General features: G+C 64.8%; 47 protein-coding genes (2 of these 47 only partly in view). 23 read left to right on the top strand and 24 right to left on the bottom strand.

Annotation, left to right across the window (positions count from 1 at the left end; translation table 11 throughout):
• From ACVWYP_RS19055 to ACVWYP_RS19030, 6 genes are all read left to right on the top strand, one after another.
• Positions 1–338 carry the 3' portion of a GFA family protein gene (locus ACVWYP_RS19055; RefSeq protein ID WP_304499393.1) on the top strand. The gene continues 133 nt to the left of window position 1, outside the view, so only the last 338 of its 471 coding nucleotides appear in the window; its start codon lies beyond the left edge, outside the window; its stop codon occupies positions 336–338.
• 55 nt (positions 339–393) lie between these two features.
• Positions 394–2,550 carry a methylmalonyl-CoA mutase gene (gene scpA / locus ACVWYP_RS19050; RefSeq protein ID WP_304499392.1) on the top strand — a complete coding sequence of 719 codons (2,157 nt, stop codon included), beginning with the start codon at positions 394–396 and terminating at the stop codon, positions 2,548–2,550.
• Between the two features lie 219 nt (positions 2,551–2,769).
• Complete coding sequence (locus ACVWYP_RS19045; protein WP_456684129.1) at positions 2,770–3,528, top strand: RsiV family protein; 759 nt, start codon at positions 2,770–2,772, stop codon at positions 3,526–3,528.
• Positions 3,529–3,605: 77 nt separating this feature from the next.
• Entirely contained in the window at positions 3,606–4,598 is a 993-nt protein-coding gene (gene meaB, locus ACVWYP_RS19040) for a methylmalonyl Co-A mutase-associated GTPase MeaB (protein WP_304499391.1), read from the top strand.
• The gene (locus ACVWYP_RS19035) at positions 4,595–5,242 is read left to right on the top strand and encodes a pyroglutamyl-peptidase I (protein ID WP_304499390.1); all 648 of its coding nucleotides are present in this window, start codon (positions 4,595–4,597) and stop codon (positions 5,240–5,242) included. Before meaB ends, ACVWYP_RS19035 begins: the two co-directional genes overlap by 4 nt.
• 504 nt (positions 5,243–5,746) lie before the next feature.
• Complete coding sequence (locus ACVWYP_RS19030) at positions 5,747–7,120, top strand: TIGR03808 family TAT-translocated repetitive protein (RefSeq protein ID WP_304500250.1); 1,374 nt, start codon at positions 5,747–5,749, stop codon at positions 7,118–7,120.
• A gap of 98 nt (positions 7,121–7,218) precedes the next feature.
• Here ACVWYP_RS19030 and ACVWYP_RS19025 read toward each other — a convergent pair whose 3' ends face one another.
• The 4 genes from ACVWYP_RS19025 to ACVWYP_RS19010 all read right to left on the bottom strand — a co-directional run bounded on the left by ACVWYP_RS19025 (position 7,219) and on the right by ACVWYP_RS19010 (position 11,250).
• Positions 7,219–7,713: a TIGR03809 family protein gene (locus ACVWYP_RS19025; protein ID WP_028345365.1), complete on the bottom strand. Its 495-nt coding sequence runs from the start codon at positions 7,711–7,713 to the stop codon at positions 7,219–7,221.
• 531 nt (positions 7,714–8,244) lie between these two features.
• Positions 8,245–9,918: a S8 family serine peptidase gene (locus ACVWYP_RS19020; RefSeq protein ID WP_453946087.1), complete on the bottom strand. Its 1,674-nt coding sequence runs from the start codon at positions 9,916–9,918 to the stop codon at positions 8,245–8,247.
• A 37-nt stretch (positions 9,919–9,955) separates the two neighbouring features.
• A complete protein-coding gene (locus tag ACVWYP_RS19015) occupies positions 9,956–10,684 on the bottom strand; it encodes a hypothetical protein (protein ID WP_304499389.1) in 729 nt (242 codons plus the stop codon).
• A complete protein-coding gene (locus tag ACVWYP_RS19010) occupies positions 10,681–11,250 on the bottom strand; it encodes a sigma-70 family RNA polymerase sigma factor (RefSeq protein WP_016843228.1) in 570 nt (189 codons plus the stop codon). The genes ACVWYP_RS19015 and ACVWYP_RS19010 overlap by 4 nt, the downstream gene beginning before the upstream one ends.
• Positions 11,251–11,667: 417 nt before the next feature.
• On the opposite strand from ACVWYP_RS19010, the gene ACVWYP_RS19005 reads away from it, so the two are divergent.
• On the top strand, positions 11,668–12,816 hold the full coding sequence (locus ACVWYP_RS19005) for a GGDEF domain-containing protein (protein WP_304499388.1): 1,149 nt from the start codon (positions 11,668–11,670) through the stop codon (positions 12,814–12,816).
• Positions 12,817–12,875: 59 nt separating this feature from the next.
• Complete coding sequence (locus tag ACVWYP_RS19000) at positions 12,876–13,982, top strand: DUF2336 domain-containing protein (protein ID WP_304499387.1); 1,107 nt, start codon at positions 12,876–12,878, stop codon at positions 13,980–13,982.
• A gap of 226 nt (positions 13,983–14,208) precedes the next feature.
• Here the strand turns inward: ACVWYP_RS19000 and ACVWYP_RS18995 are convergent, their stop codons facing one another.
• Complete coding sequence (locus tag ACVWYP_RS18995) at positions 14,209–14,847, bottom strand: DUF1109 domain-containing protein (RefSeq protein ID WP_304499386.1); 639 nt, start codon at positions 14,845–14,847, stop codon at positions 14,209–14,211.
• A gap of 2 nt (positions 14,848–14,849) precedes the next feature.
• On the bottom strand, positions 14,850–15,395 hold the full coding sequence (locus tag ACVWYP_RS18990) for a sigma-70 family RNA polymerase sigma factor (protein ID WP_028345371.1): 546 nt from the start codon (positions 15,393–15,395) through the stop codon (positions 14,850–14,852).
• 324 nt (positions 15,396–15,719) lie between these two features.
• Between ACVWYP_RS18990 and ACVWYP_RS18985 the strand changes: the two genes are divergently transcribed.
• The gene (locus ACVWYP_RS18985) at positions 15,720–16,388 is read left to right on the top strand and encodes a hypothetical protein (protein ID WP_456684128.1); all 669 of its coding nucleotides are present in this window, start codon (positions 15,720–15,722) and stop codon (positions 16,386–16,388) included.
• A gap of 124 nt (positions 16,389–16,512) precedes the next feature.
• Positions 16,513–17,292 carry an enoyl-CoA hydratase gene (locus tag ACVWYP_RS18980; protein ID WP_304499384.1) on the top strand — a complete coding sequence of 260 codons (780 nt, stop codon included), beginning with the start codon at positions 16,513–16,515 and terminating at the stop codon, positions 17,290–17,292.
• Here ACVWYP_RS18980 and ACVWYP_RS18975 read toward each other — a convergent pair.
• Positions 17,289–19,151 carry an acetyl-CoA hydrolase/transferase C-terminal domain-containing protein gene (locus tag ACVWYP_RS18975; RefSeq protein ID WP_304499383.1) on the bottom strand — a complete coding sequence of 621 codons (1,863 nt, stop codon included), beginning with the start codon at positions 19,149–19,151 and terminating at the stop codon, positions 17,289–17,291. The two genes, ACVWYP_RS18980 and ACVWYP_RS18975, sit on opposite strands and share 4 nt — an antisense overlap.
• Positions 19,152–19,394: 243 nt before the next feature.
• Here ACVWYP_RS18975 and ACVWYP_RS18970 point away from each other — a divergent pair, with 243 nt between their 5' ends.
• Together ACVWYP_RS18970 and ACVWYP_RS18965 are read left to right on the top strand one after the other, a co-directional pair.
• Entirely contained in the window at positions 19,395–20,813 is a 1,419-nt protein-coding gene (locus ACVWYP_RS18970) for a TolC family outer membrane protein (protein ID WP_304499382.1), read from the top strand.
• Between the two features lie 138 nt (positions 20,814–20,951).
• Entirely contained in the window at positions 20,952–21,920 is a 969-nt protein-coding gene (locus ACVWYP_RS18965; protein ID WP_304499381.1) for an amidohydrolase family protein, read from the top strand.
• An 11-nt stretch (positions 21,921–21,931) separates the two neighbouring features.
• On the opposite strand, the gene ACVWYP_RS18960 is transcribed toward ACVWYP_RS18965, so the two are convergent.
• From ACVWYP_RS18960 to ACVWYP_RS18950, 3 genes are all read right to left on the bottom strand, one after another.
• A complete protein-coding gene (locus tag ACVWYP_RS18960; RefSeq protein ID WP_304499380.1) occupies positions 21,932–25,060 on the bottom strand; it encodes an efflux RND transporter permease subunit in 3,129 nt (1,042 codons plus the stop codon).
• A 115-nt stretch (positions 25,061–25,175) separates the two neighbouring features.
• Positions 25,176–26,423: an efflux RND transporter periplasmic adaptor subunit gene (locus ACVWYP_RS18955; protein WP_028345377.1), complete on the bottom strand. Its 1,248-nt coding sequence runs from the start codon at positions 26,421–26,423 to the stop codon at positions 25,176–25,178.
• A gap of 151 nt (positions 26,424–26,574) precedes the next feature.
• Entirely contained in the window at positions 26,575–27,981 is a 1,407-nt protein-coding gene (locus ACVWYP_RS18950) for a CoA transferase (protein ID WP_304499379.1), read from the bottom strand.
• Positions 27,982–28,103: 122 nt separating this feature from the next.
• On the opposite strand from ACVWYP_RS18950, the gene ACVWYP_RS18945 reads away from it, so the two are divergent.
• Positions 28,104–28,391, top strand: coding sequence for a hypothetical protein (locus tag ACVWYP_RS18945; protein WP_304499378.1), 288 nt, complete (start codon positions 28,104–28,106; stop codon positions 28,389–28,391).
• Positions 28,392–29,649: 1,258 nt separating this feature from the next.
• On the opposite strand, the gene ACVWYP_RS18940 is transcribed toward ACVWYP_RS18945, so the two are convergent.
• Genes ACVWYP_RS18940 through ACVWYP_RS18930 form a run of 3 tightly spaced genes read right to left on the bottom strand, consistent with a single transcriptional unit; the run spans position 29,650 to position 35,595 of the window.
• Complete coding sequence (locus tag ACVWYP_RS18940; RefSeq protein WP_304499377.1) at positions 29,650–33,087, bottom strand: error-prone DNA polymerase; 3,438 nt, start codon at positions 33,085–33,087, stop codon at positions 29,650–29,652.
• Positions 33,084–34,913 (bottom strand): Y-family DNA polymerase, encoded by a 1,830-nt coding sequence (locus tag ACVWYP_RS18935; protein WP_439711166.1) that lies wholly within the window; start codon positions 34,911–34,913, stop codon positions 33,084–33,086. The genes ACVWYP_RS18940 and ACVWYP_RS18935 overlap by 4 nt, the downstream gene beginning before the upstream one ends.
• A complete protein-coding gene (locus ACVWYP_RS18930) occupies positions 34,804–35,595 on the bottom strand; it encodes an ImuA family protein (RefSeq protein WP_304499375.1) in 792 nt (263 codons plus the stop codon). Before ACVWYP_RS18930 ends, ACVWYP_RS18935 begins: the two co-directional genes overlap by 110 nt.
• Positions 35,596–35,850: 255 nt before the next feature.
• Here ACVWYP_RS18930 and ACVWYP_RS18925 point away from each other — a divergent pair, with 255 nt between their 5' ends.
• Both ACVWYP_RS18925 and ACVWYP_RS18920 read left to right on the top strand, forming a co-directional pair.
• Positions 35,851–37,299: a UdgX family uracil-DNA binding protein gene (locus ACVWYP_RS18925; protein ID WP_304499374.1), complete on the top strand. Its 1,449-nt coding sequence runs from the start codon at positions 35,851–35,853 to the stop codon at positions 37,297–37,299.
• Between the two features lie 543 nt (positions 37,300–37,842).
• Positions 37,843–39,465, top strand: coding sequence for an inorganic phosphate transporter (locus ACVWYP_RS18920; RefSeq protein ID WP_304499373.1), 1,623 nt, complete (start codon positions 37,843–37,845; stop codon positions 39,463–39,465).
• A gap of 197 nt (positions 39,466–39,662) precedes the next feature.
• On the opposite strand, the gene ACVWYP_RS18915 is transcribed toward ACVWYP_RS18920, so the two are convergent.
• A complete protein-coding gene (locus ACVWYP_RS18915) occupies positions 39,663–40,571 on the bottom strand; it encodes a LysR family transcriptional regulator (RefSeq protein WP_304499372.1) in 909 nt (302 codons plus the stop codon).
• 137 nt (positions 40,572–40,708) lie between these two features.
• On the opposite strand from ACVWYP_RS18915, the gene ACVWYP_RS18910 reads away from it, so the two are divergent.
• On the top strand, positions 40,709–41,890 hold the full coding sequence (locus ACVWYP_RS18910; protein WP_304499371.1) for a cytochrome P450: 1,182 nt from the start codon (positions 40,709–40,711) through the stop codon (positions 41,888–41,890).
• 3 nt (positions 41,891–41,893) lie between these two features.
• Here ACVWYP_RS18910 and ACVWYP_RS18905 read toward each other — a convergent pair whose 3' ends face one another.
• A complete protein-coding gene (locus tag ACVWYP_RS18905; RefSeq protein WP_453946089.1) occupies positions 41,894–43,066 on the bottom strand; it encodes a M20 aminoacylase family protein in 1,173 nt (390 codons plus the stop codon).
• Between the two features lie 284 nt (positions 43,067–43,350).
• Here ACVWYP_RS18905 and ACVWYP_RS18900 point away from each other — a divergent pair, with 284 nt between their 5' ends.
• Positions 43,351–43,776: a hypothetical protein gene (locus tag ACVWYP_RS18900; RefSeq protein ID WP_304499369.1), complete on the top strand. Its 426-nt coding sequence runs from the start codon at positions 43,351–43,353 to the stop codon at positions 43,774–43,776.
• 43 nt (positions 43,777–43,819) lie between these two features.
• On the opposite strand, the gene ACVWYP_RS18895 is transcribed toward ACVWYP_RS18900, so the two are convergent.
• Positions 43,820–44,446, bottom strand: a complete 627-nt coding sequence (locus tag ACVWYP_RS18895) for a pyridoxamine 5'-phosphate oxidase family protein (protein WP_304499368.1) — start codon at positions 44,444–44,446, stop codon at positions 43,820–43,822.
• 164 nt (positions 44,447–44,610) lie between these two features.
• Positions 44,611–45,381 carry an IclR family transcriptional regulator domain-containing protein gene (locus tag ACVWYP_RS18890; protein WP_018270614.1) on the bottom strand — a complete coding sequence of 257 codons (771 nt, stop codon included), beginning with the start codon at positions 45,379–45,381 and terminating at the stop codon, positions 44,611–44,613.
• A gap of 170 nt (positions 45,382–45,551) precedes the next feature.
• On the opposite strand from ACVWYP_RS18890, the gene ACVWYP_RS18885 reads away from it, so the two are divergent.
• From ACVWYP_RS18885 to ACVWYP_RS18865, 5 genes are all read left to right on the top strand, one after another.
• Complete coding sequence (locus ACVWYP_RS18885; protein WP_028331684.1) at positions 45,552–46,043, top strand: MaoC family dehydratase; 492 nt, start codon at positions 45,552–45,554, stop codon at positions 46,041–46,043.
• Between the two features lie 11 nt (positions 46,044–46,054).
• On the top strand, positions 46,055–46,507 hold the full coding sequence (locus tag ACVWYP_RS18880; RefSeq protein ID WP_304499367.1) for a MaoC family dehydratase: 453 nt from the start codon (positions 46,055–46,057) through the stop codon (positions 46,505–46,507).
• Positions 46,508–46,766: 259 nt separating this feature from the next.
• Complete coding sequence (locus tag ACVWYP_RS18875; RefSeq protein WP_304499366.1) at positions 46,767–48,074, top strand: MFS transporter; 1,308 nt, start codon at positions 46,767–46,769, stop codon at positions 48,072–48,074.
• A gap of 99 nt (positions 48,075–48,173) precedes the next feature.
• Positions 48,174–49,793, top strand: a complete 1,620-nt coding sequence (locus tag ACVWYP_RS18870; RefSeq protein ID WP_304499365.1) for a GMC family oxidoreductase — start codon at positions 48,174–48,176, stop codon at positions 49,791–49,793.
• Between the two features lie 7 nt (positions 49,794–49,800).
• On the top strand, positions 49,801–50,703 hold the full coding sequence (locus tag ACVWYP_RS18865; RefSeq protein WP_304499364.1) for an alpha/beta fold hydrolase: 903 nt from the start codon (positions 49,801–49,803) through the stop codon (positions 50,701–50,703).
• A 26-nt stretch (positions 50,704–50,729) separates the two neighbouring features.
• On the opposite strand, the gene ACVWYP_RS18860 is transcribed toward ACVWYP_RS18865, so the two are convergent.
• The 7 genes from ACVWYP_RS18860 to ACVWYP_RS18830 form a co-directional block, all read right to left on the bottom strand.
• Positions 50,730–51,164, bottom strand: a complete 435-nt coding sequence (locus ACVWYP_RS18860; RefSeq protein WP_304499363.1) for a DUF2721 domain-containing protein — start codon at positions 51,162–51,164, stop codon at positions 50,730–50,732.
• Positions 51,165–51,371: 207 nt separating this feature from the next.
• Positions 51,372–52,538: a SphA family protein gene (locus ACVWYP_RS18855; protein ID WP_304499362.1), complete on the bottom strand. Its 1,167-nt coding sequence runs from the start codon at positions 52,536–52,538 to the stop codon at positions 51,372–51,374.
• Between the two features lie 20 nt (positions 52,539–52,558).
• Complete coding sequence (locus tag ACVWYP_RS18850; RefSeq protein ID WP_456684127.1) at positions 52,559–53,104, bottom strand: HlyD family secretion protein; 546 nt, start codon at positions 53,102–53,104, stop codon at positions 52,559–52,561.
• Between the two features lie 721 nt (positions 53,105–53,825).
• Entirely contained in the window at positions 53,826–55,256 is a 1,431-nt protein-coding gene (locus ACVWYP_RS18845) for a DUF1254 domain-containing protein (RefSeq protein ID WP_304500249.1), read from the bottom strand.
• A gap of 93 nt (positions 55,257–55,349) precedes the next feature.
• The gene (locus ACVWYP_RS18840; RefSeq protein ID WP_028338671.1) at positions 55,350–55,691 is read right to left on the bottom strand and encodes an HdeA/HdeB family chaperone; all 342 of its coding nucleotides are present in this window, start codon (positions 55,689–55,691) and stop codon (positions 55,350–55,352) included.
• Between the two features lie 105 nt (positions 55,692–55,796).
• The gene (locus tag ACVWYP_RS18835; RefSeq protein WP_304499360.1) at positions 55,797–56,465 is read right to left on the bottom strand and encodes a hypothetical protein; all 669 of its coding nucleotides are present in this window, start codon (positions 56,463–56,465) and stop codon (positions 55,797–55,799) included.
• 107 nt (positions 56,466–56,572) lie between these two features.
• Positions 56,573–56,962, bottom strand: coding sequence for a helix-turn-helix domain-containing protein (locus tag ACVWYP_RS18830; RefSeq protein WP_304499359.1), 390 nt, complete (start codon positions 56,960–56,962; stop codon positions 56,573–56,575).
• Positions 56,963–57,255: 293 nt separating this feature from the next.
• On the opposite strand from ACVWYP_RS18830, the gene ACVWYP_RS18825 reads away from it, so the two are divergent.
• Positions 57,256–57,671: the 5' portion of a helix-turn-helix domain-containing protein gene (locus tag ACVWYP_RS18825; RefSeq protein WP_304499358.1), read on the top strand. Its footprint extends 583 nt past the window's final position; only the first 416 of its 999 coding nucleotides appear in the window; its start codon is at positions 57,256–57,258; the stop codon falls past the right edge of the window.

Genomic DNA, 57,671 nt, shown 5'->3' with positions numbered 1-57,671 from the left:
CGCCATTTGCCTCCTTCGCCGACATCGATCGCAACGACTTCAAATGGACCCGCGGCAAGCCCGCCGCGTTCAGGTCCTCCTCGATCGCCGAGCGCGACTTCTGCGCGGCCTGCGGAACGCCCCTGAGCTTCCGCCGTATCGACGGGCCGCGGATCGAGATCATGACGGGCTCATTCGACCGGCCCGACCGGGTGATACCGACGCAGCAATTCGGGACCGAGTCCCGCCACGGCTGGGTGGTCGGCATTGCCAACCTGCCGAGCCAGACCACGATGCAGAATTACGGGCCGGACAAGATGGCGACGATCGTCAGCCGTCAGCATCCGGATCATGATTGAGTCAGAAGCTACAGCGATTGATCGAACGCAATCGCCAGTTTGAGGAAGCCCAGGAATGACGCGCATTCCCAATTTCGCCGATGTCGCCTTCCAGCCCGTTGCCACCACGGCCCCGGCTGCGAGCGCCGAGCCGTGGCTGACGCCCGAGGGCATCCCGGTCAAATCCGTCTACGGCGAGGCCGATCTCGAAGGCATCGACTTCCTCGAGACCTGGCCGGGCATCGCGCCCTATCTGCGCGGCCCCTACCCGACCATGTATGTCAACCAGCCCTGGACGATCCGGCAATATGCCGGCTTCTCCACGGCGGAGGATTCCAACGCGTTCTATCGCCGCAACCTTGCCGCTGGGCAGAAGGGCCTGTCGGTCGCATTCGACCTCGCCACCCACCGCGGCTACGACTCGGATCATCCGCGAGTCTCCGGCGACGTCGGCATGGCCGGCGTCGCGATCGATTCCATCTACGACATGCGCACGCTGTTCGCCGGCATCCCGCTCGACCAGATGAGCGTGTCGATGACCATGAACGGCGCGGTGCTGCCGATCCTCGCGCTGTTCGTTGCGGCCGCCGAGGAACAGGGCGTGCCGCCGGAGAAACTGTCGGGCACCATTCAGAACGACATTCTGAAAGAGTTCATGGTGCGCAACACCTACATCTATCCGCCGGCGCCCTCGATGCGGATCATCTCCGACATCTTCGCCTACACCTCGCAGCGGATGCCGAAATACAACTCCATTTCCATTTCCGGCTACCACATGCAGGAAGCCGGCGCGACGCAGGACCTCGAGCTCGCCTATACGCTCGCCGACGGCGTCGAATATCTGCGCGCCGGACTTGCCGCGGGCCTCGACGTCGATCGTTTTGCCCCCCGCCTTTCCTTCTTCTGGGCGATCGGCATGAACTTCTTCATGGAAGTCGCCAAGATGCGCGCCGCGCGGCTGCTCTGGGCCAAGCTGCTCAAGCAGTTCAACCCGAAGGATCCGCGCTCACTTAGCTTGCGCACGCATTGCCAGACCTCGGGCTGGTCGCTGACCGCGCAGGACGTGTTCAACAACGTGATGCGCACCACGATCGAGGCGATGGCGGCAACGCAAGGCCACACCCAGTCGCTGCACACCAACGCGCTCGACGAGGCCCTGGCGCTGCCGACCGATTTCTCCGCGCGCATCGCCCGCAACACCCAATTGTTCCTGCAGCAGGAGAGCGGCACCAACCGCATCATCGATCCCTGGGGCGGCTCCTATTATGTCGAGCGGCTGACCCGCGACCTCGCCGAAAAGGCCTGGGGCCACATTCAGGAGGTCGAAGCGCTCGGCGGCATGGCCAAGGCGATCGAGGCCGGCGTGCCGAAGCTGCGGATCGAGGAAGCCTCCGCCAAGACCCAGGCGCGGATCGATGCCGGCCGCCAGGCGGTGATCGGCGTCAACAAGTTCAAGCCGGACAACGAGAAGCCGATCGACGTATTGAAGGTGGAGAACTCCACCGTGCGGCGGCTGCAGATCGACAAGCTGGCGCGACTCAAGAAGGAGCGCAACCAGAAGGACGTCGATGCGGCGCTGGCCGCGCTCACCCGCTCGGCGGGCGAAGGCAATGGCAATCTGCTGGCGCTCGCGATCGACGCCGCGCGCGCCAAAGCCACCGTCGGTGAAATTTCGGACGCGATGGAAAAGGTGTTCGGCCGTCACCGTGCCGAGATCAAGTCCATCACCGGCGTCTACAAGCGAGAGGCAGCGGCGATGTCCAACAAGGTCGAAAAGGTGCAGGCGCTGATCGATGCGTTCGAGGAGGCCGAAGGCCGCCGCCCGCGCATCCTGGTCGCCAAGATCGGCCAGGACGGCCATGACCGCGGCCAGAAGGTGATCGCATCGGCGTTCGCCGATGTCGGCTTCGACGTCGATATCGGACCGCTATTCGCAACGGCTGACGAAGCAGCGCGGCAAGCGGTCGAGAACGACGTCCACATTCTCGGCGTCTCCTCGCTTGCCGCGGCGCATCTCACTGCGGTGCCGGAATTGAAGGCGGCGCTGAAGAAGCACGGCCGCGACGACATCATGATCATCATCGGAGGCGTGGTGCCGCCGCAGGACTACGACGCGCTGTATGCGGCCGGCGCCGAGGCGATCTTCCCGCCGGGCACCGTGATCTCGGATGCCGCCGAGGAGCTGATCCACAAGCTCAACGCCCGGCTCGGCCATAGCGCGGCGGCGGAGTAGCGCTGCCGCATCCCCGTCACAAGGCTCGTCATGCCCGGGCTTGTCCCGGGCATCCACGTCTTTGGTTCTATCTGAAGAAAGCGTGGATGGCCGGGTCAAGCCTGGCCATGACGACGCGGAATTGGTGGCCTCGCCAGCGATATACGCGATTGCCCTGCCCTCTGAAGGAGTTTTCCATGCGCGCCGCTCGCTCGATAACGCCTGTCCGCATCATGGGTCTTGCCGGCGTGCTCGCTTGCCTCTGCCTTCCCGCGCGCGCTGCCGATCCGAAAACCCGACGCCGCGATCAAGAACACGAGCATTGAAGCCAACGTCTATCTCGACGACAAGATCAAGGCAGATAGCGCGCTGGCGGCCGATTGCCTCGGCGAGGGCAGGAAATGGATCGACAGGAATGCCGCCGAGGCGGCATCAGCCCGGAAGGATGAGCCTGAGCTCTTCAGGGACCGCGGCGGCTACTCCTTCGAACGCAAATACTCCGAGCGTTCCGTCGTCGACGCTCGCTATGTGAGCGTGCTGCGCGACGATTACATGGACACCCACGGTGCGCATCCGAACACCGACGTCAACACCATCCTGTGGGATACGACAGCGAAGAAGCGCATCAGCATCCGCCCCTTCTTCACCGAGACAATGGATGACGGCCCGACCCTAACGGCGATGCGCAAGGCCGTCATCGCCGCGCTGAATGCCGAGAAGAAGCGGCGCGGCGCCGGCGAGACGGCGACCGCCGAATGGTACAAGGAGTTGAAGCCCACCCTGCTCAAGATCGGCGCCGTGACGCTGGCGCCGTCGACCGTGTCAGGCAAGAGCTCCGGCCTCGCCTTCCACTACCCGCCCTATGCCGTCGGCCCCTACGCCGAAGGCCAGTATGTCGCCTTCGTGCCGTGGGAGACGCTGAAGCCGTATCTGACGCCGGAAGGCGCAAAAATCTTCGCCGGCGCGCGGCCGAAGGGCGACGCGGACGATCAGCAATAGGGCGTCATCAACAAGCCGCGACAGTGGCGATCCGCGTTCCCCTCGCCTGCCATGGCCAGCCGTTGTAAAGCAAGACCATGACCGCATCGAAGCCTGCCGCTCCCGACATCAGCGCCCTCGCCAAGGACCTCCGTGCCGGCCACCGCGCCGCGCTGGCGCGGGCGATCACGCTGGTCGAGAGCCGGCGCGGCGATCACCAGGCGGCGGCGCGCGAGCTGGTGCAGGCGCTATTGCCCGACACCGGCAAGGCGGTGCGGGTCGGCATCACCGGCTCGCCCGGGGTCGGCAAGTCGACCACGATCGATGCGCTCGGCATGTTCCTGATCGAGCGCGGCCACAAGGTCGCGGTGCTGGCGGTCGATCCGTCCTCGGCGCGCACCGGCGGCTCGATCCTCGGCGACAAGACCCGGATGGCGCGGCTCGCCATCTCCGACCAGGCCTTCATCCGACCCTCGCCTTCCTCGGGCACGCTCGGCGGCGTCGCGGCGAAGACCCGCGAGGCGATGCTGCTGTGCGAGGCCGCCGGCTTCGATGTGGTGCTGGTCGAGACCGTCGGCATCGGCCAGTCCGAGACCGCGGTCTGCGACATGACCGACTTCTTCCTGGCGCTGATGCTGCCGGGCGCCGGAGATGAATTGCAGGGCATCAAGAAGGGCCTTGTCGAGCTCGCCGACATGATCGCGATCAACAAGGCCGACGGCGACAACCTCAAGCGCGCCAACCTCGCCGCCGCCGACTATCGCAGCGCGCTGCACATCCTGGCGCCGCGGTCCGAGCACTGGCATCCGCCGGTGGAGACCTATTCGGCGCTGACCGGCGCCGGGCTCGACCGGCTCTGGCAGAAGATCCTCGACCACCGTACCGCGATGAACGCTTCGGGCGAGTTCGCCGGCCGCCGCAGGGAGCAGCAGGTGAAGTGGATGTGGTCGATGCTGGAGAGCCGGATGATGGCGCGGCTGCGCTCGGATGCCGCGATCCGCGCCAGGGTGAAGAAGATGGAGGTCGAGGTCGCCGGCGGTCGCATCTCGCCCGCGGTCGCCGCCGAACAGATCGCGGAGATGCTGCATTGAGCGGCAGGCTGCGCATCCTTGTCACCGGCTTCGGGCCGTTTCCGGGTGCGCCGTTCAACCCGACCATGCCATTGGTGAAGCGGCTGACCGCCCTGCGCCGCCCGGCCTTCGACGACATCGCGCTGTCGAGCCACATCTTCGACGTCACCTACGCCGCCGTCGATCGCGAATTGCCGGAGCTGATCGCAAAACACCGGCCGCAGGCGCTCTTGATGTTCGGCCTCGCCGGCCGCACCGACTATCTGCGGATCGAAAGCCGCGCCCGCAACGCGGTGACCACGCGCTTCCCCAATGCCGGCCGCCAGCATGCGCGCAAGGGATCGATCGAGGGCGGCGCCGACGCGCAGGTGTTCGGACCTCATACTGAAAAACTGCTGCGCGCCGCGCTGGCGACCGGGATCGATGCGCGAGCCTCGCGCGACGCCGGCAGCTATCTCTGCAACTACCTGAGCTGGCGGGCGATCGAGGCCGTGAACCGCGACAATGATCTGCGCCTCGCGCAGTTCATCCACGTTCCGCCGCTCGCCCATGACGGAACGGCTGCGCCCGACAAATCATCCATCACGCTGGAAGCGCTCGTCGATGCCGGCGAAGCGATGCTGATGGAGCTGGTGAAACTGACCCGGCAGGCCTCGCGCGCGTGAGCGCGCGGATTGGGCGGTGCAAGTACACGCCCCTAGTTGGCATCCTCCAACTCACGCGTACGCAAGCTCAACCGTAGACCCCAGCAAATGCTAAAATTGGATCGAATGACGACGTCTGCGACGGCCATTCAGTGTCGTCACGGCGAAGGGCGGGACCCATAACCACGCAAGATCATTGTTGAGCGTCGCTGCAATGACGAGTCCCGTTCACAACACAAGCGCGGCGTATGGGTCCCGGCCCCCGTGCGCAATTGCGCACTAGGCCGGGACGACGCCTGGGAAGCAGCAGTGGGCCCGCATACTCCCCGGTGTCAGGCCCGCGAATGCGCTGGTGACGACATCGAGGAACGACTGTTTGACAACGTGAATCGGTTGCACCCGCGATTAACCCTACCGCCAACAATCGCCCCGCTGCGTCGGCATGTTCACCATGCCGCGCCGCGTTTCGCGCTACCACTCGACCCGCGAACGTCACCGCTCGCGAATGTTGCGAGGGCCATGCCCATGGACGTCAACCGCCGCCATCTGATCGGAGCAACCGCCGCCGGCGCAGCCGGCGTGCTTGCGATGTCGCCTGACGCTGCGCGTGCCGCCGCGCCGTCGACCGGCTCGCTCGGCCGCGACGTCACGCAATATGGCGTGCGCCCCGGCAGCCCCGACGACCAGACCCGCAATCTGCAGCGCGCGATCGACGACGCCGCGCGGGCGCAGGTGCCGCTCGCCTTCCCGCCCGGCGTCTACCGCACCGGCCTGTTGCGGCTTGCGCCCGGCAGCCAGCTGATCGGCGTCCGCGGCGCCAGCCGTCTGGTGTTCAACGGCGGCGCCTCGCTGCTGGAAGGCGAAGGCGCCGGCGGCGTCGTCCTGATGGGCCTCACCTTCGACGGCGGCAATGTCCCGCTGCCGAACCGGCGCGGCCTCGTGCATTGCCTGTCCGGCCGCGACATCCGCATCACCGATTGCCGCTTCACCGGCAGCGGCGGCAACGGCATCTGGTTCGAGCAGATGTCGGGCGACGTCAGCAACAATGTCTTCACCGACATCGCGACCACGGCGCTGGTGTCGTTCGACGCGATCGGCCTGATGGTGTCGCGCAACACCATCAAGGGCACCAACGACAACGGCATCGAGATCCTGCGCACCGCGATCGGCGACGACGGCTCGATCGTTGCCGACAACCGCATCGAGGACATCAAGGCCGGCCCCGGCGGCTCCGGGCAGTACGGCAACGCCATCAACGCCTTCCGCGCCGGCAACGTGATCGTGCGCGGCAACCGCATCAAGAACTGCGACTTCTCGGCGGTGCGCGGCAATTCGGCCTCCAACATCCACATCACCGACAACAGCGTCAGCAACGTCCGCGAGGTTGCGCTCTACTCGGAATTCTCGTTCGAGGCCGCGGTGATCGCCAACAACACCGTCGACGGCGCCGCGATCGGCGTCTCCGTGTGCAATTTCAACGAGGGCGGCCGCATCGCGGTGGTCCAGGGCAACATCATCCGCAACCTGCTGCCGAAGCGCCCTGCAGGCACCGACCCGAACGACGGCGCCGGCATCGGCATCTATGTCGAGGCCGACAGCACCGTGACCGGCAATGTGATCGAGAACGCGCCGACCTTCGGCATCGTCGCCGGCTGGGGCAAGTACCTGCGCGACGTCGCGATATCAGGCAACGTGGTCCGCAATGCCTTCGTCGGCATCGGCGTCTCGGTGGTGCCGGGCGCCGGCACCGCGCTGATCAACAACAACATGATCTCGGAAACTCCCGGCGGCGCCGTAGTCGGGCTCGACCACGCCCGCCCGATCACGCCGGATCTGTCGGCCGGCGGCGCCCAGCAATATGCGCAGCTTGTGGTCGGCGCGAACGCGGTGCGGCGCTAGCGCGTGATCCGGAAAAGCGCGAAGCGGTTTTCCCTCGCGACAAACGCGGAACGCGTTTGCACGGAGATCATGCTCAAAAAATAAGCGAGAGCGGTCGCCTACAGCGCGTTGCGCAGCAGCGGATAGCGCCGCTGGATGGTGTCGAGATCGAGCACCGGCGGCCGCACCGCCGGAGGGGGCATCTCCAGCGGCGGCGCGTCGGCCACGGTGAGCGGCTGCTCCAGCACTTCCGTTGCCGTCTCCAGCGCGGCCGCGACCGCGGTCATGGCGGCCTCCGCCAATGTCGCGGCCTCCGACCGCCGCTCCGGCACTGGCGAGATATCGCGCGGCGGCAGTTTCGACCTGCCGCGGCCGAGCCAGGACAGATCGATCGGCGAATTGTCGAGCGAGGCTTCGCGCGACAGCAATTCGCGCCAAATGTCGACCGCAGCGCGGGCTTCCCTGATGTTCTCGAGAAAGGCCTGCTCGCTGTGATAGCGCCGCCAGCGCCCGGTATCGAACAGTTCGGTAAGGTGCTCCAGCCTTTGCTCGGCGAGGTTGCACCAGCGTGCAACGATCTCCTGGCCTCTGGCCACGTCGGTCCGATGTGTCATTCAAGTTGCCCGCAGGAAAAGAAACGGACGCAGACGCAACCGAACCGAATCAACTGGACGTGACGCCGATATTCTGTGGAAAAGGTAAATAAAGTCTAACTAAATTCTTAATCGCGAATCGGCGATCGAAGAAGTCCGCTCGACTACGGAGTTTCTCGCTCGAACTGCCGTCAAGTCATCGACTGCCATGGTGGGCGAAGCGCACCGCTGCCGGGCAACGCACAGCGGAATGATCCACAGCAAACCGTCGCCGCCATCGCGCGCATCGCTATCCCGCCGCGCACGATCAAGCCCGTCATGCAAGGGTGCCCCCAAAATGAAAGACCCGTCCGGGGGGACAACCGGACGGGTCAAAGCCATATGGGCGCTTGGGGTGGATGGGCGCTCGCGCCTGATATAGCCGGGGAGGGATAAACCGCTCCCACACACATAAGTCGTGAGAGGAAGGCGGACGTTCAAATCGCCGGCGATTTTTTTAACCTTCTCGCGCCGCGGTTCCATCGCACCGTTGCCGGCGTTCGGCGTCGAAAATCACTGCGCAGCACGACGATTTGCTGCGGAATCCTCCGATGCGATCGACGGCGCAGGTTCATTCGACGTGCGGCTCACGGAAGTGTTATTGCCGTCGGCCTGCTCTGCAGGCTGCGACGGTTTGTCCGCGGCAGAGGCGACCGGAGCGCTGGTCGCCGCCATCACCGCGGCAAGCGCATCCGCCTCGCCGGCGCCGAACAGATCGTCACGTCCAGGCGTCCCGAGATCGCGCGCCGTGCTGGTCAGGATCCGTCGCACCTCGGCGGGCTTCAACACCGGATTCCGTTCCAGCACCAAGGCCGCGATGCCGCTGACGAACGCGGCCGAAAACGAGGTGCCCGACATCAGCTGGTACTTGCGGTCAGGCACCGGCACGAGGAGGTCGGCGCCCGGGGCCGCCAACGCGATATGGCTGCCGCGGTTTGAGGCCGCCATCAGCCGGTCGCCGGCATCGGTGCCACTCACCGCGATCACACCGGGATTGGCAGCCGGGTACAGTGGTGGCGATGTCGCGCCGGCATTGCCGGCTGCGGCGACCAACACGACGTCCTTCGCCGCGGCGGCGGCCACGGCGCGTCCGACAAGTGCATCCTGCGGTCCGGCAAAGCTCATATTCACGATCTGCGCGCCATGCGCCACCGCGTAGTCGAGACTCCTGAGGATCACATAGGAGGTGCTCCCGGCGCCGCCCGCGACCGCACCGAAGGCGCGGATCGCGAGAATCCGCACTTCCGGCGCGCTCCCCGTCAGCCTGACGCGCGCCGCAATCGCGCCGGCAATGGCGGTGCCGTGGGCTTGCGGGCCATCCTTGCTGCCGAGCGCATCGAACGTATCCGCGATCGTGTTCGCCAGCTCCGGATGGGCGGCATCGACACCGGAGTCGATGACGGCAATGGTGACATTCATTCCGCGCGCCAGTTTGTGGGCCGCGGGCAGATGGAGCTGTGTCTGGGCATATTGCGCCGGATCGCTGCCGCCCGACGCCTTCTGGTCCTGCAGCGCGTAACGGTAGTTCGGCTGCACGAAGCGGACGCCGGCATCGCCTGCGAGCTCGCGGCTCGCCGTTTCGGCCGAACGATTGCCCAAGATGCGGAACAGGCCGATCGTCGCACCCAGCAGCGCGACATTCTGCGAGGCGATCCGCCTCAACCCATGGCGGCGCGCGAGCGCATCGGCCTCCGCCTCCGTCAAGGCGCCGTCGATTTCGGCCACGAGTTCATTCGGCACGGTTCGCCTGCTCGACGCATCCTGCGTACGCAAACGGCCGCCACCACCGGCGCTGCCCTTCCGCGCTGCGCCCTTGCCGGCGGCCGTGCGGTCGGAGCATTGGCCGCGATCGCCGTCATCGCAATTGGCGGAGAAACGCGGCGCGGGGCGCACAGGGGGCGGCGACACGCGCGATCGTGGCCCATCGTCGGTCCACGACGTGGCCGGGCCGCGGTCCACCGACGGCGGCATGCGGCCAACCGTGCCGCCGAACCCGCCGACGGGATTGCCACCAACACGGCCCATAGCGGGATTGGCCCGCTGCCCAAGCGAGACCTGTGGCGCGCTACCGGTCGGCGATCGCATGAAATTCTGGGCGGAGGCGGAGCCGGCAACACAAACCAGCAACAATGCTGCGGCCGCGGCGATCGCGTGGTTCGTCGATCTGGTCCGGCCGTTGGCGGCCATGGTGACCTCAACTCGGCGCAGAACCGTCAGCCGCCGATTACGGCGTTTCGACCGCGAGGCTGACGATCTTCTCCTTCTGCAAACGCGCAATCAGCGCGGCGACGCTGCCCTTGTCCATTGCGCGGAACTGCAACCGGAACATCCCGCCCTTCCCGTCGAGGATCGAGGCCTGGTAATTGTCGAGCAGCGACGTGATGTCGGCGATCCTGGCATCGGGCGTGAAGCGCACCAATAGCCGGGTCGGCGTCGCCGCCACGCTGGCACCGAGGTCGCGGGTGATCGGCGCACTGGGTGCAACGGCGCTCGGCGCGCTGCGTTGTTCGACCGCATCAAGCGAGGCGGTCTCGAACAAGGCCGGCTGGCTGCGCATCAGCACCGTGCCGATCAAGCCCGCCTGCAACAACACCACGACCGCGCCGAGGCCGGACGACCAGGCCAGCGTCCGCGGCGATAATTTCGAAAAGAACTCCGAGACGGAGGCCGACATGCGTGCCCCCATCGACGGCTTGTGCTCCGGCTCGGCATCGATCGCGGCGAACAGCTTATGCATGGCGCGCGCCGAGGGCGCACCGAGGCTCTCGTTGAGGCCGATGGTTTCGGCATATTCCTCGCGAATGACGGCATATTGCCGGGCGAGCTCCGGATCGCTCGCGAGCGCGTCCTCGACGCGGCGCGTGTCACGCGCGTTCAGCGTGCCGGCCGCGTGCCAGGGCAGCAGCATCTCGATATCGTCAGGCTCTTGCACCTTTTTTCTCGCAGCCATCATGGCCAACCTCGCTCGACACCGGCTGCCTTCAGCAACTCGGCAAGTTTCTTGCGCGCATAGAACAGGCGCGTCTTCACGGTATTCTCCGGAATCCCCACGATCTCAGCGACATCTTCCACGGATTTCTCGTGATAGTAGACAAGATCGACAATTTCCCGATGTTCCGCCGATAGTCCCGTCAGGCACCTACGCAGCGTGTCACCGGTGTCCTTCTTCTGCACTACCGTTTCCGGATCGTCGGACGTGTCCTCGATCGCGTTCGCGGCCTCATCGTCCAATTCGGCGTCCTTCCTTCGCCGCAGCGAAGACAACGCCTTGAACCGGGTAATCGCCAGAAGCCAGGTCGAAACGGCGGATCGTCCCTCAAACTTGCCCGCCTGACGCCACACGTCCAGGAAGACCTCGCTGATGAGATCTTCCGCCACCTGTTCGTCCCGCACGAGCCGAAGCCCGAAGCGGTACACCCTGACATGGTGCCGCCCGTACAGCACCTGCATGGCAAGCCGGTCGCCTTGAGCGATCCGAGCGATCAGAACGTCGTCTGAAGCCGCCTGTGTCGCGCTCAATGGCCGTCTCGCAAAGTTGGTCTGAAGGGGGCGGTGCGTGGTTCGACGCGAGAGCCAAGATTCTTCACATTACGGCAATGTCCGCACTGCATGTGTGATCTATGCCACAGTCGGCGATTCAAATGAGGAAAAATCGGCCGAGACTCGATAAACGGTATCATAATAGTGAGAACTCTCGCGGGCAGGCACCATCGGGCGCGACCATACCAAGGCTTTATCGGCAAGCCAGCACCGTCACCAAGTCCACCACGGCGCAGGCTCCCGGCACACCGCTCCGGACCCGCTTCGGCAAACGGATTCCCCTTACGAAACAAGGGCGATGACCGGATCACACCGGGGTAGATTCGGTTCCAAAAGATACCAAACCTAAAGGCTTTCCCACGTAGATTTTCGCCGAATTTCACCAATGGCGGGACCATGGGCAGCGCTGCGTCGTCACTTCCCGGCCCGATCGCGGGCGCATCGGAAAGCGGCCGTCCCAGGCTCACGGCCGAGCGCCTGGCGCGCCGGGCCAGGCAGCGCCGCCAGATCCAGTCGATGATCGCAGCCTGCTTCGTGCTCGATGCCGTCGTGCTGCTGATCTACGCGCATGCCGGCACCACGTCCGTTTGGGTGGCGGCGGCCTACGCGCTGACCGGCCTCTGTTTGGTCGTTGTCTACGTGATGCTCTCCGAGCGCGGCTTTCACGAACGCTTCCGCGACCATTATCTGGTCGCGCCGCAATCGGCGATCAACATGGTGAACCTGCTGGTGTTCACCTACATCGCGCCGGAAGTCGGCGTGCTGTTCCTCTGCAATCTGTTCGTGGTGTTCGGCTTCGGCGCGCTGCGCACCTCGGCGCGGCAGACCGCGATCGTCTGGACCGTCATGGTGCTGGGCCTCGCCGCACTGTTCCTCGGCACCGACAAGGCGATCGGGATGCCGACCGCGACGCGGATCGATCGCCTCGCCACCATGCTGGTGTTCGCGCTGACGATCGGGCGCTGCATGTGTCTCGGCATCTTCTCCAGCTCGATGCAGCAATCGCTGTATCAGAGCGGCCTGAAGCTGAAGGAGGCCTACCGGCGCATCGAGGAGCTCGCCGAGCTCGATGAATTGACCGGCGCCTCCAATCGCCGCAGCATCATGCGCACGCTCGACGAGGAGATCGCGCGCTGCGCCCGCAACGGCAGCTCCTGCGCGGTCGCGCTAATCGACCTCGACCATTTCAAGCGCATCAACGACGTCTACGGCCATCCGATCGGCGACGAGGCGCTGCGCACCTTCGCCATCGGCATGTTCGCCAACCTCCGCAGCGTCGATCGCTTCGGCCGTTACGGCGGCGAGGAATTTCTGCTGGTGCTGCCCGACCTGTCGCAGGATCAGGCGATGCGCGCGCTCGAGCGGCTGCGCGCGATCATCGCCGATCTCGACTGGAGCGCATTCTCGCCCGGCATGCGGGTGACGATCTCCGCAGGCGTCACGACCCTCAAGCCGCGCGAAAACTCCGATACGTTGCTCGCCCGCGCCGACGGCGCGCTTTACGCAGCCAAGGCGAGAGGACGCAACCGCATCGCCAGCGCCTGAGATCCTTCATTCCCTCTTCGGCGCCGGAGAAGCCGTCGCCACTGCTCCAGGACAGAGTCATGAGTTTGAAGCCCGAGACCGCCCCCGAAAGTCTGCTCGACGAGCTGCAGACGACGCTCGCGCACGGCACCGTCGCACGCCGCGTCGAGACGCTGCGCCGCGTGACCGACCTCTTCATCAACGGCTCGGTGAACTATTCCAACGAACAGATCGTGCTGTTCGACGACGTTTTCCAATGCCTGCTCGAGCACATCGAAAACTCGGCCAAGGCGCTGCTCGCCAACCGCCTCGCCCCGATCGACACCGCGCCGCCGCAGACCATCCGCACCCTTGCCTTCGACGACCTGATCGAGGTCGCGGGCCCCGTGCTGACGCTGTCGCCGCGGCTCGACGACGACACCCTGATCGAAACGGGGCGCAGCAAGAGCCAGGCGCATCTGCTCGCGATCTCGAACCGCAAGACGCTGAGCGGTGCCGTCACCGACGTGCTGGTGCTGCGCGGCAATGACGAGGTGATCCAGAGCGCGGTCAACAATCCCGGCGCGGAGTTCACCGAGCGCGGGTTCACCCGCCTGGTCAGCCGCGCCGAGGGCGACGACAATCTGTCGACCTGCGTCGGCCTGCGCCCGAACATCCCGCGGCATCTCTATCTCAAGCTGGTTGCCAAGGCCTCGGACGCGGTCAGGCAGCGGCTCGAGGCCGCCAATCCGCAGCAGGCCAAGGAGATTCCGATCGCGGTGAAGGAAGCGACGCGACGCGCGCGCTCGGCGCCGGCCGCCGTGACGCCGGACACCGCGATCGCGCATGCCCTGGTCAAGTCGCTCTACCAGGACGGCCGGCTCGACGAATTCCAGCTCGCAGCCTTCGCCGAGGCCGGCAAGTTCGACGAGACCAATGCCTCGCTCGCCGCGCTCGCCAACGTCTCGGTCAGCGTCGCCGAGAACATGATGATCGAAACCCGCGCCGAGGGCGTCATGATCCTCGCCAAGGTCTCGGGCCTGTCATGGTCGACGGTGCGGGCGATCATCAACCTGCGCGACGACATCTCGGGCGGCGAGCCGACCGATCTGCAGGCCTGCAAGGACACCTATGAACGGCTGCGGCCGTCGACCGCGCAGCAGGTGCTGCGCTTCCATCGCATGCAGCAGTCCGCGCCCGCGGCCTAGTATCTCTGCCGTAGCCCGGATGAAGCACAGCGCAATCCGGGCTACGACGTTCTCTTCCCCTTCCCCCTGAAAGGGGGAAGGTCGGGATGGGGGTCCAGCCGCAGGCGACGCTGCTCTTGACGAGAGCTGATCCCCACGCGCTTTGCTCTGACGAGCAAAGCGACCTCCCCTTTTCAAGGGGAGGTTAGGGCTCAGCCGGATTTCGCTCCGCCCAGACTACGATTGCTCAATATCGTAGCGCCCTCGTTCCCATCAGCGCGCCGACGCTCGCGACGATCGCGGTCGCCAGCGTGTACCAGGTGGCGACGAACAGCGGCGAGTCATCGGTGCAGTGCGACGCGTAGACGGTCGCCGCAAGCCCTGCCGAGAGCAGGCCGGCTATCGCGCCGGCGACCGCCGGTCGCGCCGGCGCGCCCTGCCGCAGCCCGTACAGCGCGCCGATCAGCAGCGGCAGCGACATCGCGGGGATCGCGGTCATGCAGGCCATCGAATTCTTGCCGATCAGCCGCGTCATCATCGGCGTACGCTGCGGCATCATCATCTCGCCACTGATCGCGGCGACGAGGATGCCGGCGGGAATCAGCAGCCACCAGCCGAAGCCGCGCAGCGAAGCCTCCGGCCGCGTCAGATGCAGACTGACCGCGATCGCCGAAGCGGCGAGCGCCAGCGTCACCGCGAACTTCAGGTCGAAGAACGGATTGTGCATGGCGGTCATCACGTCGGGCCGCACGCCGAGTTCGGCGAAGAAAATCAGGAGCGAGACCGGCGCCGCCGCCAGCAGTGCCAGCATCAGCGCAAGACCGATCGGACGCGCGCGATAGGCATTGTCGGCGGCCAGGGTCCGAATGAGTTGATCGGTGTCCATGCTCATCGATCCCGTAATTTCGCGGTGAGGCTCGCAAGCCCGCGATGCAGCGCGACCCGCACCGCGCCCTCGCTCATCGAGAATTTCGCCGCGGTGTCCTTGATCGAGGCGCTGTCGACCGCGATCGATTGCAGCACCTCGCGCTGCCGCGCGGGCAACGCCTGCAGCTGGGCGCTTACCTCGCCCGGCGAGGCCGTCGGTTCCGGTGTTTCCCCGGGCAGCGTCTCGGCGAAATCATCGATGTTGACGAAGATCCGCTTGCCGCGGCGGCGCAGCGCGTCGATCAGCTTGTTGCGTGCGATCGCGAACAGCCACGGCGCGAACGCCGCGCTTGTATCCCAGGTCTGTCGCTTCAAATGCACCGCCAACAAGATGTCCTGCACGATGTCCTCGGACTGATCGACCGGCTGTCCCGCGCGCGCCAGGCCGCGGCGCGCCGCGGCACGGAGTACCGGCGTGATGGCCTTGAGCAGGCGATGATACGCCGCGTCATCGCCTGAAATGGCCGACCGCATCAGGCCGGTCCATTCATCCTCACGTTCGCGCACGCAGGCTCCTGAATTGCAATTCGGCCGATCTTTCAGTTCGTTACGCGGCACGCCAGACGATCACGAATTCGTGATCTCTATCCTCCGACCGCGCGCCGAGGATCGGCCTCAAAGAATCGCTCCGGCGGGTTTCCAGACGTCACGGCTCATAACACCGATCGGTCCGACAAGCATCGGTGCTGCTGCTCGCCCGATCGACCACTAGGACGAAATTGCCCAGCTTTTGCCCCTGGATGCCCGAAGATTCCCTTTTTCTGCCCCGGTGTGGACACGCAGCGGGGTCTCTTTTCGCCCTTGGGCGGGCGACATGGGGAGATCATCAAAATGAAGATCAAAGCCGGCGGGCGCTTGGCATTGATGGTTGCGACAGGACTGACAGGGCTTTTCGTAGGTCTCGCCGGTCCGCTGCCGGCACATGCGGCCGGTTCGGACACATCAGCATCGAAATCCGACAGCGCAACGGCCGACAAGTCCGCGCAACAGAGCCCCCGGCATAGCCGGCGCCATGCGCGCCGCCAGTCCTCCAAAACGGCCGATAAATCCGAGAGCAAGAAGGCCACCAGTAGCGACGCCGGCAGCGTCACCTCGGCAGGCATTCCCGCCACGGTCGCCAACGCCAATGCGGAGCTGACCTCCGGCGACGACAATGCGGCGGCGACGCCGGTGAAAGCCAATGCGTTGATTGCCGCGGCCGACAAGCCCGCAGACCAGTCCGACGGTAATGTGGTCGCATCCGACCAGCTCAACGACGTCGACCGCGCCCTGCAGCAGGAGCAGCCGGCGGAACAGCCGCAGCCGGCCCAGCCGCAGACCGTCCAGCAGGAGGCACCGCCTGCGCAACAGCCGGTCGCCGTGGCGGCACCCAAGCCGGCCCCGGTTCTGGCGAGCAGCGACAGCGCGAGCTGGGACCAGACCTCGCTGATCGGGAAGATCTTCATCGGCTTCGGCGCCCTGCTCACGGTGGCCTCCGCCGCGCGCATGTTCATGGCCTAGCGGAGGCACCTGCGGTGCGGCGCGGGGGGCGCCGCACCGCAGCCCAAAGCCTCGCTTCAGCCACTTGAAGCGCATCCCGTCAGCGGGCACATTGCCCGGCAAATCAGGCACGGGGTTTGCGTCCATGGCTACGTTCGAATTCATCATCGTCGAAAGCAAGGGACCGGTCGGCGTCATCACGCTGAACCGGCCGAAAATGCTGAATGCGCTCTCGTTCGGCGTGTTCCGCGAGATCGCCGCGGCGGTCGACGATCTCGAGGCCGACGACAAGATCGGCTGCATCCTGATCACCGGCAGCGAGAAGGCCTTCGCGGCCGGCGCCGACATCAAGGAGATGCAGCCGAAGGGCTTCATCGACATGTTCAACAGCGACTTCACCGCCATCGGCGGCGACCGCGTCGCCCGTTGCCGCAAGCCTACCATTGCCGCGGTCGCGGGCTATGCGCTCGGCGGCGGCTGCGAACTCGCGATGATGTGCGACATCATCATCGCCGCCGACACCGCCAAGTTCGGCCAGCCGGAAATCACCCTCGGCACCATTCCCGGCATCGGCGGCACGCAGCGCCTGACCCGCGCGATCGGCAAGTCGAAGGCGATGGACCTCTGCCTGACCGGGCGGATGATGGATGCGGCGGAAGCCGAGCGCTCGGGCCTCGTGTCGCGGATCGTGTCGGCCGACAAGCTGCTCGAGGAGGCGCTCGCGGCAGCCGAGAAGATCGCCTCGATGTCGCGCCCGGCGGTCGCGATGGCCAAGGAAGCCGTCAACCGCGCGTTCGAAACGCCGCTCGCGGAAGGCATGAATGTCGAGCGCAACCTGTTCCACTCGACCTTCGCGCTCGAGGATCGCTCCGAGGGCATGGCGGCGTTCATCGAGAAGCGCAAGCCGATCAACAAGAATCGTTAGCCCATCCGGCTCCGTTGCAAGGCCGCGGTGACGAGCGCGCGATAGGCGCGCTCGGCAAAATGCGTCGGCTTGTCGAGACCGAGCCGCGCGAGGCATTCGCGGTCGGCGGCATCGGGCGGATGCCGCATGCCCTGCCACAGCAGGCCGGCGAGTTGCAGCGGCGTGTGCTGCGCCTGCTGCAAGATCTGCAAGGCCGGAATCAGTCGCTGCTCCGCATCGGTGAAGTCGCTGCCGAACGGGAATGACGGCAGCAGCCCGGCGTCGCGCGCGGGCTTCAGCGCAGCACCGATGCGCTCGGGATAATTTTCGCGATGCGCCGCCGGAATCTCGTAGCTGCGCGGCAGCTTGCCGGCGTCCTTGGCCTGCCGCATCAATTCGCCCTGGAAGCGGGAGTCCGACACCTGCAGCATCGCGGCGATCACGTCGGCATCGGATTTCCCCCTGACGTCGGCGACGCCATATTCCGTGACAAAGACATCGCGCAGATGCCGCGGGATGGTCTCATGTCCATAGGACCAGCGGATGTTCGACTGCGCCTTCCTGCCGGACTGACGGGTCGCCTCCAGCGCCAGCACCGAACGTGCGCCCTCGAGCGCGAATGCCTGCGCCACAAAATTATACTGGCCGCCGACCCCGCTCACGACCTGGCCGTTCTCGAGACCGTCCGAGATCGCAGCGCCGAGCAGCGTCGCCATCATCGCATTGTTGACGAAGCGCGCATCGACCCGGGCGCGACGCTTGCCGTCCTCGTCGCCGAAGATCTCGTTGGTGAAGGAAACCGGCATCATCTGGATTCGCGCCAGCTGCTCTGGTGCCATCTCGCGCAGCGCCCGGTAGAATGATGGCGGGCCCAGGAAGAATGCGCCGTGCAGGATCACACCGCCAACGTCGCGCTTGAGGATGCCGGCATCGATCAGTCCTAAAAACGCCTCGAACAGCATCTCGCTGACGCCGTAGAGACCCTTTTCGAACGAGCCGGTCTCGGCCGCGACGAGTTGCCCGGTACCGGGCGCAAGGCGCTGCATGATGCCGCGGAATTGGGCGTTGTCGCGATGGCGGACCACGAGCCCCTGCGCCAGCGCGTCGCCGACCTGCCCGATGCCGATCTGCAGCGTGCCGCCGTCGCGCACCAGACCGGCGGCGTGCAAGCCGATCGCATATTTGGTGTCGCTGATCGGCTCGGACGGCGGCGCGAACAGCGGGAAATCGGTCTCGGGACTGTCGAGCACCGCGGCGAATTCATCCGCCGGCAGGTCGCCGGCGCCGGGCATGAACGGCAGCTCGGAATTGACCTGGCCGATTAGCTTGAACGACGCCCGCCCCTGCGCACGGGCGCGCAGCACGTCGAGTGTGGTGTCGGTGTTGCAGCTCAGGCTGTAGCGCGGCGCACCGTCGACCACGCGCTTGGCAACGAGCTGAGGCACGACATTCAGTCCGCACGACAACAAATATGACGCCGCATGGGTGTAGTTGGCGGAAATGTAGTGCTGTTGCGCCAATGGCTGGTGCAGCCACTGTCCCGCGAGGAAGAAGAACTCGATCACCTTGACGTTGGGCGGAAGTGCGCCGTGATGCAGCGCATCCGCATACGCGAGATCCGGATAGCCGCCGAACAGGCGATCGATCACCGGTCCGATGAAGCGCCGTTCGAGCAGGCTCTTCGGCTTCGGCTTTTCCAGCGTCAGTGCGGAGAACAGCGTCAGATTGATGGAGCGGTCGGCCAGTGCCCGCGCATACAGCGCGTTGACGATGTGGTTAGCCTTGCCGAGGCCGAGCGGCAGCCCGACCACCAGTTCGGTTCCGACGTCACGAATGATGTGCTCCGCGATCGCCTCGGGGTCGGAGAACAATATGGGCATCAGCAATGGACCCGGAGGAGACAGTGGATAACCGGCGTCGTTGAATCGACGGCCAGCGGTTCAAACTTATACTTCATATGATCGATACGTTCGCCTGTGACGAACCGGCAACAGACAAGAACTGAAATGATGTGCAGATGTCGCGCGGCGGTTTGCCTGTGGCGGCACCGCCCCGTAAACAGGTAGATGTGTCGACGGCGTCGGCGGGGGCGGACTGCCGGGGTTTTTGGTTTGCGGGATCACATGGTTGAGCGTGCCGCGAGGGTCGGCGATGTTGCGAAGCGCGTGCTTTCGTCGGGCATCGGCCTTGGCGTGCTGGCATGCGCGCTGCTGACGGAGACAGCGGCCCGCGCCGAGAGCCTGCCGGAAGCCCTGGTCAAGGCGTATCAGACCAATCCGCAACTCAATGCCGAGCGGGCTCGCCAGCGGGCGACCGACGAGAACGTGCCGCAGGCGCTGGCCGGCTACCGTCCCCAGATCATCGCCGGCCTGTCGGTCGGCCTGCAGGCGGTGCGCGACCAGCTGCCCGGCAATGTGATCCAGACCGCAACGCTGAAGCCGTGGCAGATCGGCGTCACGGTGACGCAGACCCTGTTCAACGGCTTCAAGACCGCCAACAGCGTCCGCGCCGCCGAGTTGCAGGTGCAATCCGGCCGCGAGGCGCTGCGCAATGTCGGCCAGGGCGTGCTGCTGGATGCCGTCACCGTCTACACCAATGTGCTGGCCAACCAGACCCTGGTCGAGGCGCAGCGCGCCAACGTCGCCTTCCTGAAGGAGACCCGGGCAATCACCGAACGACGCCTCAATGCCGGCGACGTGACGCCGACCGATACCGCCCAGGCCGAGGCACGGCTCAACCGCGGCCTCGCCGACCTCAACGCCGCCGAGGTCAATTTCGCGGTCAGCCAGGCCACCTATGCGCAGGTGGTCGGCACTGCGCCATCCCAGTTGCGTCCGGCCGAGACCATCGACCGGCTGCTGCCACGCAGCCGCGAGGATGCTATCGCGCTCTCGCTCCGCGAGCATCCCGCCGTCACCGCGGCAGGCTTCGACGTCGACGTCGCCTCGACCTCGATCCGCGTCGCCGAGAGCAGCCTGATGCCGAATGTCTCGGTGCAGGGCAGCGTCAGCCGCAGCCGCGACACCGACACCACGCTCGGCAGCTTCGGCACCGATCAAGCCTCGGTGATCGGCCAGGTCACCCAGCCGATCTATGACGGCGGCACCGCCGCATCGCAGACCCGGCAGGCCAAGGAAGTCGCGGCGCAGAGCCGGCTGGTGCTGGATAAGGTTCGCAATCAGGCTAAGACCGCCGTGGTCAGCGCGTGGGTTGCCAATGAAGGCGCCAAGATCGCGGTGTCGGCCTCGGAGTCCGAGATGAAGGCCGCGGAAGTTGCGCTCGCCGGCGTGCAGAAGGAAGCCGCGGGCGGCCAGCGCACCACGGTCGACGTGCTCAACGCGCAGCAGGATCTGATCACCGCGCGGGCACGGCTGATCGGTGCGCAGCGCGACCGCGTGATCGCCTCCTACACGCTGCTCAGCGCGACCGGACGGCTCGACGTCAAGACGCTGAACCTGAAGACGCCGGACTATCTGCCCGAGGTGCATTACCATCAGGTGCGCGACGCCTGGCACGGCCTGCGCACGCCGTCGGGACAATAGGCATTGCGGAACCGTTCGCACCGCGAACTGGCCCTTCCCGCCCTCTCTCTCCGCCGATAACCTCCGCCCCCGCCGGCAACCCATAATGCCGGCGCGCGTATGACGCGCATAACAGCCGAGCACGCAGGGAGACGTCCAATGCTGACGCGACGCGATATGATGCTGGCTTCCATCGCAGCCGGAGTGACCATGACCAGCAGCAACGCATTTTCCAAGGCAGCGCAGCCATCGACCGCGGTAAACTTCGACGTGCCTGCCGGGGCGTGCGACTGCCACACCCACATCCATGGCGACCCCGAGAAATTCCCGTTCTTCGCCGGCCGCGTCTACACGCCGGAACCGGCCTCGCCGGCGGAGATGAGCGCGCTGCACAGAGCGCTCCATGTCGAGCGCGTGGTGATCGTGACGCCGAGCGTCTACGGCCCCGACAATTCGTCGACCCTGTTCGGCATCACGGCCCGCGGGCCGACCGCGCGCGGCGTCGCCGTGATCGACGACAAGACCAGCGAGAGCGATCTCGATGCCATGAACAAGGCCGGCTTCCGCGGCATCCGCCTCAACCTCGCGACCGGCGGCGTCAACGATCCGAATGTCGGCCGGCAGCGCTTCTCGGCCGCGATCGAGCGGATGAAGGCGCGCGGCTGGCATGTGCAGCTGTTCACCAGCCTCGCCATGATCTCCGCGATCAAGGACCTCGTCGCCACAGCGCCGGTGCCGGTCGTGTTCGACCATTTCGGCGGCGCCGAGGCCGCACTCGGCACGGGCCAGCCGGGATTTGCCGACCTGCTCGCGCTGGTCAAATCCGGCAAGGCCTATGTCAAGATTTCCGGCGCCTACCGCGCCTCCAAGCTCGCACCCGATTATGCCGACGCCACGCCGCTGGCGCAGGCGCTGATCGCGGCCAATGCCGAGCGCATCGTCTGGGGCACCGACTGGCCGCACCCGGATTCGGTGACGCCGCAAGGCAGGAAGGTCACCGACGTGACGCCGCTGTTTCAGATCGACGACGGCCGCCTCCTCAACCAGCTTCCGGTCTGGGCGCCGGATGCCGCGATCCGCAAGGCGATCCTGGTCGACAACCCGGCGCGGCTCTACGGCTTCACCTGATTCCTTCTGAGCTAGCGCTCGCGCGGCCGGCGCGAGAAATAGAAGATCAACACCGGCAGCGTGATCAGGATCACCAGCGGCGCCAGCATCATGCCGGTGACGACGACGATGGCGAGCGGCTTCTGCACCTGCGAGCCGATACCTTCCGAAATCGCCGCCGGCAACAGGCCGACGCCCGCCACCACGCAGGTCATCAGCACCGGACGAAGCTGCAGCTCGCCGGTGCGGATCACCGCGCGCATCCGGTCATAGCCTTCGTCGATCAGCTGGTTGAACTGCGACAGGATGATGATGCCGTCCATCACGGCGATGCCGAACAGCGCGATAAAGCCGATCGCCGCCGAGACGCTGAACGGAATCCCCGAGATCAGAAGCCCGAGCACGCCGCCGAAGATCGCCATCGGGATCACGCTCATCGCGAGCATGGTGTCGACCATCGAGCCGAAATTGAAGAACAGCAGCACCGCGATCAGCGCGAGGCTGATCGGCACCACGATCGACAGCCGCCGGATCGCATCCTGCAGATTGCCGAATTCGCCGACCCACTCGACACGCGATCCCGGCGGCAGCTGCACCTGCTCGTCGATCTTCTGCTGCGCCTCCCGGATCGCGCTGCCGAGGTCGCGCTCGCGCACCGAGAACTTGATCGGCAAATAACGTTCCTGCTGTTCGCGGTAGATATAGGCCGCGCCGGAGATCAGGTTGATCGAGGCCACTTCAGAGAGCGGGATCTGCGTGATGCCGCCATTGGCGTTGGCCACCCCGATCCGCAAGTTCTGGATCGCCTCCGCGCTCTTGCGGTATTCCGGCGCAAGGCGGACGATGATCGGGAAGTGCCGGTCGCTGCCGGGTTCATAGAGGTCGCCGGCGCTGTCGCCGCCGACCGCAACCCGGATCGTGGCGTTGATGTCGCCCGGCGACAGGCCATAACGCGCGGCACGGGCGCGATCGACGTCGATCTGGATGGTCGGCTGGCCGAGCGAGGTGAACACCGCAAGGTCGGTGACGCCCTGCACGGTCGACAACACCGACTTGATCTTGTTGGCGGTGTCGGTCAGCGCCTGCAGATCATTGCCGTAGAGCTTGATCGAGTTCTCGCCCTTCACGCCGGACACCGCTTCCGACACGTTGTCCTGCAGATATTGCGAGAAATTGAATTCGACGCCCGGGAATCTCTCCTGCAACTGCGCCAGCAATTGCGCGGTAAGCACTTCCTTGTCGTGGGTGGTGGGCCATTCGCTGGCCGGCTTCAGCGGCGCGAAGAACTCGGCGTTGAACAGGCCGGCCGCGTCGGTGCCGTCGTCGGGACGGCCATGCTGCGACACCACCGACAGCACCTCGGGACGGCTGCGGATCAGCTTGCGCATCTCGTTGACATAGGCATTGCCTTCCTGCAGCGAGATCGTCGGCGGCAGCGTGGCGCGGATCCACAGATTGCCCTCCTCGAGCTTGGGCAGGAATTCGAGGCCGAGGAAGCGCGCGAAGATGATGGTCATGACCACGAGGCCGGCCGCACCGGTCATCACCATCCTGCGGTTGGCGATCGCCCAGTTCAGCACCGGCACGTAGATCCCGTCGAGCTTCTTGACGATCCAGGTCTCGGTCTCGTGGATGTGCGCCGGCAGGATGATCGCGCTCAGCGCCGGCGTCACCGTGAAGGTCGCAAGCAGGCCGCCGGCAAGCGCATAGGCATAGGTGCGCGCCATCGGGCCGAAGATGTTGCCCTCGACACCGGATAGCGTGAACAGCGGCAGGAACGCCGCGATGATAATCGCCGCGGCAAAGAAGATCGAACGCGACACATCGGCCCCCGCCGACAGGATGGCGTGGCTCTTCATCCCCATCACCGTGTCCTCGGAGATGTGGCTTCGCTCGTCTTCCGACAGCGCGGTGGTCTGCGACAGCCGGCGGAAGATCGCCTCCACCATGATCACGGTGGCATCGACGATCAGGCCGAAATCGATCGCGCCGACCGACAGCAGATTGGCGGATTCGCCGCGCAGCACCAGGATGATCACGGCGAAGAACAGTGCGAACGGGATCGTCGCGCCGACGATCAGCGCGCTGCGGAGGTCGCCGAGGAAGATCCACTGCAACAGCACGATCAGGAGGATGCCGACCACCATGTTGTGCAGCACGGTGTGGGTGGTGAGCTCGATCAGGTCCTTGCGGTCGTAGATCCGCTCGATCTTCACGCCGGGCGGCAGGATCGAGGAATGGTTGATGTCGTGGACCAGCTGCTCGACGCGGGAGATCGTCGGCGAGCTCTGCTCGCCGCGGCGCATCAGCACGATGCCCTGCACGATGTCGTCGTCATTGTCGAGGCCGGCGATACCGAGCCGCGGCTTCTCGCCGATCGTGACATGGGCGATGTCGCGCACCAGCACCGGATTGCCGCCGGACTGCGAGACCATGGTGTTGGCGAGGTCGTCGATCGAGCGGATCAGGCCGACGCCGCGCACCACGGCCGATTGCGAGCCGATGTTCACGGTGTTGCCGCCGACATTGATGTTGGCGTTGGAAACCGCCTGCAGCACTTGCGGCAGCGTCAGGCCGTTGGCGACCAACTTGTTGAAGTCGACCTGGATCTCATAGGTCTTGGTCTTGCCGCCCCAGCCGGTGACGTCGATCACGCCGGGCACCGCACGGAAGCGGCGCTGCAGCACCCAGTCCTGCAGCGTCTTGAGGTCGAGCACGCTGTAATTCGGCGGTCCCTTCAGGCGGTAGCGGAAGATTTCGCCGATCGGGCTCAGCGGCGAGATGCCGGGCAGCACGTTGCCCGGCAGCGGCGCGAGCTGCGACAGGCGGTTGAGCACCTGCTGCAGCGCCTCGTCATAGGTGTAGTCGAAGGAGAACTGCAGCTTGACGTCGGAGAGGCCGTACAGCGAGATGGTACGGATGGTCTTGAGGTTCTTGATGCCGGCGACCTGGGTCTCGATCGGGATCGTGATGTAGCGCTCGATCTCCTCGGCCGAGAGGCCCGGGCTCTGCGTCACGATGTCGACCATCGGCGGGGTTGGATCGGGATAGGCCTCGATGTTGAGCTGCTTGAACGCGAGCAGGCCGCCGATGAAGACGACCACGAACATGGCCACCATCAAGTAGCGGCGATTGACGGCAAGGGCGACGAGGCGATCCATTCAGATCGGCGCTTTCAACTGGAAGGGACTTTTCTTATTGAGCGTGATCTCCGCGCAAACGCGTTGCGCGTTTGTCGCGAGGGAAAACCGGTTCCCACGTTTCCGGATCATGCGCTTAGGTGCCTGATGCGGCGCGGTCGATGAAGAGGCTTCCCTTCGTCACGATCTGCTCGCCCGGCTTGAGGTTGCCGGCGACCTCGACGAGGTCGCCATTGATGAGGCCGGGCTTGATCTGGCGCAGTTCGATGGTCTTGTCGTCGGGCCTCGCGACCCAGACCCGAACCTGGTCACCCTCGTAGATCAGCGCCTGCTTCGGCACGCCGACCGCCGGATGATCGCCCTTCGAATACAGCGTCACATTGGCGAACATCTCGGGCTTCAGCCGCTTGTCGGCGTTGTCGATGGTGGCGCGGACCAGGAGGCGGCGCGAGGTCGCGTCGATCGCCGCGGCGACATAGTTGACCCGGGCGTTCAGCACCTTGCCCGGCAGCGCCATCACGCTGAAGGTGAGGTCCTGCCCGACCGCGACGCTGTCGGCGTCGGATTCGCGGACAAAGGCGATCAGCCAGACCGTCGACAGATCGCCGATCACGTAGACCGGGTCACTGGCGCCGGTCGAGACATACTGGCCCGGACCGGCCTTGCGCTGGACCACGGTGCCGCCGATCGGCGCGAACACCGTCGTCTCCGGATTGAGGCGGCCCTTCTGCCGCAGCGTCGTGATGTCGTCGTCGCTGAAGCCGAGGATGCGCAGCTTGTTCTGCGCCGCTTCCAGAAGCGTCTGCGCCGAGCGCGCATCGTTCTGCGCTTGCACCAGCGCCGCCTGCGCCTGCTGATAATCCTTCAGCGGGATCGCCTTGCCCTCGGACAGATCCTTGGCGCGCTTCTCCTGGATCTGCGCTAGGTCGAGCGCCGACTGCGCCTTGTTGAGGCCGGTCATCGCTGCGACGTAATCGTTCTGCGCCTGCACGGTGTCGGCCGCCTCGATCACGAACAGCGGCTGGCCCTTCACCACGGCATCGCCCGGCCGCACCATGAGGCGGGTGACGCGCCCGGTGTAGGGCGAATAGACCGGGGTGGAGCGGTCCTCATCGATGCCGATCTTGCCCTCGGTCACCAGCTCGGAGCGGAAGGTTCGCTCGCTCACTGTCTGGAAGGTCAGGCTGGCCCACTCGGCCGCCGACGGCGCATAACGCGCGCCGCCCTTGCGGGACTGGCTGGAGACTTCCGAAGATGTCTGCTTTTCCGTGCCGAAACGCGTGTAGCCATAGGCACCCGCGCAGGCAACCGCCAGCAGCACCGCGGCCACGACCAGGCGCGGGCGGCTAAAGCTCTGCATTCTCTTGGTAAACTCTTTCACCATGCGGTCCGCGGGGTCGATCGTTGCAGCGTCCGGCGGGACAGCCCCAGCGGTGCGCTAATAGTGCTGAATTGGCGTTTCAAACAACCTAAAAATCGCCCTTCGGCGATGCCAGTCGTTAAAGTTTGCATAGCCTGAACGGCAGCTGAATGTCTCATCCGGGAAACTCCGGGGGAGGAAACTCCGGAGGATGGCTGCCGAGCGGCATGGCCGGACGGGACCAATGCGCCGGGGTCCGCGACAGCACCGCCGCATGGCGGACCGAGCTCAGCGTGCCGAAACCGGACGGCACCCGTTCGATGAAGGGCTGCACCGCATCCGCCTTCAGGTCCTCGGTCGCAAGACCTCCCTCGAGGCGGCCGAGATTCCACAGCCAGCGCCCGGTCTGCGCCAGCGATACCCTGACGTGCCAGCTGCCGCCCTCGCGGGCCTGGCGGGCCTTCGCCATCATGGCACCGAACGCCATGAAATATCCGGTCGCGTGGTCGAGCATCTGGGCCGGCAATTCCTTCGGCCCATCGGTGCCCGCCGCCTGTCCTTCGGCATGATTGAAGCCGGTCGTGGTCTGCACCAGCGAGTCGAAGCCGCGGCGCCCGGCCCACGGTCCGGCATGGCCGTAGGCCGACAGCGTCACATAGACGATCCCGGGATTGATCCGCGCCGCTTCCTCCGGCGAGAAGCCGAGCCGTGCAATCGCCTGCGGACGATAGCCCTGCGAGAGAATATCGGCCTGCGCCACCAGACCCTGCATCACGCCCCGCCCCTGCTCGCTCCGCAGCTCAAGGAAGCTCGTGAGCTTGCCGCGGCCGGTGTCGATGGTGAGCCAGGGGATCGCCGGCAGATCGGGACCGGAGATCAGCAGCACGTCGGCGCCATGCGCCGCGAGCGTGCGGCCGGCGACGGGACCGGCGATCACGCGCGACAGATCGAGCACACGGATGCCGGCCAGCGGCCGGTTGCCGGCGGGCCACGGCTTTGGCGCGGCCTCGCCGATCTTCTCGATCGAGATCAGCGGCAGCTTTGCCAGTTCTTTGGCATGCGGCGTCGCCGACCACGCGTCGTGCGAGCGCATCAAGGCGACGACGCCGCCGGCGGCGTAGGCCGCGGTCTCGAACGCCTCGCCGTCCCATTGCAGCAGCGCGGCCTGGACCTCGTCACGCTCGGCGTTGCAGCCCAGCACCTTGCAGACGGCATCGCGATGATGCGGGAAATTGGTGTGCAGGCGGACGAAGCGATTGTCTTTGACACGATAGACGCCGGCGATCTTGTCCCAGGCCGGCGGCGGCGGCTTGTCGTCGACGCGCAAATAGCGCTCGCTGCGGCATTCGACGACGGCATGGCGGATGTCGACCGCGACCTCCTGCTGCTCGCCGCTGCGGGCCTTCCAGATCTCGGCCGCCGCGAGGCCGGCTGCTGCGATCGGCGCCTGCGCCGCGGCTGCGACCCGAAACGACGACGGCAGCTGCGGCTCGCTGCCGGTCAATGCGACCGCATCGAGCGCGGCCGGCGCGCCGCCAGCGCCGGTCCAGACATCGGAAAGGATTTCACGAATGTCCTGCATGCGCATACCCGTTTGCGATTATTCTATGCCCGAGCATGATGACAAAAAGGCGGTGCCCGATCCCAATCGTCATTTCCGGCCCTGCCTATATCTAGCTCTGCCCGACCCATACAGGAGTTGCAATGGCTGCCATCGATCCCCTCTCCGCCGGCGGTGTCTTCCTCGCGACCGCAGCGACCGACGCGGTCTACGTCATGTTCACCTCGGCGGTCGTGGCGCGCAAGCGCGTGCCGGCGGCGACCTGGAGCAGCGTCTGGTATGTGCTCTCCTCCTATGCGGTGATCAGCTACACCGAAAACTGGCTCTACGTCGCCTTCGCCGCCCTCGGCTCGTGGGTCGGCGCCTACGCATCGATCACCTTCCTGCACCGCCCGCCTGGCGGACCGCCGGTCGGCGCCGCGGTGGAGTAGCATGCAGCGGCTGAGGAAGTCATCCGTCATCGAGGCGACGGTGAGACCCGTCCGATAGCGGCCAGTTGTAAGCTGCGTGTCAGCATTCGCGTGTAGGCTGCACGCTCGCATTCTCGCGACATAAGTCGATGAACTCAGCGGATGGACAATGGCGCGTTCGCGCCGCATCCAACATCCCGCTTGCTGCTTCGAGACGGCCGCTGCGCGGCTTCCTCAGCATGACGGTGACGGACATGGGCTGACGGTCTCCTCAATCGTCGTCTTGGCCTAGTGCGCAATTGCACAGGAGGGGCCAGGACGACGGCGGTGGATGGTCCCCGATTCATGGTGACAAACACACGGGTGTCATCACATGCGAATGCGAAAGCGGGCGATCCAGTATTCCAGAGACGGTCGTGCTTGAGCCGAGAGGGCGCGTCCTCCGCTGTCGTCCCTGCCTAGTGCGCAATTGCGCACGGGAGCAGGGACCCATACTCCGTGGCGGTTGTTGTGGAGGGGGCTCGTCGTTGCAGCACGGCTCAACAATGACCATCGGTGGTTATGGGTCCCTGCTTTCGCAGGGACGACACCGAATGTGTGGCGGCTTCTGAGTCAAACTTCCGCGTTCTCGCGACATGATTTGTCCGAGCTTTGCTCTTCGTTCCGCCCTCTCTCTTGAACAGAGGGCGCAGGGAAAGCTGGGTGCCGATCGCACCCATGGGCCCCGTGCAAAGGGTAGAAAGCACGGGGGTAGGACCACAGGTGTAACCGGAGCAATCCGGCTTTCCCTGCGCGATGGCTTACGGCTTATACGTGCTCTCCCCGGCGAGACTGGGCTTTGTTGTCACCGTCTTCGCAAAAACGCTTGCGCGTTTTGCGAGGAGACACCTACCACTAGGGCGTCAGGCCTGCACGATTTCGCCGTCCGCCTCACGCGCACTCGTCAGTTGCGCGATCAGCGTCCACCGCATCTCGACCCACGTTCGTGACGACCGCGAAGCGCCCCTCGTGTCGGGTGAGATGGGCATATTGAACATCTGAGTTGGGTCTGCCGTCAAGTTAAATTCCGAAAAGCCGAATAAAATATTCGAGGATTGACGGCGTAGGATGGGATTGTTTCGTTTCGATCGCGAAAACGTGGATAGAGGATACCGTCATCCTGAGGTGCGAGCTCTTGCGAGCCTCGAAGGATGCACGGCCACATTCGGGCCGTCGACCCTTCGAGACGGCCGCTCCGCGGCCTCCTCAGGGTGACGGTGAGAGAGCCGTCGCACGCGGTTCAATGAAAATCGCGGGACGGCGGCAGGATGCGGACGTTGCGCGGGTGGCGGATCTTTTGCGGCGAGTTGTCGCCGTGATCGCGGCGGTCGTCGTTGAGCGGCTCGATCAGCGCGGGGCCCGCCGGCACCGGATGCTTGCCGCTCAAGGATTCATTGGTGAGGCCGATCAGATCGTGGGAGCGATCGGTCATGCGCTGCGCCACCAGATGCGTCACGCCCTCCGGGCTGCTCTGGATATAGCCCTCGACCAGGATCAGGCGCGCGCCCATCACCTCCTTGCGGTACTGCTCCATCACCTTCGGCCACACCACGATGTTGGCGATGCCGGTCTCGTCTTCCAGCGTCATGAACACGACGCCCTTGGCGCTGCCCGGCCGCTGCCGCACCAGCACGACTCCGGCACAGCGGACGCGGCGGCGGTCGTTGCTCTGGTTGATGGTGTGACAGGCGACGACGCGCTCCTTCGTGAAGGTGTCGCGCAAAAACTCCATCGGATGGCCCTTCAGCGACAGGCGGATGGTCTGATAGTCGGCGACCACCTGCTCCGGACGCGGCATCTCCGGCAGCGGCTTGGCGCCCTCATCCGGCTGCTCGCGCGCGGTGGCGGCCTCGAACAACGGCAGCGGCACGTCGTCGGGCAGCCGCCGCACCGCCCACAGCGCCTCGCGGCGGTCGAGCCCGAGCGAGCGGAACGCATCGGCGTCAGCGAGCAGGATCAACGCGCGCTTGGGCAGGCCGGTGTCGCGGGCAAAATCTTCCAGCGAGGTGAACGGCCGGCGGTTGCGCGCCGCGACGATGCGGTCGGCCCAGTCTGTCTCAACACCGTCATTCCGGGGATCGCGAAGCGAGAACCCGGAATCTCGAGATTCCGGGTCTGGTGCTGGCGCACCATCCCGGAATGACAGTTGAAGCTGTTTCAACCTCTCCTCGTCCTCATCCAGCCAGTGAAATCCGTCGATCTGGCGGAAGCCGAGCCGCACCGCGCAGTATTTCCCGTCGCGCTCCTCCAGCGTATTCTGCGCAAAGCTATGGGAGACATCGACCTCGCGCACCGTAACGCCGTTCTTGCGGGCGTCACCGACGATCTGGGCCGGGGCATAGAAGCCCATCGGCTGCGAGTTGAGCAGACCGCAGCAGAATGCATCGGGATGATGGTGCTTCAGCCAGGAGGAGATGTAGACGAGCTGGGCGAAACTCGCGGCATGGCTTTCCGGGAAGCCGTAAGAGCCGAAGCCCTTGATCTGGTCGAAGCAGCTGCGGGCGAAGTCCGGATTGTAGCCGCGCGCCACCATGTTGCCGACCAGCTTCTCCTCGTAGCTGCCGATGGTGCCGAGATTGCGGAAGGTCGCCATCGAGCGGCGCAGGCCGTTGGCTTCCTCGGAGGTGAACTTTGCCGCCTCGATCGCGATCCGCATCGCCTGCTCCTGAAACAGCGGCACGCCGAGCGTCTTGTGCAGCACGTTGTAGAGTTCGTCCTTGTCGCCCTGGTCGGGCGCCGGCGATGGATAAGTCACCCGCTCCTGCTTGTTACGCCGGCGCAGATAAGGATGCACCATGTCGCCCTGGATCGGACCGGGACGCACGATCGCGACCTCGATGACGAGATCGTAGAAGGTGCGCGGCTTCAGCCGCGGCAGCATATTCATTTGCGCCCGGCTCTCGACCTGGAACACGCCGAGCGACTCGCCGCGACACAGCATGTCGTAAACTTCTTCTTCGTCCTGCGGGACGGTGGCGAGCTCCCGGCGCTCGCCCTTGTGGTCGGCGATCAGGTCGAAGCATTTGCGGATGCAGGTCAGCATGCCCAGCGCCAGCACGTCGACCTTCATCATGCTAAGGGCGTCGACGTCGTCCTTGTCCCATTCGATGAAGGTGCGGTCGTCCATCGCGGCGTTGCCGATCGGCACATAGGTGTCGAGCCGGTCCTGGGTCAGCACGTAGCCGCCGACATGCTGCGAGAGATGGCGCGGAAACTCGATCAGCTCGGTGGCGAGCTCGACTGCGAGGTTGATCATCGCATTTTTGGGATCGAGCCCGGCCTGGCGCACCTGCATGTCGTTGAGGCCCTTGCCCCAGCTGCCCCACACGGTGTCGGCGAGCGCCGCGGTGACGTCCTCGGTCAACCCGAGCGCCTTGCCGACATCACGGATCGCGCTGCGCGGGCGATAATGGATCACGGTGGCGATGATCGCGGCACGGTGGCGGCCGTAGCGGCGGTAGACATATTGCATCACCTCCTCGCGCCGCGAATGCTCGAAATCGACGTCGATGTCGGGCGGCTCCAGCCGCTCCTTGGAGATGAAGCGCTCGAACAACAGATCGACCTTGGTCGGATCGACCGAGGTGACGCCGAGCACGAAGCAGACCGCGGAATTCGCCGCCGAACCGCGCCCCTGGCACAGGATGTTCTGGCTGCGCGCATAGTGCACGATGTCGTGCACGGTGAGGAAGTAATGCGCGTATTTCAGCTCGGCGATCAGCGCGAGCTCCTTGTTCAGGGTGGTGCGAAGCTTTTCGTCGATCTCGCCGCCGAAATATTTGTCGACACCTGCCCAGGTCAGATCTTCCAGATGCTGCTGCGCGGTCTTGCCCGGCGGCACCGGCTCGTCGGGATACTGATATTTGAGCTGGTCGAGCGAGAAAGAGATGCGCGCGGCAAAGCGCATGGTTTCCGCGATCGCGTCCGGCAGATCGCGGAACAGCCTGATCATTTCATGCGCCGGCTTGAGATGCCGCTCGGCATTGGCCTCGAGCCTGCGGCCGACCGCCTCGATCGTGGTCTTTTCGCGGATGCAGGTCAGCACGTCCTGCAGCGGGCGGCGCGCCGGATGGTGATAGAGCACCTCATTGGTGGCGAGCAGCGGCACACCGGCATCAGTGGCGAGGCCATGCAGCCGCGCAAGGCGGCGCCTGTCGTCGCCGCGATAGAGCAGGCTTGCGGCGAGCCAGACGCCGTCGGCGGCGCTTGCCTTCAGTTGCGCAAGGATATCGAGCGCAACAGGCGCCTCGAAGCGATGCGGCAGCGCCAGCACCAGAAGCTGGCCTTCGGCGAAGTCGATGAGATCGGACAGGGTAAGCCGGCAGTCGCCCTTCTCGATGCGCTCGATGCCACCGCCGCGCTTGCCGCGGGTCAAGAGCTGGCACAGCCGTCCATAGGCGGCGCGATCGCGCGGATAGACCAGGATGTCGGGCGTAGAGTCGATGAAGACGATGCGGGCGCCGATCAAAAGCTTTGGCGGATGGGCGACCTTCTCGCTGTCGAGCTCCTTCCAGGCGCGCACCACGCCGGCCAGCGTGTTGTGATCGGCGAGCCCGATCACGGGAATCCCGAGTTCGCTCGCCTGATGAACATAGGCGCGCGGATCGGAACCGCCGCGCAGGAAGGAGAAATTGCTGGTGATGCCGATCTCGGCATATTCGGGTGGAGGTGTGCTCATGCGAACAGCCCGTGCACATACCAGCTGGCCGGGACGGGCTTGCCTTCCTCGTCGCGCAGCTCGCTCTCGTAGAGGCCGTCGCGAAAGATCCAGAAGCGCCGGCCCTCAGCGTCCTCGACGCGGAAGTAATCGCGCGTCAGCGACGCGCCGTCCTGCTGCCACCATTCCATCGCGATGCGCTCGGGGCCCTCGACCCGCACCACGTCATGCTGCGCGCGTCGCCAGGTGAATTGATGCGGCGGACCGTCGGGCACGGTCGCGAACGGCACCTTGATCGGTTCGGGCCGCTCGAACAGCCTGAGCGGACGCAGCGGCGGTTCGCCGGCGACCCGTTCCGGCCAGGCGGCGGCGCTGGCCGCGGCCAGATGATGCTGCGCCGGCAGTGCCAGCGCCGATCGTTCGGGGATGTGGCTCTCCAGCGGCAGATGCACGACGACGCGTTTTCCGCCGATGCGGGCGGCGATGCGGTCGATCAGCGCCGAGAGCTCGTCATTGTCGTGCACTGACGCGTCGAGATCGCGCTGCTGCTGCACCACGATCTCGGTACGCCCTGCGGCGAGGCGAATGAGATCGAAGCCGAAGCCGGGATCGAGCGGATCGTTCAGCGCATCGAGCCGCTCGCGGAACAGGCGGTCGATCATCTCGGGCCGCGTCACCGGACGCCCGGTCTCGACCATGATCGCGCGCACCGCGCCGTCGGTGCGGAAGAAGCTCGCTTCCAGCTGCCGCGCGCCCTTGCCCTGCTTGTCCATCGCCGCAACCAGCATCTTGGCGAGGCTCGAGAGCGTCAGCGCGATCACGGTGTCGGTCGCGACCGGCTCGGGGAAACGCTTCTCGACGATGTAGTCGGGCAGCGGCTTGCGCGGGCTGATCGGGGCATCGCCCTGCCCGAGCGCGTGGCTGAGCAAGGTGGTGAAAGCCGCACCGAACCGCGCCGAGATTTCATGCGGCGCGCGGGAGGCGACATCGCCGATGGTCTTCAAGCCGGCACGGCGCAGGCCGGTGGTGACAGCGGCATCGGCACCGAGCGCCGACACCGGCAGCGGGCCGACCGCCGCCGCCTCCTCGCCATCGGCGACAATCTTGCCCGAGGCGGTGCGCGTCAGCGTACGCGCCGCGATCGAGGTGCCGGCAATCGCCGCGCTGACGGCAAAGCCGCGCCGGCTCAGCGCCCCCGTCACGGTCTGCAGCAGCGCGCGCTCGCCGCCGAACAGATGCGCGCAGCCGGTGATGTCGAGAAACAGACCGTAAGGCAGATCGAGCGCGACCAGCGGCGTGAAGCGGTCGCACCAGTCGGCGATGTCGTTCAGCGTCTTCAGGTCGGCGGCGGGATCGGCATCATAGACCGTGAGCTCCGGACAGATCGCCCGCGCATTGGCGAGCGGCAGCCCGATCGACAGCCCGGCGCGCACCGCGGCCTCGTCGATCGCGTGCAGCAGGATGGCGTTGTGGTCTTTTGCGACGACGACGCTGGGGAGTTCTTGCACCGTTGTCGTTTGTGAAAAAAGTCGGTGGTCTTTCTTCGCCTCTCCCGCTTGCGGGGGTCGAGACGAGCGAAGCTCGCTCTTAGGCCGGATCGCATCGTGAGATGCGATCCGGGTGGGGGCTCTCTCCTCAGCGGGACTCGTGGCGAGACCCCCACCCCAGCCCTCCCCCGCAAGCGGGAGAGGGAGCCCTACCACCGCCCGTGTGTCGGTTGGCACAACGGCATGCACATCAACTTGCGAGGCGATGTCCTGCGCGAGCTTGCGCTTGATGCGGTCGATGGGCAGGCGTGGCAGCCACAGGCTGAGGATACGCCGACGGTTCACTGAATTGGCACTCATCACATTTCCATTCCATGATCCATCGCCCGACCGGGCCATGACGATTGCGCACGAGTTCGGCCTCGAAACGCGGCGTGCCCCACACGCTCGCGGCATTGCCCGGCGGCGAATGCGCCGCGCGCACGATCCAGCGCGTTTCCGCGGTCGAGGGGATCGCCGTTGCCGCGATCCGCAACACCAGCGCGGTGACGCCGGAGGCTTGCGCGGCCAGGGTCAATTTGCGGCTGGCGACGAGATCGAGCTGGCGCGCCTGGCCCCAGACCTCGAGCACGACCGCGCCGAGCGCATCGCAGGCGAGTGCGTCGGCCGCGGTGCGCAGGCCGCTGTCGACATCGGCGGCGCGCACCGTGACCAAGAGGCGCGGATCGAGGCCGAGCTCGGCAAGCCCGCGCATCGAAAGCGCGCCGTTTTCGCGATCGGAAAAATCCTGCCGCACCCAGACCAGCGGCTTGCGCGCCGACAGCCGTCCGGCGAGCCCCGCAATGAAGCCGGTCGCCGCGCCGCCCTGATGGCCGGCCGCGAACACCTCGTGCAATGCTGCCGGCGCAAGCCCGCCGCGCAGCATCGCATCGGCGCCGGCATGGCCGAGCGCGATGCGGTTCGGCATCGCCGCATCCGATGGCGCCTCGATGCGCGCGATGCTGCCGCGCAGAGACGCAAGCGTACCCATGCGTGCGTTCATATGCGCCGCTCCTTCAACCTGAAAATTTGAGGTCGTCACTGCCTGAACAGAGAACCAGGGACTGGCTCAATTGTTCATGGTATGTTCTAATATAAAGCTAACAGGGCCTGCAGAGTCAATCGGATTGGTGAGCTCATCGATTCATGAGTGGAATCAATGGGATTCAGCAGCCACCGAACCGCACGGGCCCTGCTCTTCCGCAAGTCAGGCACGCAGGCCCCGAAAATGGCGGCGTGACGGAAACGGAGCAACCGCATGCGCATCATCGTGCTCGACAACGACACCGATTTCGAGGGCTGGCGCAAGGCCGCGCGGCGATTGGCGCTGAACGATGTGAAGCCTGCAGAGGTCACGTGGACCGTACGCCGCAACGACGAATTGTCGTCACCATCCTGCGTGAATGAATTGCCGGATACGCCGCAGGCGCGGTTCAACGTGTCGGCCAAATTCGTCGAGCTCGCAAAGGCCGCGATCCTGCATCGCAGTGACGAACGCTTTGCCCTGCTCTATCGCCTGCTGTGGCGGCTGCGCAGCCGTCACGATCTGCTCGGCGCGACCGATGATCCCGATGTCGCCGAGGTTCACGCGATGGCGCGCGCGGTCTATGTCGATATCGACAGGATGCATGCGCATCTGCGCTTCCGCGAGATCGGCCGCGAGCGGACGGCGCATTACGTCGCCTGGTTCGAGCCGGAGCATCGCATCGTCGAGCTTGCCGCGCCGTTCTTCGCCGGCCGCTTCGCCGACATGCCGTGGTCGATCCTGACCCCCGACGTCTGCGCACATTGGGACGGGCACGCGATCTCGATCACGCCGGGCGTCGCCAAATCCGAAGTGCCGACCGAGGACCGGCTTGAGGAGGCCTGGCGGCGTCACGACAACGGCCGCTTCAATCCCGCACGGCTGAAAGTGATGGAGATGCCGCAAGCCTATTGGAGGAACCTGCCCGAGGACTCGATCATTAAGCCTCTGATCGAAGACGCAATGCGCATGACCAGCGGCCCCTTCATCGCACGCAAGGCGGCCGAGCCGCAGAAGCGGCAGGATACGCCGATGCCCCGCAAGCAAGCTCAAGGCAAGCAAGTTCAAGACAGGCAAGCTCACGACACAATCGCGGCCTTGCGCGAGGAGGCCGCCGATTGCCGCGCCTGCCCGCTGTGGAAAGATGCAACGCAGACCGTGTTCGGCGAGGGACCGCAGAGCGCAACGCTGATGCTGGTCGGCGAGCAGCCCGGCGACAAGGAAGATCTCGCAGGCCACCCCTTCGTCGGACCGGCCGGCCAGATGCTCGATCGCGCGCTGCAGGAAGCGGGCATCGATCGTCGCAAGGTCTATGTCACCAACGCAGTGAAGCACTTCAAATTCGTGCCGCGCGGGAAGATCCGGCTGCACCAGAAGCCGAGCACACCGGAGATCCGCGCCTGCCGCCAGTGGTACGAGCGCGAGCTCGCCACCATCAAGCCGGACCTCGTGATGGCGCTCGGCGCCACCGCCGCGCAGAGTGTGCTCGGCAAGATCACGCCGATCAACAAGAACCGCGGCCATCTGATCGATCACGACGGAACCAAGGTGCTCGTCACCGTGCACCCATCCTATCTGTTGCGGCTGCCGGATGAAAAAGCCAAGGCGCTGGAATATCAGCGCTTTATCGACGACCTGAAAATCGCCGCACATCAGTTGCGCAGATCAGCCGATGCAGCCTGAGTTCCGTAAAACCAGCGGAACCGGAGGAACCACATCGCAACGAGAAATTGTTCTAAACGCAGACAAATACCTACAACCTTTAATTGATCCGTGGTAGGGTAGCATGTTCCGCAGGTATCGGGCGTCATGTTCACGCCATGACGTACCCTGAGGCGGGCGCGCTGCGCGGTTTGCTAGCCCCGATCGTGCGGCGCGCCACCTCATCTCGCAATCCTCCTCCCTCATTCGCGATCCTCCCACTCGCAGGCGCGCGCCGAATTCTCCGGCCGCCAGGCCTGCCGGCCCCGCCGGATGCCGGTGTGGTGTCATCCGCACATTGTCTCGTCCTGCGAAACGCAGGCCGCAGCTTTCCGTCGCGATCGGCGATCCGTTGTTGCTGGAGATTGCCACGAGGCCGCGAAGCCACGTGCGCGCTCAATGCGTTGCACAAAAATTCGGCTCGGTGTCCACGGTCACCGCAAGCCGGCGCGTCTCGCGGGCCGGATTTCAATTGCCTGTCATATGCATCGATCAAAATCGGGAGCATTGGGACAGGAGTTTACCATGAGCGATATGGCGTTACCCGGCTCGATCGAGCCCGCCCTGAAGAAGGGTCCGGACCTCGACAAGGGCTTTCATCCTCTCACCGGGGTTATCTATTTGGGCGTGGTCGCGGCCGCGCTGCTGTTCGTTGCCTACAGCATCTATGCCGATGTCGACGCCACCGGCACGCGCATCACCTCGTTCCTGCCGTATATCCTGCTGTTCGTCGCGCTGCTGATCGCGCTCGGCTTCGAATTCGTCAACGGCTTCCATGACACCGCGAACGCGGTCGCCACCGTGATCTACACCCGCTCGCTGCCGGCGCATGTCGCCGTGGTGTGGTCGGGCATGTTCAACCTGATCGGCGTGCTGCTCTCCAGCGGCGCCGTCGCGTTCGGCATCGTCTCGCTGCTTCCGGTCGAGCTGATCCTGCAGGTCGGCAGCAGTGCCGGCTTTGCCATGGTGTTCGCGCTCTTGATCGCCGCCATCATCTGGAATCTCGGCACCTGGTGGCTCGGCCTGCCGGCCTCGAGTTCGCACACCCTGATCGGTTCGATCATGGGCGTCGGCATCACCAACGCGCTGCTGCGCGGCCGTGACGGCACCTCGGGCGTCGACTGGTCGCAGGCGACCAACATCGCGAAAGCGCTGCTGCTGTCGCCGCTGTTCGGCTTCGCGCTCGCCGCCGGCCTGCTCTACCTCCTCAAGATCGCGCTGCAGCGCGCGACGCCGGCGCTGTTCGGCGAACCGGTCGGCGACCAGCCGCCGCCGTGGTGGATCCGCGGCATCCTGATCCTGACCTGCACGCTGGTCAGCTTCTTCCACGGCTCCAATGACGGTCAGAAGGGCATGGGCCTGATCATGCTGATCCTGATCGGCACCGTGCCGACCGCCTATGCGCTGAACCGCGCAATGCCCTCGAGCCAGATCGAGCTGTTCACGGCGCACTCGACCGCGGCCAGCAAGGTCATCGAAGGCAAGGCCGCCGGTTACAACGTGATCGGCAATCCGCGTCCGGCTGTGACCAACTATGTCGCGCAGCACCAGATCAACGAAGGCACCTTTCCGTCGCTTGCGGTGCTGGTGCGCGACATCGGCCAGCAGGTTGCCCAGTATGGATCGCTGGCCAAGTTCCCGGCTGACGCGGTCGGCAACACCCGTAACGACATGTACCTGGCGTCCGAGGCGATCCGTTTCCTGATGAAGGACAAGGAAGCCGAGCTGACCGCTGCCGACATCGCCACGCTGAACGAGTACAAGGCCTCGCTCGATGCCGCGACGAAGTTCATCCCGAGCTGGGTGAAGTTCGCCGTTGCCATCGCGCTCGGCCTCGGCACCATGGTCGGCTGGAAGCGTATCGTCGTCACCGTCGGCGAGAAGATCGGCAAGACCCACCTGACCTACGCGCAGGGCGCCTGCGCCGAGATCACGGCGGCCGCGACGATCGCGGCGGCCGACGGCTACGGCCTGCCGGTCTCGACCACGCACGTGCTGTCGTCAGGCATCGCCGGCACCATGGCCGCCAACGGCTCCGGCCTGCAATGGGCCACGATCCGCAACATCGCGATGGCCTGGGTGCTGACGCTGCCGGCCGCGATGATCATCTCGGGCGTTCTCTACTACGTGTTCTACCACCTGTTCTGACGCCACACGCTTTCGGCGCAGCAACGCGCCGGACAAAGGCCCGCACTCCGGTGCGGGCCTTTTGTTTTAAGTATTGCCGTCGTTGCGAGGAGCGCAGCGACGAAGCAATCCACGCCTCCGCAAGCCGTGAGATGGATTGCTTCGCTTCGCTCGCAATGACGAACAGAACGGCTGTACGCGCTGCGGATGCCGCTCGCTCAGGCGGCGCAGGCCTTCGCAACCTCGGCCAGCAGGCCGCGCGCCCATTTGTGCAGGCCGGATTTGGCCGTCCTGGCGCCCCAGTACATGTCGATCGAGATCGGCACGCGGAACGGCAGCGCAGCGACATGGAGGCCGCCGCGCATCGCCCGCGCCAGATGATACGGGATGGTCGCGACGAGCCTCGTGCCTGTGATGATGCGCTCCAGACTGTCGTGGTTGGGAAGGCTGACCACCGCCTCGATCTCGATCTTCCTCGCCCTCAGCGCCGCGAGATAAAGCGGCTGCCACTCACCGCTGTGGGTGATGAAGACATGCTCGGCCCTGGCATAGGCCGACAGCGCGATCCGGCCGCGCGCGAGCGGATTGGCCGGATCCATCACGCAGACATAGTGGTCGGTGAGGATATGGCGCCGAAAGAAGCTCTCGCCGACGATCCCGACCGGACCGAGCACGATGTCGCACTGGTTCTGCTTGAGATGGACGTCGCCGTGGCCCGCGGCATCGAGCAGGACGAGACGGACCCGCGGCGCGCCGGCACGCAGCCGCGTGCTGAACTGCGGGATCAGGGTCTGGCGTTCGTGATGGTTACAGGAGATCGTCAGGCTGCCCTGCGCCGTCGCCGGATCGAATTCCGCCGGTGAGGCAAGCCCGTCGATCTCGCCGATCATGTCCCGCGCCCAGGCGACCAGCGCCGCGCAGCGTTCGGTCGCCGTCACGCCGTTGCCGCTGCGGACGAACAGCGGGTCATGCAGCGCGCCGCGCAGCCGCTCGACCGCATAGCTGATGGTGGACTGGTTGACGTCGAGCCGCTTGGCGGCGGCGGAGAACGACTGAAGGTCATAGACCAGCACGAGGGTCCGCAGAGTCCCGATATCGATCGGATCGATCGAGGAATTGGCCGCCACGCTGCACCTCCCTGCATTGCTGACGGCCAGCCTAGCACAAGGTCATGAAGTATTTCGATGAACCAGATCGATCCCATCGAATTGAGCGATTGTGTGTCCGGCGCTAGCCTTCGGGAAAAGCGCTCCCGGGAGGACCAATGGCCAGCGGCGTACCAGTCGTCACCGACATCGCATATCAGGATCTGCTCGACGACCCCTATCCGATCTTCCGCCGCCTGCGCGAGTTGGCGCCCGCGGTCTTTGTCGCGCCCGCGAAGCTGACGCTGGTGACGCGCTTCGACGACATCATGCGGATCGAGCGCGATCCGGTGACCTACTCGGCCGACAATCCGGCCTCGCTGGTCAACAAGGTGATGGGGCCGACCTTCATGCGCAAGGACGGCGCCGAGCACGCGATCGGCCGCAAGGCGATCGAGCCCTCGTTCCGCCCGGTCACGATCAAGGAGTATTGGGCACCACAATTCACCGCGATCGCAGAAAAGCTGATCGATGACCTGTCCGCGAACGACGAGGCCGATCTGTTCTCCGCCCTTGCCGCGCCGATGGCCTCGCTCAGCTTGATGGCGATGATCGGCTTTCGCGCGATGCCGTGGCAGACCCTCGCCGAATGGTCGCAGGCGCTGATCGACGGCGCGGGCAATTACGCCGCCGACGCCGAGATCGAGCGCAAGGCGATGCAGGCGAGCGCCGATGTCGATGCCGCGATCGACGCGGTGCTCGACGATCACCGCAGCCAGCCGAATCCTTCGATCCTGTCCTCGATGATCAATGCCGATCCGCCGATGCCGATCGAGGGCATCCGCGCCAACATCAAGGTGATCATCGGCGGCGGCCTGAACGAGCCGCGCGACGCGATCCTGACGCTTGTGCTCGGCCTCCTGGAAAACCCGGCGCAGAAGGACGGCGTGCTGGCGAAGCCCGAGCTGTGGCCGGCCGCGCTCGAGGAAGCGGTGCGCTGGATCTCGCCGATCGGCATGTATCCGCGCCGCGTCACCCGCGACGTCGATCTTTCCGGCATCACGCTGCCGCAAGACCTTCAGATCGGCCTTTGCGTCGGCGCCGCGAACCGCGACGGCAGCCGCTTCGCCGAGCCCGACCGCTTCGACGTGACGCGGCCCAAGCAATCGCATCTGGCATTCGGCGCCGGACCGCATTTCTGCGCCGGCACCTGGGTGTCACGGCTCACCGTCGGCAAGATCGTGGCGCCGATGCTGTTCGCGCGCTTGCGCAATCTGCGCCTCCGCACGGAGGCGCCGCCGGTCGTGCGCGGCTGGGTGTTCCGTGGCCCAGTGGCGCTGCCGGTGCGATGGGACGCGTGAGCCTCACGCCGCCAGTGCGTTCTCGACGATCTTCACGAAATACGACGTGCCGAAGACGATCGCCTCGTCGTTGAAATTGTAGGCAGGGTGATGCAGGCCGGCGCTGTCGCCGTTGCCGCAGAAGATGAAGGCACCGGGCCGCGCTTCCAGCATGTAGGAAAAATCCTCGGCGCCCATCAGCGGCGGCATTTCGTGCACGTTGGATGCGCCCGCGACCTCGCGCGCGATGCGGCTCGCGAATTCGGTCTGCGCCTCATGGTTGACGGTGACCGGGTAGCCGCGCTCATAGGTCAGATCGATCTTGGCGCCGGTCATCTTGGCAACGCCATCCACCACCTCGCGCACGCGCTTCTCGATGAGATCGCGCACCTCGCGAGTCAGTGTGCGCACGGTGCCGCGCAGCTCCGCGGTCTGCGGGATCACGTTGCGGGCGTTGCCGGCGTGGAATTCGCACATCGAGATCACGGCGGAGTCGAGCGGATCGACGGTGCGCGCGACGATCTGCTGCAAGGCGGTGACGAGCTGCGCGCCGACCAGCACGGAATCGATGCATTTATGCGGCCGCGCGGCGTGGCCGCCGAGCCCTTCGATCTTGATGTCGATCGCATCGGTCGCGGCCATGATCGGGCCGGTGCGGATCGCGAATGAGCCGATCGGAATTCCCGGACCGTTGTGCATGCCGTAGATCTGCTCGATGCCGAAGCGGTCCATCAGGCCGTCCTTGATCATCGCGGCGGCACCCGCGCCGCCCTCCTCAGCCGGCTGGAAGATCACGACCGCGTCGCCGGCGAAATTGCGCGTCTCGGCGAGATAGCGCGCCGCCCCCAACAGCATCGCGGTGTGGCCGTCATGGCCACAGGCGTGCATCTTGCCCGGCGTCTTCGAGGCGTAAGGCAAATTGGTCTGCTCGTGAATCGGCAGCGCATCCATGTCGGCGCGAAGGCCGATCACCTTGACGTCACCCTTGGCCGGCCCCTTCTTGCCCTTGATGACCCCGACCACGCCGGTCTTGCCGAGCCCGGTCGCGACCTCGTCGCAGCCGAACTCCTTGAGACGGTCGGCGACGAATGATGCAGTGCGGTGCACATCGTAGAGCAGCTCGGGGTTTTCATGGATGTCGCGGCGCCAGGCCTGGATATCGGGTTGCAGATCGGCGACGCGGTTGACGATGGGCATGAGAGTTCTGGCCTCAGAGGTTGGACGTCAGTCATCTTTAGCATGCAAGAGCCGGTCCACCCAAACAGATGTGGCATGCCGCAGGCTAGGACCCGGCTTTCACAAATCGGGAGGACAAATGTTCCTCGGACGCCGCGCGGAGTGATTATGCGCAGGGCCGCCAGCACCAAGCCTGATACGATCGCATCCGACCAAAGCCTAATAGTGCGAGACATATCCGGCGCGGATACTACCCCAGGTTTTCCGCACCGAAATCCTCTCGCCTTCCAACAGGGAGCGGCTGCATGACGCCGGATCAGGCGGTGTTGTTTTCCACCATCATCCTGCTGGTGCCGATGGGATATTTCCTGCTGGCGGCGCCGGCGTTCCTGCTTGTGAAGCTCGACGTCCCGCCCGTCACCCGCCTGCTGCGCGGCATGTTCAACGCCTACTTCCTGGTGCTGGCGGTCGCCGGTGCGGTCGGCACGCTCGCCTTTGCCACGGCCGGCCGGTACGCCGTTGCGCTCGGCATCGCCTTGATCGCGGGGTTCGCGGTGCTGGCGCGGCAATGGTTTCTGCGGCGGCTCGATGCCGAGGCGGACGCGAGAGACGCCGGCGATCCCACCGCCGTGCGGCGGCTGCGCCAGCTGCATTGGGGCGGCATGCTGTGCAACGCGGTGCAGGTGTCCGTTCTGGTCGGCAGCATTCCCTACATGGCACCGCTGCCCTGAACGCAGTTTGCTCGCTCGTCCGGATGCGGTTCCCGGCTATCCGCTACGCGTCACGTTTCCGATGCGGATCGTATTTCGAGAGGACGTCCCTGAGGTAATCCCGGCTTTTCCATTCCGGAGCGGGCGGCTCATACCCGGGCCGAGGCACGTACAGATTCGCCGGTACGTCCGCTGAGGCGCCCATCAGGTCCGGAACGTAGCGCGGGCAATTTGGAAAGATCTCGCATTTGACGCGCACGACGACCTTCGCGCCATGATGCAAGGCGAGCGCTTCCGTGCTGTCGTGGATCGTCGCTTTGCCCCGGATGCGCGTGCGAAACGTCTTGCCGTCGAGCCGTACAAACAACAATCCGACGTTCGGGTTGCGGTGAATGTTGCCGAGCGTGCGGTACATGTTGTTGCCGTCGTACTCAGGGAATTCAAGCGTATCGGGCCCGGTGATCTTCACGAAGCCGGGATCGCCGGAACGCATCGAGCAATCGACGTTATCCTGATAGCTGGTCGCGATAAAAAAGAATCGCGTCTCCTCGATGAGCTTGCGGTCCTGTTCCCAGAACTCGAAGTGGAGGCGATGCTTCTCGAGGCCGTCGGCGACACGACGACCATCGAAGCGGTCCTGCAACTCACGCATTCCGTCGTGGTAGAAAGGGGCGCGGACTGGGTCGGCCACGGCAATCCTCCAGCAAGCTGAGCAATCGATCAGCACGTTGACGTGGCCGGGATTTTCCTTGGCAGTTCACCCGGCCAGCAAAGCGAAAGACTATTCATTCGGCATGGGCGTGAAAAGCCACCCAGGTCCGAAGCGGGTGAAAAGGCGTCGATAACGGCCATTCCCTACCCCGAGGTGAGCATCTGGCTGCGGATCTCCTGCGCGGTGCGGCGCAGCGGCAACAGGAATTTCTTGCGCGCGCCGGCTTCGCTCACCGTCCCCGAGATCGTGTTGACGCTGAGCGCGGCGACCACCGCGCCCGCGGGATCGCGCAACGGCACCGCGATGCCGCAGATCGCCGGATCGAGCTCGCCATCGACCCAGGCATAGCCGTCGCTCTCGACCCGCGCGAGCAACTCGCCAAGACGCTCCGGATCGGTGACCGTGCGCGGCGTGACCTGCCTGAAGCCCCCGGTCGCGAGATAAGCCTCGCGGGTGCCAGGCGGCAGCGCCGCGAGCATGACGCGGCCGAGCGACACCAGATGCGCGGGCAGCCGGCTGCCGACGCCGAGATTGGCCGAGAGGATCCGCCGCGCCGGCAGCCTTAGCGCATAGACGATCTCGTCCTCGTCGAGCACCGCCATCGCGCAGGACTCGCCGATCTCGTTGCGCAGATTTTCCAGCGCGCGCTGCGCATGCCCCCAGTATGGCAGCGCGTTGAGATAGGACAGGCCGAGCCCGAGCGCGCGCGGCCGCAGGCTGAAATAGCGTCCGTCGGAGGCGCAATATTTCAGCGCCACCAGGGTCGCGAGGATACGCCGCGCGGTGGCGCGGTTGAGGCCCGCAGTGTCGGCGGCCTCCGCCAGCGTGTGCCGCCCCGGCGGCTTGCCGAGTGCCTCGATGATCGAGAAGCCGCGCGCAATCGCGCGCACGAAGCCGTCACTCTCTTTGCTCATGGCGGGCGCCTGGCTGGTTCCGTCATCGCGCCCACGACATCGCAGCCCGCATGGCTGCCTGCACATGACGCGGCTCTGCGCGCTTGTCAGGGGCTCCCGACCGCGCTAGCGTGAATTCATACAGCGAATGAACTGTTCGCCTGGCGAACTCAATAGCAGGAGGATGCACGATGGCGCAAGCAGAAAGTTCTGCGGCCACCCCGTTCGAAACCGATTTCTGGAAAGACGCGAAGCTGCGCAAGGTGTGGGACGACATCGTCCCCGGCGAGCCGCGCAAGACACTGCCCTACAAGCTCACCCAGGAAGCGATCGCGCTGTACTGCCGTGCGGTCGGCGAGACCAATCCGCTCTATCTGGACGAAGCCGCCGCGAAGGCCGGGCCCTATGGCGGGCTGATCGCGCCGCCCGCGATCCATATCCTGCTGATGTTCGCCTGCACGCCGGCCGACGACTGGATGCGCTCGCCGGGCACCGTCAATGCCGGACAGTCCTGGAGCTACAACATCCCGGCCCGCCCCGGCGACACCATCACCCTGCAGGCCCGCGCGCTCGACAAATTCATCAAGCGCGAGCGGCTGTTCGTGGTGCACGACAACGTCTTCTTCAACCAGCATGGCGACGTGATCTGCTCGGGTCGCGGCCAGACCATCCGTCCGATGTAAGGAGGATCACCATGACCACAGCGAATTTCGAATCTCTCAAGGCCGGCGACACCATCGACGGCCCGGCATTCGCGGTTTCGCGCGAATCGATCCGCCTGTTCTGCGATGCGTCGCTCGACTACAACCCGCTGCATCTCGACGACAACTACATGAAGGGCGATTTCGGCAAGACCAATTTCGGCGGCATCATCATGCACGGCATGAACAATTTCGGCCTGATCTCGCGCATGCTGACCGACTGGGCGCTTCCCGCAGGCGCGATCCATCGCAGGCTCGAGACGCGCTGGCTGAAGCCGGTGAAGCCCGGCGACACCATCCGCCCGGCCGGCACCATCAAGGCCAAGCAGGTCACCGCAAAATCGCGCTGGGTGCTGGTCGACGTCGCCGTGCAGAACCAGCGCGGCGAGACGGTCGCGGCCGGCGAAGCGATGCTGGAGTTTCCACCGAGCGCGAAGGCGAACTAGCCGCGCATTCGATCGGAGCAACGGGCTCCGCCTCGCCCCGCCTGCGGGGAGAGGCCGGAATGCATCGCTAGATGCATTCCGGGTGAGGGGGAGTCTCCGCGGGCTCAGCTACCACCGCGTTGTGCGGAGATAGCCCCTCACCCCAGCCCTCTCAGAGCGAGCTTCGCTCGTCTCGACCCCGTAAGAACGGGGCGAGGGAGCGCAGCACCTGCGCGGCGACATGCGACCTAACAATCAAAAGAATCATTCGGAGGTTTCGATGCAGGATGCGGCCTATTCGCGGCTCTATGGACGGATCGCCTGGCGCCTGATCCCGTTCCTGCTGGCGTGCTACACGGTGGCGATCATCGATCGCTTCAACATCGGCTTTGCCAAGCTGCAGTTCCTGCACGACCTCAAGATCGACGACGCGGTGTTCGGGCTTGCCGCCGGCATCTTCTCGGTCGGCTATGTCGCGCTCGAAGTGCCGAGCAATCTGCTGCTGGTCAAGGTCGGCGTCCGCAAGACGCTGCTGCGGATCATGGTGCTGTGGGGCGTCGTCACCATGCTGCTCGCGCTGGTGCAGAACCAGTATCACCTCTATCTGCTGCGCTTCCTGCTCGGCGCCGCCGAAGGCGGTTTCTTCCCGGGCATTTTGTACTATCTGACGCTGTGGTTCCCGGACCGCGTGCGCGGCCGCATGACGAGCCTGTTCGTGATGGCGGTGCCGCTCGGCGGCGTCATCGCGGGTCCGTTGTCGGGCCTGATCATGGATCACATGCAGGGCGTCCACGACCTGCATGGCTGGCAGTGGCTGTTCATCCTCGAAGGCGGCCCGGCCGTGCTGCTCGGCATCGCCGCCTATCTCTACCTCGCCGACGGACCTCAGGTCGCGAGCTGGCTGAGCGCCGACGAGCGGCGGCAGGTCGCAAGCGACCTCGCCCGCGACCGCGCCGCCGTGCCCGGCACCACGCGGAGCTTCGCGGCGGCGCTGCGCGAGCCGCGCGTCTATCTGCTCTCCTTCATCTACTTCGCGTTCTTCTGCTCGCTCAACACCATCCTGTTGTGGACGCCGACGCTGCTGAAACGCGTCGGCGTGGCGACCACCACCGAGATCGGCTGGCTGAGCGGCGCGATCTCGGTTGCGTCCGTCATCGGCATGGTGGCGATCGGCTACAGCTCCGACCGCACACGGGAACGGCGCTGGCACGTGGTCTGCTGCGGCCTCGTCGCGGCGGCCTGCTTCATCGCCTTGCAGGCCGCGCAAGGCAGCGTCCTCTTGACCGTGACGCTGCTTGCCGTCGCCTCGATCGGCATCTTCGCGATCCTGTCGCTGTTCTGGACCATTCCGAACGCAATGCTGGAGGGTAGCGCCGCGGCCGGCGGCATCGCGCTGATCAGCGCGATCGGCTCGTTCGGCGGCGCGGTCTGCCCTGCCCTGATCGGCTGGATGAATGTCGCAACCGGGAGCATCTACGCACCGCTCGCCCTCGTCGGCGCCGTGCTCGGCATCGGTATGCTGACGCTGATCGTCTGCGTTCCCCGCGCGAGACATGAGGTCACACTGGCCGAACCGAGCCGCCCCTGATCATCCAGCGCACGCCCGGCATCCACTGCCGGGCTTGTGTCGGCCCCCTGCGTCTGACTAATAAGAGCCCAACAAAAGACGCTTGCCGGGAACGAGGACATGCCGCGAAGGCTCGAGGGTGATTTCGACTACATTATCGTCGGCGCAGGCACGGCGGGCTGCATCATGGCCAACCGCCTGTCGGCCGATCCGAAGAAGCGCGTGCTGCTGCTGGAAGCCGGCGGCAAGGACAACTGGATCTGGTTTCATATCCCGGTCGGCTATCTCTTCGCGATCGGCAATCCGCGCTCGGACTGGATGTTCAAGACCGAGGCCGAGCCGGGCCTCAACGGCCGGGCACTCGCCTACCCGCGCGGCAAGGTGATCGGCGGCTCCTCCGCCATCAACGCCATGATCTCGATGCGCGGCCAGGCCGCGGATTACGACCACTGGCGGCAGCTCGGCCTCACCGGCTGGAGCTACAGCGACGTGCTGCCGGCGTTCAAGCGGCTAGAGGATCATTTCCTCGGTGAAAGCGAGCATCACGGTGTCGGCGGCGGCTGGCGCATCGAGGCGCCGCGGCTGTCGTGGCGGATCCTCGACGCGGTCGGCGATGCCGCCGAGGAGATGGGCATCAAGCGCATCCCGGATTTCAACACCGGCGACAATGAAGGCACCAGCTACTTCCACGTCAACCAGAAACGCGGCCGGCGCTGGTCGTCGGCGCGCGGCTTCCTCAAGCCGGTGCTGAACCGCAGCAATCTGCGGCTCGAGACCGACGTGCTGGTCGACCGCCTGATCGTCGAGAGCGGCCGCGCCGCCGGCGTACTGTTCCGGCAGGGCAATGACGTGGTCGAGGCCCGCGCCAGGGGCGAAGTGATCCTCTGCGCCGGCTCGATCGGAACCACGCAGGTGTTGCAGCGCTCCGGCATCGGTCCGTCCGAATGGCTGTCGCCGCTCGGCATCGACATCGTGCTCGACGTGCAGGGCATCGGCCATAATCTGCAGGACCATCTGCAGCAGCGCGCGATCTACAAGGTATCCGGCGTGCGCACGCTGAACGAGACCTATTACAATCTGGTTCGCCGCGGCCTGATGGGCCTCGACTACGCGTTCCGCCGCCGTGGACCCCTGACCATGGCGCCGTCGCAGCTCGGCATCTTCACGCGCTCGGACGCGACGCGCTCGCGCGCCAACATCCAGTTCCACGTGCAGCCGCTGTCGCTCGACAAGTTCGGCGATCCGCTGCACCGCTTCCCCGCGATCACGGTAAGCGCCTGCAATCTGCAGCCGAGTTCGCGCGGCACCGTGCGGATCCGCTCGACCGCGCCCGACGACAAGCCGTCGATCGCACCGAATTATCTGTCGACCGACGACGACCGCCAGGTCGCGGCCGACGCAATCCGCACCACGCGCAGACTGATGAAGCAGAAGGCGCTGGAGAAATATCATCCCGAGGAATTCCTGCCCGGCCCCTCGGTCGGCGACGACGATGCCTCGCTCGCCAAGGCGGCCGGCGACATCGGCACCACGATCTTCCACCCCGTCGGCACCGCGAAGATGGGAACGGCCAACGATCCGATGGCCGTGGTCGATGAGCGGCTGCGGTTCTACGGCCTGCACGGCCTGCGCATCGCGGATGCCTCGGTGATGCCGACCATCACCTCCGGCAACACCAACACGCCGACGGCGATGATCGCCGAGAAGGCCGCGGCGATGATCCTGCAGGATGCGCGATAGAACGACGATGAACGCCCCGAGGCGCTTTCTGGTCGGCGATGCCGGCGCACAGGTTGCGGTGGCGCAATGGGGCGAGCCGGCCTCGGACAGGCCGCCGGCGCTGCTGCTGCACGGCACAGGCTTTGTCGCGGAGGTGTGGACCGAGGTCGCAGAGGCGCTGGCGGCCGATTACACGGTCTACGCGCTCGACCGTCGCGGCCATGGCCTGAGCCACAAGCCGCCGGCCGATCGCTATCACTTCCAGGATTTTGCCGAAGACGTCCGCATGGTGGTGGAGCGCCTCGACCTCCATGACATCTACGGCATCGGTCACAGTGCCGGCGCAACCGACTTGCTGCTCGCAGCCAGACTGATGCCCGGTCGCTTCACGCGCCTGCATGTCACGGAGCCGACCGCGATGGATCCGCGCGCGCCGCGCGCCGGCGGCCTCAGCGACATCGCGAACGGCTCGGTGCAGGGCGTGCTGCGCCGCCGGGCCGAGTTCGACAGCGCCGACGATCTGTTCCAGCGGCTGCGCGCCGCACCGGCCTTCGCGCCATGGACCGAACGGTCGCTGTGGGCCTATGTCCATCACGGCTTTGCCCGGCTCGACGACGGCCGCATGCGGCTGCTTTGCACGCCGGAAATCGAGTCGGCCCTGCTCGGGCCGATCTTCCAGGCCATGGAGCAAATCTACACCGGCGACGCCCGCGGCAATCCATTCCCGTGGTTCTCCGACATTGCCTGCCCGGTCTGCATCACGACCACTGAGCAGTCATGGCCGATCTATAAGGAGATGGCCTATCGCGCCGCGGCGCTGATCCCGCATGCGAGCCGATGGACGTTCGACGGTGTCGGGCATTGCGTTGCGCAGGAAGCGCCGGAGCTGATGGTGGCAGCGCTCACGACGTTCGCCGCGCGTACGCGTTAAGGCGTGAACGCATCAATGCGTTGCGCCTAGCCGTAGTGATCAAGTTCGCTCAGGGCAATTCGGACCTCTCGCGCGAAATCCACCAACGACACGATGAAAGCCACGACGGCAACAATGAAGAGGATGGCAACGCCCCGCTCGTGCTGGATGTGAAGGAACGCACTCACAAAGCCGACGACGATGACAACGCTGATCGAGATGCTTCCGATGATGGACCAGAAGATCGCGCGATTGATCATGGTGGCGCGCCGAGCAAGACGCGGCAGATCTGCCTTGAGCCGGCACCTCGCCTGATCCTGATCAGAAATCTGGTTCAGGTAAATCGATCTGTCGATGATCCGGTTGAGGCGGGAAATCAGCACCGCGATAAAGGCCGCCAATGCACCGAGCAGAAATGCGGGCGCAGCCGCTTGAGAAATCACGTGAGAGAGCTGACTGACCGACGGCGTATCCGGCAACATCGACGCGACTTTCGGGTTAGCGCAGCCGAAACCAATCAGCCGGACATTGGCAACCTGGACCCTGCAGCCTGGCCATCACGACTCCGAAGTATCGAACCGGCAGCGGCGACGATTGTCCAGCCGGCGTCCGAACGGCCGGCATCGACGGCCGCGAGTGCGGCGCATCGTGGCGTGATCTTGGCACAATTGAAGGCACGCACAACACTGCTATTTTGTCACGATCCGTCGGGTCGGCGTCACGGTGCTGGTCGGCGCCATCGAAGAGATCGAGAACGTCAACCAGGAATTCCAGCCGGCCGGGCGATTCTCTGCTGCAAATTCTCCATACCCTTTGAGATTCAGATAACCCTGCATGTCGCCCACGGGAAACAGGAAGCCGATCTGCGGACCAACGCCCAGCACGCGGGACCGAAAGCCCCCCAGGACAGGGTGCTGGCCGAAATCATCGGTGACCTGCTGATAGGCATATCCAACCAGGCCAACGAAAACCTGCTTTGACAGAAACTGGGAGGCGCCCCAATCCAGATGGAAGTCGATGCCGTTCTGATACTGCGTATCCTGATTCTTGAAATTGTAGGTGAAGCCCCCGACTGCAGAAAATTCATGGCCCGCCTGCGGGTTGAAGTAGGTGTAGCCGCCGCCTGCATCGATGGCGGCGTGACCGATGCCGAGATTGGCGAGGCTGCTCGGACTGTATGCTCCGACCGGAACGTCTCCCGTTACATAGGTCATGAAATTGTGCACGCCGGCGTTCCACTTCAGCGTCGCCTGCGGGTAGAGGTCACCTACCGATGTGATTGAATCGCCGAAGCTGCCTGTGCGCGTTGTCGCCAGCGGACCGACGGCCGCCGTAAGTGTCCCCGCAAGATCTGCGCTGGACCGCCCGAACAGTCCGGTCACGCCGATGGCAAGCTGGCCACCCAGCACCGGCGTTGCGAACGTATAAGTGGGATTGAGAAGGATGAGATCCGCCTGTGCGTTGAGATGCAGGTTTAGATCGACGTTTGCCGCGGCAGGGATTCTGCCGACCTGGATCTCCCTGGCGGCCGCGGCATTGCCGAATGCACTTACGCTGGTGTGATAGTAGACCTCCGCCATCGACCAGCCGGGGACCTGCGGGATCGCAGCGAGACTGCCGAAGCGGCCGGGAAGCCAGTATGAAACGCCGCCCTCGTCGGCGCTCGCAGGCCGCGAGAGGAACGCAATACACGCCGCCAACAGGCCGGCTGCAATTCGTGGCGCAGGTCGCCTCTCCCGCCCCGGCGACGAGAACTCTGGGTATCGCGCATCTGTCATGTTCAGCCCTTTTGTCAATTCTTCGAACCGGTCCACGATGTCCTGATAACGCGCTCGCTTTTCCATGAACTGGCGCAATCGATAGCTTGGCCTACAACTCACAGATAAGCCGTGTAGGAACTGATCCATACCAGGATCGACATGAGCAGGCCGATAACACCGGCGTTGTCGGCAAATACGGTCGCGGTGCCGGGCATACCCAGTCTGAGCTGGCTGTGATCGACATCTTTCGGGATGGAAATAAGCGCCGGGTAGGTCTTGGCGCCGCGGATCGAACTAGCCCGCGTGAGCGTTCCGGAAACAGCAATCTGGCCCTCGCCCGTGCCCTGCGGGATTGCCGTGATCGTCGCATCATGGATGCGGCCGGGATCGTCGTCGAATACCAGCTTGACCTTTGCACCGGGCTTGATGGTTCGAAATCCGTTGGGCGAGAACATGCCAAGGATAGTAATCTCGTTTGTGACGACGAACGACATCACGGCGCGCGCCTGCGTTGCTCGGTCGCCGGCTGACAGGGCCATGGCCGTGACATAGCCGTCGCCGGGCGCGCGGATGGTGGTCTGCTCGAGATCCCATTTGGCATCGTCGAGCTGAGCCTGGACCTGAGCCACGGTGGTGTTGATGCCGCCGATCTCCGCATCCATGGCGAGCTTGGCGCTTTGCTGTGCCGCCTTGGCTGCCTGCAGCTGGAATTGCGCCGTCTCCTGTTGAACCTGCGTGTCCTGTAACCGAAATTCGCTTTGCGCCCCTTGTCCGGTCAGCTGCGCGTAATCGGCGAGCCGCTTGTCGTGATAGGCGAGTTGCTTGGTCAGCCCCTCGACGTTGGCGCTCGCCTGTTCGTAACTCGCCCTGAGTTGCAGAAACTTGCTGCCTTGCCCCCGCCAGCGAGGCCTCGAGCTGATCGACCTTGTACTGGAATGGCGTTGGATCGATACGGAACAATGTCGTTCCCGCCTTCATCGGCACGTTGGGCCGAACCGGAATCGCAGTCACTTGACCGGAGACGTTGGGCGCGATCTCGACCACCCGCGAGCCGACAACAAAACTTCCCGATGGCGTGAGATAGTTGAACATCGCCAGGAAGACCGCGAGGATGAAAGCGCCGATCAGGGTCGCAATGGTGCCGGAAGCCCACCCCCATCTAAGGAGCTTGAATTTTGAGAAGACGAGCCAAACCAAGACCAGGTAAAGCGTCAGGATGATGAGCATGCGATCAGCTCGCGATCAGGAAAATTCTAACAGCGCGTTGCATCCTTGATGCCTGGACTCCGTCCATCGGGCGTCTCGCCATCGCGACGGTGCAGCCCAAGCTCCAAACACTTCGAGAAAGCCGACCCCCGCGGGGGTCGGCATTATTTCGAACTCTCAAGCAACCTTTGTGGCGCCGGGAACCGTCCATGTGCCGTTGATGATCGACGGGTCAGTCTCCTGCGGCCAATACATGCGCAGCATGAGTACAAAATCTCCCGCAGGCGCCGGAAGCCAGTTGGATTCCTTGTCTTTTCCGGGCGACTCCTTCTGAATGTAGAGATCGGTCGAGCCGTCAGGATTTTCCTTGAGTTCTTGCCGTGCACTGATCGAGTAGCGGTTGAGCGGATTGCTCACGAAGAAGTAGCCGCTGTCGTACATCGTGAGCGACCAAAATCCCTCCGCCGGAGGCAGGTGCCCCTTGGGAAACCGCATGACGTATTTGTTTGCGCCATTGTACTTGTGGCCCTCCGCATCCTTTTCCGAGGTCGGATAGACCGCGTCCTGCGGACGATTGCAGCCGAGTCCGATAGCGGTGATGAGCGCACGCATCGGATAGTCGGTGCCGTAGACGCCGCCTTTCGTCGTGAAGGCAAAGCCATTCTCGTCCTTGATGGCCTTGTTGATCTTGAACTGGAGCATGATCCTGTCGACCGATAGTGCCGGCAAGCGCTTCAGGAAGTCCGCCTTGAGCTTGCTCTCATCGAAATCCTGCCCGGGGACGATGCCAATGCGGGCGAATTTGGCCAACTGGGGCGCATCTGCCGCGTATGGCGGATTGGCCTTCATGAGTTCGCACAGCAACTTGAAATACGACACTGCGTCCATGCGATTGACCTGTTCACGGACAGCCGTCTTCATGTCGATCGATGGATCGACGTTTCCCGCAGGCGGCGTGTACGGCTTGCCGTAGGCGCTGAGCGGCACGAGCTTGAACTCGTCCTGCAGCTTGTGCACGGCGGCGTAGTCCTCCGGCGTACCGGTGCAATAGATGCGACCGAGCAGCCACACGATATTAGTCTGCGATTTGTATTCCTTCACCCCGTCCGGCAGTTTGCCTTTCCAGCCAGGTCCGGTGATGGCGTAGGTCTGCGCGCCGGTGCCGGTGGTGCGCTTGCCGGGTACCTGGAACACCGTCGTCCAGCCATCCAGCATCGGCATCAGGAAGTAGCGTCCCTTCATGTCCGGGATGCTGAGGACCCACGGCTCTTTCCCGACGTCGAAAAAGGAAGTCGTATAGAGCGTGTCTGCGTTCGGTGCCGTGACGTCCCTGAAGGCGGCGTCCGGATATTGCCGCAGCTTGATGATCTGTCCCATCGGCGCCTTCGTTCCCACGGGTTCGGCAACATTGGTGAGGACCCGGCGGGTCATCTCCATCGTCACCAACGGATAGCCGAATATGTAGGCGTCGCTCGCGAGCCAGAAATCCTCCAAGCCTTGACCGATCCCCAGGAAAGAACCGTCCTGGGCGACGGCCGACCGGCTTATGGCCGCTCCGGTGAGCAGACCCATTCCGCCAAGCGCAAGATTGCGACGAGTGATCTCCATTGTTCTCTCCTTTTGTGCAAATGAAATGATCTTCAAACGACCGTCAGGCTGCTCCGACTGTCAGCCTGCCGTGAAAGGTGTCCGATCTCGCGGTTAGGGCTGCATCCTGATCCCGAGCGCCGCTCTCATATCCTTGAAGACCACTGCGATCGCCTCGATGATGAGCTGGTCAGGATGAGCCTTGCAGTGCTGGATCACTTCGTGCTCGGCCTCGCGGGACTTCTTGATGTCGAGATAGTGCTTGCGCGCGAGGCCGTTGTACCAACCGCTGTACCAGGCAGTGAGAAGATCGGCGTCTCCCTGCCACGTTCCGGCGAGTTGCGCGCATGTCAGCTTCTGAACATCCAGATAGCCTTCGGCGTTGGCATAAGCGCTCAAGTCCGTCTGCGCATGCGCCGACTGAATGCTGGCGACGATCAGCGATGCTGCAATCATGGCGGTTCGTCCCATGATCCCCCTCCTGTGAGCTCGTGTGTTCGGCTTAGATCGACCGACCTTCCACCTGTCGGCCGAGCGGCTGTGACGCGGCGGTCGCGTTGCTCAGTAACAAGGCGGATACGGATAGTATCCGCACCGCGGGGCGTAATAGGGATAGGCTGCCGCAGCTCCAAGGGCGGCCGCACCCGCGACTGCAGCGCCGCGGTAGTAAGCACCTCGCCAGGCGGTGCGGCGAGCAACGCCGGCAAAAGACAGCGGCGTGAATGGACGACCGATGATGTCGATAAAGATCGACGCCGGTCCATCAGCCCCCGCAAGGTCACCTTCGAGCATATCGACATCGAAAGTCAGCCTGTCGCCTTCGAGCTTGGGCGATTTCAGGACGACGACGGCGTCGGCTACCGATGATCCGTCTTTCCTGAACCCGGACACGGTGGCGTTTGGAGGATCTTTCGCGAAATTGTCACTGCCATTGCCCCAATCCTCGACAATTCGCGACGTAAGATCGTGACCGGCCGCCCTCACGGGCCGATCGGCGAACACGATCGCATTCGGTGAAACCCCCGTCAGCACAAGCTTCCCGTCCTTCAAGCTCGCACCGCGCGAGTTGAGGACGAAGAGCGACGGCACGACTTCCGGCTTTGCCTGGCCTATCGATTTCTCAAGCGGTACGTGTGGTTTGCTCTCGGGTGCAGACTGGGAAAGCACCTTATGGGGAACGGCAATCAATCCGGCGACGCAAAATACGAACAGAGCTGAGCGAAGAATCATGTTTGTTATTCCTTTGGGGAGCGCAATCTGGCAATCAGCTTCGCTAAGCATTTCGCGCCAATTCAGATCGCGCGTCTTGCCATTTCGCGCCAATCATCCGGAATAGTTCAGCGGCCAATCACATGAGGCCGTCCGCGGGGACTTGCTGGATCATGTTTGCGGGCACGTTGCTGCTTCCGGTAGACAACGGGTTGAATTTTCATCAAACGCGCGAAGGAACGGCTGAAGCTGCTTGCGTTGGTATAACCGAGGAATTTGGCGATGTCCGACAAGCGCTTGCTTGAATCGGCGAGCAGTCGGCACGCGACCTTCAAACGAATCTCGGCAAGTATTTCGCTATGGCTTGTGCCCATGCGTCCCAAATGACGCTGCAACGTACGTCGGCTGATCTTGAGCGCACGAGCCGTGCCATCAAGGGTTGCCGCGTCACCATGCCGCAGTGATGCGACAATGGCCTCACGGATCGTCTGGGATGAAGGCAAACGGACGGTTCTCATCGGCTGGCGTCAGGCGAGAAGCCCATGGTCCCTCAATAGAAAAACCGGTCTTCGAGGTTAAGGGCGCTTCGAAGGTACGTCTGGCCATCAGCCGCCAAAATTTTTTCAAATAGAATTGGCCGATGCCCACCATCCCTTCTCAAGCATGGCGCGGGATAAAATTGAGCAACAGACGTGGCGGCCTGATAGTCTGGACTCACGTTAAAATTGTTCGGCAGGCACGTAGTTGCATTGTCGCCCATGCGGCTCTTTTTACTTAAGATCTTAAGTTCGTAGGAATTCAGGTCCGGCCGATGGCAAACATTCATTTGACGCGCTGCCAACACCTTAGTCCTTTCGCAGATATTCTTAATAGTCTTGGAGCACCAACCGCATCGCTCCTGGAAAAGTTTCGCCTACCCACCTCGTTGGAAGAAAAATCCAATCATTACGTCCCGATTTTGCCTGCGATCGACTTTGCGGAATTCGCGCGAAGATCGCAGGGCATCGATGATTTCGGATTTCATGCTGCTCGGCAGCTACATTTCGGCCACCTGAGCGAAAGAACCCGGAATCTCATTGGTCATTCTCCGACACTGCTTGTCGCGCTACAACAGACCTGCAAATGGGCATCGCTCGAAGACTCAAACTTGAGCAACTGGCTTGAGCGCTACGACGATCACGTGAGGATTTGCAGCAGGCTCGCCGGAACCAAAGGACTTCAGCATCT

This window comes from Bradyrhizobium sp. USDA 3262 (assembly GCF_054060035.1).
Note: the sequence above shows the minus strand (reverse complement) of the source record. Positions and strands in the feature narration are given on the sequence as shown.

Bases quoted from the DNA above. Each gene is read 5' to 3' on its own strand.
- scpA (WP_304499392.1), top strand. From the start codon at position 394: ATGACGCGCATTCCCAATTTCGCCGATGTCGCCTTCCAGCCCGTTGCC.
- meaB (WP_304499391.1), top strand. From the start codon at position 3,606: ATGACCGCATCGAAGCCTGCCGCTCCCGACATCAGCGCCCTCGCCAAG.
- ACVWYP_RS19030 (WP_304500250.1), top strand. From the start codon at position 5,747: ATGGACGTCAACCGCCGCCATCTGATCGGAGCAACCGCCGCCGGCGCA.
- ACVWYP_RS19025 (WP_028345365.1), bottom strand. From the start codon at position 7,713: ATGACACATCGGACCGACGTGGCCAGAGGCCAGGAGATCGTTGCACGC.
- ACVWYP_RS19020 (WP_453946087.1), bottom strand. From the start codon at position 9,918: ATGGCCGCCAACGGCCGGACCAGATCGACGAACCACGCGATCGCCGCG.
- ACVWYP_RS19015 (WP_304499389.1), bottom strand. From the start codon at position 10,684: ATGATGGCTGCGAGAAAAAAGGTGCAAGAGCCTGACGATATCGAGATG.
- ACVWYP_RS19005 (WP_304499388.1), top strand. From the start codon at position 11,668: ATGGGCAGCGCTGCGTCGTCACTTCCCGGCCCGATCGCGGGCGCATCG.
- ACVWYP_RS19000 (WP_304499387.1), top strand. From the start codon at position 12,876: ATGAGTTTGAAGCCCGAGACCGCCCCCGAAAGTCTGCTCGACGAGCTG.
- ACVWYP_RS18995 (WP_304499386.1), bottom strand. From the start codon at position 14,847: ATGGACACCGATCAACTCATTCGGACCCTGGCCGCCGACAATGCCTAT.
- ACVWYP_RS18985 (WP_456684128.1), top strand. From the start codon at position 15,720: ATGAAGATCAAAGCCGGCGGGCGCTTGGCATTGATGGTTGCGACAGGA.
- ACVWYP_RS18980 (WP_304499384.1), top strand. From the start codon at position 16,513: ATGGCTACGTTCGAATTCATCATCGTCGAAAGCAAGGGACCGGTCGGC.
- ACVWYP_RS18975 (WP_304499383.1), bottom strand. From the start codon at position 19,151: ATGCCCATATTGTTCTCCGACCCCGAGGCGATCGCGGAGCACATCATT.
- ACVWYP_RS18970 (WP_304499382.1), top strand. From the start codon at position 19,395: ATGGTTGAGCGTGCCGCGAGGGTCGGCGATGTTGCGAAGCGCGTGCTT.
- ACVWYP_RS18965 (WP_304499381.1), top strand. From the start codon at position 20,952: ATGCTGACGCGACGCGATATGATGCTGGCTTCCATCGCAGCCGGAGTG.
- ACVWYP_RS18960 (WP_304499380.1), bottom strand. From the start codon at position 25,060: ATGGATCGCCTCGTCGCCCTTGCCGTCAATCGCCGCTACTTGATGGTG.
- ACVWYP_RS18955 (WP_028345377.1), bottom strand. From the start codon at position 26,423: ATGGTGAAAGAGTTTACCAAGAGAATGCAGAGCTTTAGCCGCCCGCGC.
- ACVWYP_RS18950 (WP_304499379.1), bottom strand. From the start codon at position 27,981: ATGCAGGACATTCGTGAAATCCTTTCCGATGTCTGGACCGGCGCTGGC.
- ACVWYP_RS18945 (WP_304499378.1), top strand. From the start codon at position 28,104: ATGGCTGCCATCGATCCCCTCTCCGCCGGCGGTGTCTTCCTCGCGACC.
- ACVWYP_RS18940 (WP_304499377.1), bottom strand. From the start codon at position 33,087: ATGAGCACACCTCCACCCGAATATGCCGAGATCGGCATCACCAGCAAT.
- ACVWYP_RS18935 (WP_439711166.1), bottom strand. From the start codon at position 34,913: ATGAGTGCCAATTCAGTGAACCGTCGGCGTATCCTCAGCCTGTGGCTG.
- ACVWYP_RS18930 (WP_304499375.1), bottom strand. From the start codon at position 35,595: ATGAACGCACGCATGGGTACGCTTGCGTCTCTGCGCGGCAGCATCGCG.
- ACVWYP_RS18925 (WP_304499374.1), top strand. From the start codon at position 35,851: ATGCGCATCATCGTGCTCGACAACGACACCGATTTCGAGGGCTGGCGC.
- ACVWYP_RS18920 (WP_304499373.1), top strand. From the start codon at position 37,843: ATGAGCGATATGGCGTTACCCGGCTCGATCGAGCCCGCCCTGAAGAAG.
- ACVWYP_RS18910 (WP_304499371.1), top strand. From the start codon at position 40,709: ATGGCCAGCGGCGTACCAGTCGTCACCGACATCGCATATCAGGATCTG.
- ACVWYP_RS18905 (WP_453946089.1), bottom strand. From the start codon at position 43,066: ATGCCCATCGTCAACCGCGTCGCCGATCTGCAACCCGATATCCAGGCC.
- ACVWYP_RS18900 (WP_304499369.1), top strand. From the start codon at position 43,351: ATGACGCCGGATCAGGCGGTGTTGTTTTCCACCATCATCCTGCTGGTG.
- ACVWYP_RS18890 (WP_018270614.1), bottom strand. From the start codon at position 45,381: ATGAGCAAAGAGAGTGACGGCTTCGTGCGCGCGATTGCGCGCGGCTTC.
- ACVWYP_RS18885 (WP_028331684.1), top strand. From the start codon at position 45,552: ATGGCGCAAGCAGAAAGTTCTGCGGCCACCCCGTTCGAAACCGATTTC.
- ACVWYP_RS18880 (WP_304499367.1), top strand. From the start codon at position 46,055: ATGACCACAGCGAATTTCGAATCTCTCAAGGCCGGCGACACCATCGAC.
- ACVWYP_RS18875 (WP_304499366.1), top strand. From the start codon at position 46,767: ATGCAGGATGCGGCCTATTCGCGGCTCTATGGACGGATCGCCTGGCGC.
- ACVWYP_RS18870 (WP_304499365.1), top strand. From the start codon at position 48,174: ATGCCGCGAAGGCTCGAGGGTGATTTCGACTACATTATCGTCGGCGCA.
- ACVWYP_RS18865 (WP_304499364.1), top strand. From the start codon at position 49,801: ATGAACGCCCCGAGGCGCTTTCTGGTCGGCGATGCCGGCGCACAGGTT.
- ACVWYP_RS18860 (WP_304499363.1), bottom strand. From the start codon at position 51,164: ATGTTGCCGGATACGCCGTCGGTCAGTCAGCTCTCTCACGTGATTTCT.
- ACVWYP_RS18850 (WP_456684127.1), bottom strand. From the start codon at position 53,104: ATGGATGCGGAGATCGGCGGCATCAACACCACCGTGGCTCAGGTCCAG.
- ACVWYP_RS18845 (WP_304500249.1), bottom strand. From the start codon at position 55,256: ATGGAGATCACTCGTCGCAATCTTGCGCTTGGCGGAATGGGTCTGCTC.
- ACVWYP_RS18840 (WP_028338671.1), bottom strand. From the start codon at position 55,691: ATGATTGCAGCATCGCTGATCGTCGCCAGCATTCAGTCGGCGCATGCG.
- ACVWYP_RS18835 (WP_304499360.1), bottom strand. From the start codon at position 56,465: ATGATTCTTCGCTCAGCTCTGTTCGTATTTTGCGTCGCCGGATTGATT.
- ACVWYP_RS18830 (WP_304499359.1), bottom strand. From the start codon at position 56,962: ATGAGAACCGTCCGTTTGCCTTCATCCCAGACGATCCGTGAGGCCATT.